Source organism: Azospirillum sp. 11R-A (assembly GCF_049472615.1).
GTDB classification, from domain to species: Bacteria; Pseudomonadota; Alphaproteobacteria; order Azospirillales; family Azospirillaceae; genus Azospirillum; species Azospirillum palustre.
The window spans coordinates 1-57,671 of record NZ_JBCEBL010000019.1; the positions used below are offsets into that span (position 1 = coordinate 1).

The following is a 57,671-nucleotide window of genomic DNA, read 5'->3' on the forward strand; positions in this document are numbered from 1 at the left end:
AGTTTCTCTGCTCAAAAGATGCACAGACGATCCTCGATTGCGCCGATCCCCATCAGGAAACCAACACCCCAAGGCCGCAACGGCTACCAACTGCCGCCGCCTGCGCATCCCTTCTCACAACACGGTATAAACTTGTCAAAGAACCCGCCCGATGCAAAAACCGCTGCCCCGCCGAACCTCTGGGGTTCGACTGTCAAGCGCCGGTTTGTCGGGCTTCCCGTTCGCGTGTCGGTCGCTGCCGTTTCGGCGGCGCCGGCGTCGTTCGCGTCGGGAGGCGTCTTATATGCGGGCCCGACCCAACCGCGCAAGAACTTTCTGCATCGGATGGCAAAAAACTTTGGCCTGCTCCTGTGGCCGGACTGCGGCGCCGGGCGGGCGCCGCACAAGGCCGGTCAGAAGGCGGCCGGTCAGACCCCAGCCATTCAGACCATCGAGTCCAGTTCGCGTCGGCGGGCGTCGGTCAGGCCGAGGCGGGAGGCGAGGTAGGCCAGATACTGGCGGTCGACCTCGCTGCCGCCGCGCACCGCCAGTTCGGACGCGAGATAGACCTGCTCGGCCGTCTCGGGATCGCGGACATCGCGGACGATCTGGTCCAGCGGCCGCGGGGACCGCAGTTCGGCTTCGACGATGCGCCGGTCCTCCGGCTCGGCCTGGGCGGCGTCGAGGCTGTCGAGGATGCGCCGCTGCTCGTCGGGCGAGATGTGACCGTCGGCGTTGGCCGCCGCGATCATGGCGCGGATCAGCAGCAGCGCCTTGGCGTCGCCGAGATCGGGTTCCGGCTGGCCGCCACGCAGCACTCCGGCCAGACGGTCGCCCAAACCGCCGGCCGCGCCGGCCCCTCCCAGCACACCGCCCAGCATGCTGCCGAGCGCACCGCCTCCGGAACCGGCAATCGCTCCCCCACCGGCCACACCGCCAAGGCCGAGCCGGTCGAGAATCCCTCCCAACGGTCCACCCGCAGCGGGAGCCGAGGTTGGAGCCGGTCCCGACGGCGGATGGCCGGGAGCGGCGGGTGCCTTGCCGTCTTGGTAAGCCCGATAGGCAAGATAGGCGAGCGAGGCGAGACCCGCCTTCTGAAGCAATCCCGAACCGGCGGCCGGGACATGGGGCACGCCATGGCCGTGGCCGTAATAGCCCTTCATCTTCTTTTTGCCCTTCTTGCCGAGGAGCAGGGGCATGGCGGCGGCGAAGGCCGGCCCGCGACCGGTGCGGCCGGCCAGCCCGTTGGCCAGGATGACGCCGAGGACTTTGCTCAGGTTGCTCATCGTTCCCTTCCCTACCGGCTGCGGATGACAGGCCCCGGCTGCGGACGGGAGCCGCGGCCGGGAGCCGTAGACATGGGGACGGTCCCGGTCATTGAAACCGGCGTCACCCGCAAGAGCGGTGGGAAGGCCGGGGGCTGCCGCTCGGACGGCCCCCGGCATCATAGACTGGGTGTCACTTGACGAGCGGGCAGCCGCTGTCCTTCGGGTCGATGTAGGCCTGCGCGCCGGGAACGGTCTTCAGGATCTTGAAGTAATCCCAGGCGTATTTCGACTCTGCCGGCGTCTTCACCTGCGCCAGATACATGTCGTCGAAGACGCGGCCGTTGGCGGCGATCTTCACCTCCTTCATCATCATGTCGGTGACCGGCATGGCGCGCATCTTGGCCGCCACCTTGTCGGGATCGTCGGTGCCCAGTTCCTGCACCGCCTTCAGGTAATGGCGGACCGACGAATAGACGCCAGCCTGGTTCATCGACGGCTTGCGGCCGGTCCGCTCCTCGAACTTCTTCGACCAGCCGCGGGTTTCCTCGGTCATGTCCCAGTAGAAGGAGTTCGCCAGCATCAGCCCCTGCGAGGTCTCCAGCCCGAGCGCCTGGATGTCGTTGATGTTCAGCAGCAGCCCCGCCAGCGTCTGGCCGCCCTGGGGAATGCCGAACTCCGCCGCCTGCTTGACGCCGTTGATGGTGTCGCCCCCGGCATTGGCGAAGGCGACCACCTCGGCCCCCGACGCCTGCGCCTGCAACAGGTAGGAGGAGAAGTCGGACGCCCCCAGCGGATGGCGCACGCTGCCCTTGATGGTGCCGCCCAGCTGCTTGACCGTGCTGGCCGCCTCGGCTTCCAGCGAATGGCCGAAGGCGTAGTCGGCGGTGATGAAGAACCAGCTCTTGCGGCCCTGCTCGACCAGCGCGCGGGCGGTGGCGGAAGCCACGGCGTGGTTGTCCCAGGTCCATTGGAAGCCGTAGGGGCTGCATTCCTTGCCGGTCAGGTCGGTCGAGCCAGGGCCGGACATCAGGAACAGCCGCTTCTTGTCGCGCGTGATCGCCTGCACCGCCAGCGCGGCGGCGGAGTTCGGCACGTCGGCGACGACATCGACCTTCTCGGTGTCGATCCACTGGCGGGCCAGGTTGGCCGCGATGTCCGCCTTGTTCTGGTGGTCGCCGACGATGATCTCGATCTTCGTGCCGTTCACGGCATTGCCGAATTCCTCGGCGGCCATCCGGGCCGCCACCGCCGATCCCTCGCCGTTGATATCGGCGTAGATGCCGGAGCGGTCGGACAGCATGCCGATCTTGATGACGTTGTCGGACATCTGGGCCTGGGCGGCGCCGGATGCCAGGACGGCCAGGGCGGTGCCGGCGAGAAGCCCGGCAACAAGCGGTTTACGCATGGTTCGCTCCCCAATTGGACGGTTTTTGGTGTTTTGGTTTTGCTGTTCTGGACGCCCGCCGGTGGGCCGGGAGGCGGAGATCAATGGGTGGTATAGCCGCCATCGACGGGAAGGGCCGCTCCGGTGATCGACCCCGCGGCGTCGGAACACAGGAAGGCGATGGCGGACGCGACCTCCTCCGGCGCGATCAGCCGGCCGGTCGGCATCCTTTCCAGGAACACCGCCCGCAGCACCTGATCCTCCGGCAGGCCGGTGACCTGCGCCTGCTGGGCGATCTGCCGTTCGATGATCGGGGTCAGCACCGTTCCGGGGCAGACCGCGTTGCAGGTGATGCCGTGGGGCGCCACCTCGATCGACACCGACTTGGTCAGGCCGATGATGCCGTGCTTGGCGGCGACATAGGCCGGCTTGTGCGGCGCGCCGACCATGCCCAGCACCGACGCGGTGTTGACGATGCGCCCCCAGCCCCGCTCCCGCATCGACGGCACCGCCGCCTTGATGGCGTGGAAGGCGGCGCTGAGATTGACCGCCAGCAGCAGGTCCCACTTGTCGTCGGGGAACTCGTCCAGTGCCGCGACATGCTGGACGCCGGCATTGTTCACCAGTATGTCGACCGGTCCCAGCCGGTCGGCGGCGTCGGCCATCATGGCGCGCACCTCCTCCGGCCGGCTGAGGTCGGCGGCGGAATAGACGATCCGGCGGCCGGTCCGCCCGGCGATTTCGGCGCAGTTGCGGTCGATCTCCGCGCGGTCGCCGAAGCCGTTGACCATCACGTCGCAGCCGCGGCCGGCAAGCTCCCGCACCGTCGCCAGCCCGATGCCGCTGGTGGACCCGGTGACGACAGCGATTCTGGCAGCGGCGTTTCTGTTCTGCATGTTTCTTCGTTCCTCGGTCGGATGATTGTGCGTCAGAACGCCACCTGATCGGCGCCCTTGAGGTCGAGCATGGCGCGCGCCTCCTCCGGGGTGGCGACCTCCAGCGACAGCTCCTCCAGGATGCGGCGGATCTTCGCCACCTGCTCGGCGCTGTTGCGGGCCAGCCGGCCCTTGGCGAGATAGAGGCTGTCCTCCAGCCCGACGCGGACATTGCCGCCCATCACCGCGGCCATGGTGGTGAAGGGGATCTGGTGGCGGCCGGCGGCCAGCACCGACCATTCGTAATCCTTGCCGAACAGGCGGTCGGCGGTCTCGCGCATGAAGACGAGGTTGCGTTCCTCCGCCCCGATGCCGCCGAGGATCCCGAAGATGGTCTGGATGAACAGCGGCGTCTTCACCAGTCCGCGGTCGAGGAAATGCGCGAGATTGTAGAGATGCCCGACATCGTAGCACTCGAACTCGAAGCGGGTGCCGCAGCCCCCGCCAAGATGTTCGAGGATATAGGCGATGTCGCGGAAGGTGTTGCGGAAGATGAAGTCATCGGTGCTGCGCAGATAGGGCTCCTCCCAATCGTGCTTCCAGTTCTTGTAGCGGTCGGCCAGCGGGAAGATGCCGAAATTCATCGACCCCATGTTGAGCGAGCACATCTCCGGCTTGGCCAGCAGCGGGGCGGCGAGGCGTTCCTGCACCGTCATGTTGAGCGAGCCGCCGGTGGTGATGTTCAGCACCGCATCGGTGGACTGCTTCAGCCGCGGCAGGAACTCCATGAACACCGCCGGGTCGGGCGTCGGCTGGCCGGTGCGGGGATCGCGGGCGTGCAGATGCAGGATCGCCGCCCCGGCCTCCGCCGCGCCGACGCCCTGCTCGACGATCTCGTCGGGCGTGACCGGCAGGGCGTCCGACATGGTGGGGGTGTGGATCGATCCGGTCAGCGCGCAGCTGATGATGACTTTTTTCTTCGATGCGGCCATGCAAGGCCCTCCTGTGCTGGTCCGGGCGGAAAGGCCCGGACGGTTCGAAATATTCGGCAGCGATTTCCGGCGGGGAGCGGCTATCCGCGCTCAAGCTCGTCCAGGCGCTGGAGATGGGCGGCGAGACGGGCGGCGACCTCCTCCCGCTGCCCTTCGCTCCAGACCCGGAAACCGGCGCCGGACTTCATGCCGAGCCGCCCGGAGGCGACCAGTTCGCTGAGAAGGGGCTGCGGGCCCGGCGTGCGGTCGAGATCGGGCAGGACATGGCCGTGGACCGCCAGCGTCAGGTCGGTGCCGACCAGATCGGCGTTTTCCAGCGGTCCCAGCACGGCGAGCCGCCGGCCGAAGCTGGCCTTGACCACGGTGTCGACCGTCTCGGCGTCGCACACGCCGTCCTGAACCAGCGCGATGGCCTCGCGCCACAGCGCATGCTGCAGGCGGTTGCCGATGAAGCCGGGCACATCCTTGCGGACCTCCACCGGCAGCTTGCCGATGGACCTCAGCAGGCCGGTCATCGCGGCGACCGCCGCATCGGCGGTGTCGCGCGTCCGCACCACCTCGACCAGCGGGATCAGATGGGCCGGGTTCCACCAATGGGTGCCGAGCGCGCGGGTGCGGTCGCGCAGCGGTTCCATGATCCGGGTGATCGGGATGACCGACGTGTTGCTGGCGAGGAGCGCATGGGGCGGCGCCGCCGCTTCCGCCGCCGCCAGGATGCGCTGCTTGAGGGCGAGATCCTCCGGCACCGCCTCGATGACGATGTCGGCGGCGGCGACCGCCGCCTCCAGCGTCTCGTGCGGCCGGATACGGTCGGCGATGGCGGTGTCCTGGCCCAGACCGCCAAGGGATTGGTCCCCGAGGGTCCGGCGGATGCGGTCGAGGATGCCGGCCCGCCGAACGGCATCGGGTTCCTGGATCTCGACGCGATGGCCGGCGACGGCGAACGCCTGCGCGATCCCCTGCCCCATCATCCCGGCGCCGATGATGGCGATGCGCTGGTGTGTCATGGTCTGTGCATTCCCCCGTCCCGCTTGACCGGCGCCCATGAAGCGTTGCCCTGATTGTTCGCCATGGACGCTGTTTGGAATGCCTGGTAAGCAATGGCTGTGCCAGGGCGCCAAGTGGCTGTTAAGTCAGGATTTTGTTGAAAGCCTGCTCAAGCACGCCGGCCCGGTGTTTGCGAGTGCGCACAGTCCGGCCCGCCAGGAGCCCCGGTTTCCCAGAAAATCAGCCCTTCCATCGTGTTCATTTTTCTGACAGATACTGTACGTAATATTGACAGTCCGCGCCAGGGAGGGCTGGGAATGCCAACGGATCGAAGCCAACAATTCGCAGCGGCGTGCGCCTTGATGGCGATGGTCGACGAGATGATCGACGGCGCCCTGCTGGTCGACCGCGACGCCCGCATCGTCTGGTCGAACGACAGGCATGTCTGGTTCACTGAAAAGCTGATGGCGCAGCTGGGGCTCCAGTCACGGGCGGACGCCATCGGCCTGCCGGTGGAGCGCGTCATCCCGCACAGCCGGATGCGCGAAGTGGTGGAAACCGGCCGGTCGATGCCGCTCGACATCATGCGCTATGGCGAACACACGCTGCTGGTCAGCCGCCTGCCGCTGCGTGACGAGACCGGCGAGGTCATCGGCGCCCTCGCCTTCGCCCTGAAGAACAGCCTGACCTATCTGCGCCCCATCGCCGACCGCTTCAACAAGCTGCAATCCCGGCTGACCAGGGTCGAGCAGGAGCTGGCGGCCAGCCGGGCGTCGAAATACACGGTCGAGAACCTGATCGGCTTCAGCCCGGCGATGCTCCAGGTCAAGCGGCTGGTGCGCCGGGCCGGCCAGATCAATTCGGCGGTGCTGCTGCTGGGCGAGACCGGGACCGGCAAGGAGCTGGTGGCGCAGTCGATCCATGCCTGCTCCGACCGCGCCCATCGCCCCTTCGTCGGCGTCAACACCGCCGCCATCCCCGAAAACCTGCTGGAGGCGGAGTTCTTCGGCGTCGCCCCCGGTGCCTATACCGGCGCCGGCCGCCAGCCGCGCCCCGGCAAGTTCCAGCTGGCCGACGGCGGCACCCTGTTCCTCGACGAGATCGGCGACATGCCGCTGCCGTTGCAGGCCAAGCTGCTGCGCGCCCTGCAGGAGCGCGAGGTCGAGCCGCTGGGCTCCAACCAGGTGGTCAAGGTCGATGTCCGCATCATCGCGGCGACCAGCCGGCCGCTGGCCGAGATGGTGCGCAGCGGCGCCTTCCGGCCGGACCTCTATTACCGGCTGAACGTCTTCCCCATCCAGTTGCCGGCGCTGCGCGACCGCAGGGACGATCTGGAAATCCTCGCCTCGCTGTTCTCGGAGAAGGTCGCGCTCAGCCTCGACCAGCCGATGCGCGACCTCACGCCTTCGGCGCTCGACGCGCTGCGGCGCCATGACTGGCCCGGCAACATCCGCGAACTGGCCAATGTCATCGAACAGGTCTATGTGCGCACCGAAGGCGACCGCATCCTCGCCGACGACTTCGCCGACATCCTGCCGGACGCTCCGCTCGACCGCCCCGCCGTGGCGGAAGAAAGACGCCCGCTGGCCGCCGCGATGGACGATCTGGAACGGTCGCTGATCCTGGAGGCGCTTGCCGGCTGCCGGGGCAACAAGCTGGAGGCCGCCCGCAGCCTCGGCCTGTCGCGTACCAACCTCTACGCAAAGCTGCGCAAGCACGGCATTCCGGTGCAGCCGGACGACTGAGGCCGCCACCGCCCTCGTGTCCCTGAACGGCGAACGTCCCGCTCCTGATGAAGCGGGACGTCCGGTGGCGGTGGAACGACGGCCGTTTGCGGCGGTCACATCAGCTTCGCCATCGCGATCAGCGACAGGGTGACGGTGATGGCGCCGCCGATCCGGGTGGCAACCTGGGCGAAGGGCATCAGCTGCATCCGGTTGGCCGCCGTCAGGATGGCGACGTCGCCGGTGCCGCCCTGGCCGCAGTTGCAGGAATTGATGATCGCGGTTTCGATCGGGTACATCTTGACCATGCGGCCGACGATGAAGCCGACGCTCATGTGCGTCGCCACCGTGCAGAAGATGATGATCAGGTTCTGGATGGTGAAGGCGGACATCAGCTTGTCCCACGGCGTCACCGCGACACCCATGGCGAACAGCAGCGGATAGGTGACCGCGACCTGGAAGAACTTGTAGACGACGCCGGCACCGGCCTCCAGCGAGGGGGAGGCGAGCTGGAACACCTTGATCAGCACGGCGATGAACAGCATCGCCACCGGGGCCGGCAGGCCGACGATCTTCTGGGCCATGACGCCCATCAGATAGAGGGTGACGGCGAACAGCCCGGCGGCGGCGACGGTGTTGGCATCGACGGGGCCGCTGCTCCTGGCCGTCGTCTTGGTGAAATCGGCACCGCCGGGCTGGAGCTGGCCGTTGCCGGTCAGCTGCGGCATGCGCTTGCCGATGAAGTTCAGCAGGCCCGACATCAGGATCGCCATCAGGCTGCCCAGCATGACCATCGGCAGCACCTGCGCGAAGATCTCGCCCTGGTTGCCGTTCATGATCTCGGCATAGCCCATCGACAGCGGGATGGCGCCCTCGCCGACGCCGCCCGACATGATCGGAACGACGATGAAGAAGAAGGTGTGCTTGGGGTCGAGGCCGAGCAGGCTGCCGACCAGCGTGCCGACGCAGGCGGCGGCGATGGCACCGCTGGCGAGCGGCGCGAAGATCTTGAAGAAGCCCTTGACCAGCGCGTCGCGGTTCATGCTGAGCACGCTGCCGACGATGATGCAGGCGATGAACAGATAGAGGAAGTTGGTGAATTTGGTGAAATCGACCACCGCCTTCAGCATCGGCGCCGGCAGCACCTGATAATAGGCCAGTGCGGAGGGGATGAAGGTGGCGAAGATCGCCGCGGCGCCGATGTGGCGGAAGACCGGAAGACGCTTGCCCAGCTCGCCGCAGCTGAAGCCGCAGACCGCCAGCACGGCGATCATCATGTTGATCTCATGGGTCAGCGATCCGGTCGCGACCGCCCCGGCGAACACCGCGAGCAGAACCACGAACACCGGGACCGGGACGATGCCGACGCGCTGGTCGAGCAGCCCCCACCAGACCTCGCGCCAGGACCGGCGGGCGGCGGACACGGACGAGACGGGCTCGTCGAGGGCAAGGGAGGAAAGAGAGACTTCACTGGGCATGGTGTCCTCCGGACATTCGGTTTTGTTTGTGCTCCGGCAGCGGTCGGCAAAGACGGGACGGGACGCTGCCGGGTCCGGTCCTGGGCTGGAGGGTTGGAAACAATCGGTGCAGAGCGTTTCGCAGCGCTGCGATTCAATCGCGCGAAAATGAAACGGGGCGATTGGGCGGGAAAAATGCCGCCCTTCTTACCGATGAACGGCAAATATCAATATTGAATCGAGAAAAAACGCATCCATATCATCAGAACCTATCCATCAACTGACGCTTTCTCCTCATAACACCCAATGATGTCTTCTATCATTTGGAACTGTCAGAAGCCTGTCAGCGCAGGAAAGACCAAAGAAAATTTTGAAAACTCACTGGCCCTGGATGCGGGCGGCCTCGATATGGCCGACCAGGGCATGCAGAATCCGGAGGCCGTAGGGCCAGGGACCGAAGCCGGCTTCGGCGTTGATGTGCCCGGCCTCGCCGAGATCGACCAGATCGGCCTGCCAGACGCCCGCCCAATGGACGGCGCGCGGAAAGCGCATCACCGGGTCGTTGTGGCTCGCCACCACCACGGCGGGCACGCCGAGCGCCAGCGAAGGCACCCGCTCCTCCGCCTCGAAGCGCGAGGGCTCGGCAGGGGCGACCAGCATCAGCCCGGCGATGTCGTGGCTGCGGTCGCCGGCCACGCAGCAGGAGGCCAGCGCGCCGAAACTGTGCCCGACCAGGATGGCCGGACGCGCCCGCTGGCCGAGCAGACGGCGGACGGCGCCGACCCAGCGGTCGATATCGGGGACGTTCCAGTTGCTCTGGGCGATGCGCAGCCAGAAGGGGTGGCGGGCCTGCCAGAAGCTCTGCCAATGTTCCGGGCCGCTGTCATAGAGGCCCGGCACCAGCACGAAGCTGTAGCGCGCCGACGCCTCCATCAGGGCCGCATCCACCTCGCGCATGTGATCGAATTCCATCGGCCCCGGCGGTCGTCGGCCCGCCCCCTTCTTGTCCGCAACGGTCAATGGCACGGCACCCGGTGGCACGGCGCCCAATGACACGGCGCCCGGTCAGGCGTCACCGCCGGCAGGTGGGCCAGGAACCACGTCACCGCCAGCAGGTCGGCGCTTCCGCCGGGGCTGAGGTTGCGGCGGATCGCCTCGTCGTCCAGCGCCGCCAGCCGGCGCAGATAGTCGGCTGCCGCAACCCCGCCGTCGCGGCGCAGACGCATCGCCTCGCCCTGGAGAAACTCCAGCCCCGCCAGCCCGCCGCGCGACACCACATTGGTGTCGGGGTTGAAGGCCAGCAGCTCCAGCAGCGCCCCGTGCAGCGCCGTCCGCGAACCATGGGGCCGCAGCCGTTCGAAGGCCGGCAGGGCATGGTTCCGCACGGTGGCGAAGCCGGAGGCCGCCTCGCCGCGCGCTCCGGTCAGGCCGTGACGGCGGTAGAGATGCTCGCCCGCCGTACCGGCCTCCCCCGGCCGCCGCAGTTCCTCAACCACGCGCGAGCAGACCGCCGCCACCTCCGCGCACAGCGGATCGCGGTGCAGCGCCCGCCCCTGCCCCACCAGCCGGCCGGCGGCGGCACAGAGCAGGCCGAAGGCGAAGATGCTGCCCTTGTGGGTGTTGACCCCGCCGGTGGCATGCAGCATGGCCCTCTCGCAGGCCATGCCGTCGGCACGGATCCCCACCAGGAACAGCTCGGCCGGCACGGCACAACCGTCCAGTCCGCGCTGGAAGAAGCGGCGGAACCACGGGGCGATGGCGCGGGCCGACGCCAGGAAGCTCGACAGATCCATGTCACGGTGGGAGCCGCAATTGCGGCGGTCCACCAGCCCCGGCTTCGGCGTCAGCAACACCTCATGCAGCAACGAGCGGTGGGCCAGACGGGCCAGCCGGTTGCCGAGCGAGCGCTCGCCCTCCATCCCGCCGGGACCAGGGGCCGCAAGCGGCTCCCCGACAGCCCCGACCCGCTCTTCAACGGGTGCGATAGGCATTCACCCTCTCCTCGATGGCCGCCAGAAGCTCGTCCAGCGGATGGCGGCGCGAGCGGGCGCAGCCATGGGCCGGCTCCCCGCACACCAGACAGCGCCGCGGCCCCAGCCCCAGCGCGCTGCGCGACAGGCCGCCCTGCATCGGACACAGCACGTCCAGATCCCACAGCCGGCCCAGCGGATGGTCGTCCTCCAGGGTCGCAGCCGCCCATTTCAGCACGCGGGCCTCGGTATCGACGGCATAGAGCGCCTCCAGCCCGGTCGGCGCCCGCACCGGCAGACAGGCCGGCACTGGCCAGCCGGTACGGCGGAACAACCGCGCAAGCTCGTCCGCCGCCGTCTCCATCACGAAGCGGCTGGTCGCCGTCACCTTGACCGGCCCCGGCGTCACCAGCGTCACCGACAACAGCGGCAGGCCATGGCGGGCGAACAGCGCCTGCTGGCGGGCGGCGCGGCGGTCGCGCGCCTCCAGCATGTCGGCCAGCGAGACGGCTATCCCGTCCATGCCCACCTCGTCCATGACGCTCAGCCCTTCACCTGCCGGACGATGTCGATCACGCTGCCGTCGCGGTAGCGGACGATCCCGACCACCTTGTCGAGGAACTCGATGGGCCGCGGCTCCCCGGTCAGGGAGTCGGCGCGCTGCTGCAACGCCTCGATGGTCATCACCGGCAGGCCGGCGGCCTTCAGCCGTTGGGCGATCTCCGGCCGGCGCGGGTTGACGGCGATGCCGTGGTCGGTCACCAGCACGCCGATGCACTCGCCCGGCGTGACGACGGTGGTGCAGCGGCGCACCACGGTGGGGATGCGGCTGCGGATCAGCGGCGCGACGACAATGGACAGGTTGGCCGCCGCCGCCACGTCGGAATGCCCGCCCGACGCCCCGCGCATCACCCCGTCCGACCCGGTGATGACGTTGACGTTGAAATCGACGTCGATCTCCAGCGCGCTCAGGATCACCAGATCCATCTGGTCGACATAGGCGCCCTTGGAGCCGGCATTGGCATATTCGTTGGTCGAGATCTCGATGTGGTTGGGCGAGGTCCGCAGCGATTCCGCCGCGTCGCCGTCGAAGCTCTGGGTGTCGATCACCCGCTCGATCAGGCCCTTCCTGTGCAGATCGACGATGCCGCCGGTGATGCCGCCCAGCGCGAAGCTGGCGGTGATCCCCCTCTTGCGCATGTAGCCTTCGAGGAAGCGCGTCGTCGCCGTGGCCGACGCGCCGGAGCCGGTCTGCATCGAGAAGCCCTGCTCGAAATAGCCGGAATGTACCATCACCTCGGCCGACAGCCGGGCGATCAGCAGCTCGCGCGGGTTGGTGGTGATGCGGGCGGCACCGACGCTGATCTTCGACGGGTCGCCGATCTGATCGACCTTCACCACATAATCGACCTCGTCCTGCGAGATGCTGGCCGGCGCGTTGGGAAAGGGCACGATCTCCTCGGCCAGCAGGATCACCGTGCCGGCATGGCGGGCATCCACCTTGGCATAGCCGAGCGAGCCGCAGCGCGACCGCCCGCTGATGCCGTTGGCGTTGCCGAAGCAGTCGGCGGTCGACACGCCGAGGAAGGCGACGTCGATCTTAAGCTCGCCGTCCTGGATCAGCTTCACCCGCCCGCCGTGCGAGTGGATGTTGACCGGATGCGCCATCAGCCCGTGGCTGATGGCCTCGGCCAGCTTGCCGCGCATGCCGGAGGTGTAGATGCGGCTGATGACGCCGTTGCGGATATGCTCGATCAGCGGCGCGTTGCAGCTGAGCAGCGACGACGGCGCCAGCGTCAGATCCCTGAAGCCCAGGCGGGCCAGCAGATCGACCACATTGTTGATCGTCTTGTCGCCTTCGCGGAAGGCGTGATGGAAGGAGATGGTCATCCCGTCCTTCAGGCCGGACCGCCGGATGGCGTCCTCCAGCGACGGGCAGACCTTGCGGGAGCGCTTCAGCTCCGGGTCCTTCAGGTAGGGGGTCCGGCTGGCGAACCCGTCGAAGCGGGGCAGCCGGTCCAGCAGGTCGAAAGCGAGGTCGGTCACGGCAGAGCACTCCAGTTCACTTGCGGGTTCCCGACGCCTCGGCCCGCTGCAGCACACGGCGCGCGTGGTCGATGACGGGACCGTCGATCATCTTTCCGTTGAGCGAGACGACGCCGAGCCCCTTGCGCTCGCCCTCCGCCGCCGCCGCGACGACGCGGCCGGCATACTCGACCTCTTCCTCGGTCGGGGCGTAGGCGTTGTGCAGAAGCTCGATCTGGCGCGGGTTGATCAGCGACTTGCCGTTGAAGCCCAGCCGCTTGATCAGGTCGACCTCCTTGAGGAAGCCGGCCTCGTCGTTCAGGTCGGACCACACCACGTCGAAGGCGTCGATTTTCGCGGCGCGGGCGGCATGCAGCACGGCGCAGCGGGCATAGAACAGCTCGGTGCCGTCGCCGCGCTCGGTCTGCATGTCCATCACATAGTCGAAGCCGGCCAGCGCGATGCCGATCAGCCGCGGCGACGCCTTGGCGATGGACAGCGCGTTGATGACGCCGCTGGCGCTCTCGATGGCGGCCATCAGCCTGGTCGAGCCGACCTCGCGGCCGCAGGCGCGCTCGATGCGCTCGACCTCGCGCTCCAGCAGCTCGACATCCTCGGCGCAGTCGGTCTTGGGCAGGCGGACGACATCGACGCCGGCCCGCACCGCCGCCTCCAGGTCGAGCTGACCGAAGGGCGTGTTGAGCGGGTTGATGCGCACCACCGTCTCGGTCTCGCGGTAGACCGGCAGTTGCAGGGCATGGAAGACCAGCAGGCGGGCGGAATCCTTCTCGCGCAGCGAGACCGCGTCCTCCAGGTCGAACATGATCGAATCCGGCTTGTAGACGAACGCGGTGCTGAGCATCGCGGCGTTGGCGCCCGGCAGGAAAAGCATGCTGCGGCGGAGTTTCATGACAGCGCACTCCAGTCGATGGTTTGGGCCTCGGCCCCGCGCATCACCGCCGTCTGGACGCGGGCCTGGATGGCGCAGTCGAGCGCGCCCTTGTCCTCGACCACCACCAGCCCGGCGGTGACGCCGAGCCGGGCCAGCGTGCCGCGCACGACGCGCTCGATCTGGAGACCGAACTGCTGCATGACCTCGCTGCTGATGACGACTTCCAGCCCGGTGCCCGGGCCGGGCGATACCTTGACCAGCAGGTCGCTCGATTCGAGCGTGCCCGCCAGGGCCTCCTTGACGATCTTCATCGGTCCCACTCCAGAGGACCCGGCGGCGGACGCACCAGGCGTCGCGCCGCCGGGCCGGTTCAGATGCCGGCCGCCACGGCCCGGCGCGCCGGCGCGTCGGGCTCGCCGCCATGACCCAGCGGGTCGGGGGCGAACGGCAGGATTTTCGACAGGTATTTCTCGCGCAGCAGCTCGAAGGTCGGCGCCGGCACCAGGGCGCGGATGCGGTCGAGGTCACGGCTGCGCAGAAGGCGCCGCACCTCCGACGCCGAGATCGGCGTGCCGCCCGACCGGGTGCGCGCCTCCTCGATCACCGTCACCGCCGGGGCCGTGCTGCCGGCCCCCTGCAGCCAGAACTTCATGTCGGCGTTGTATTTGCGCGTGGTCTCGCAGAAGGGCTCGGTGCCGACGAAGCGGTGGGTGATGCCGAGCGCCGGCGCGATGTGGTTGCGGAACAGCAGCAGGTCGATTGCCGTGCAGCAATCGCCGACCACCCCCTTCTCCTTGAAGAAATAGTCGGGGAAGGTGGCGCGCGAGACCATGTATTGCGAGCCGTGGTGCAGGGTCAGCCGCTCGATCCCGCGCACCCCCTGCTCGACCAGCGCATAGCGGTCGCGGTAGGAGACGAAGGAAACGTCCTCGCTGACCACGAACAGGTGCAGCCAGTCGCACTGCGCCGCCGCCAGCCTCACCAGATACTGGTGGCCCAGCGTGAAGGGGTTGGCGTTGATGACGACGCCGCCGATCCGGGCATCCGGCCGCAGGCCCGGCGGACGCTGGGCGCGCAGCCGGTCGCAATAGGCGCGGATGCCGACCGGCGTGTTCTCCATCAGCGTGACGTAGCCCGGCACCTCGGCCAGCGCATAGAAGCCGCAGCCCTGGAAGAAGGAGACGTTTTCCGGCCGGGTGTAGAGGAACAGGTGCGAGTGGCCGCGCTCGTAGGCGAGATGGACCACCTCGCTCAGCAGGGTCAGGCTCAGCGATCCGCCACGCAGGTCCGGGTCGATGGCGCAGCATTTGACGATGTTGCTTTCCAGCCCGGCGCAGGCCACCAGCCGGCCGGCGTCGCGGCAGACCACGAAGACCTGGATGTGCTCCTCGTAATCCAGGCCGCAGCGGCCCAGCAGCGCTCTGATGTCCCGGCGCTCCCTGGCGCTGGTCGCCGGATCGACGGCGTAGAAGTCGAGTTCGTCAGTCACGGATTCATGCTCCTTCTGGAGCTTCCGACAGGGTGGTCGCGGTGTTTCATGGGTTGGGCACTCCCTTCCCCCGCGCCGGTAACGACGCCTCCGCGGCGTCCGATGGAACCCAGTGTGGACCGGACTTCTGTCAAATCGCTGTCAGGCCCGGTTCCCCTGCTGGTCCATTTTGTCGCGGGTTCGCGGACCGGCGCCGCCACCGGTCCGCAAAACTGCCGCCCTTATTCAGCCGCCTGGCGCAGCGGAACCGGGGTGGTGTCGATCTGGGCGTCGACGACGGCCAGTGCCGTGACGTTGACGATGCCGCGGGTGGTGATCTCCGGCGTCACGATGTGCGCCGGGGCGCTGACGCCGAGCAGGATCGGGCCGACAGACAGGCCGTCGCTCAGCACCTTCAGCATCTCCAAGGCGATGTTGGCGGCATCCAGCGTCGGCATCACCAGCAGGTTGGCCTGTCCGCGCAGCCGGCCGTTGGGCAGGGCCGCGTCGCGCACCGCCTCGCACAGCGCCGCCCCCGCCTGCATCTCGCCATCCGCCTCCAGCTCCGGCGCCCGCCGGCGCAGCAGGTCGCAGGCCGCCCGCATCTTCAGCGCCGACGGCGAATCCGAACTGCCGAAGTTGGAGTGGGACAGCAGCGCCACCTTCGGCTCGATGCCGAAATGGCGGACCTTCTCCGCCGCCAGCACGGCGATCTCGGCGATCTCCCCGGCGCTCGGGTCGGGGTTGACGTGGGTATCGGTCAGGAAATAGGTGCCCTTGCCCAGGATCAGCAGCGTCATCGCCGCGGAGACCGGCGCATCGCCGCGGCGGCCCAGCAGGTCGCGGACATGGCGGTGATGCTCGGCATAGCGCCCGGCGGTGCCGCAGACCATGGCGTCGGCCGCCCCGCGCCGCACCATCAGGCTGGCGAAGACGGTGGCGTCGGCCCGCACCATGGTCGCGGCGAAGGTCGGCGACACGCCGCGCCGGCCCATCGCCTGCCGGTAGACATCGGCATACTCGTGACAGCGCGGATCGCGCACCGGATCGACCACCGTCACGTCGCGGCCGGGGACCAGCCGCAGGCCGAGCTGTTCGATCCGCCGCGCCACCACCTCGTCACGGCCGAGCAGGATCGGCCGGGCGATGCCCTCGTCCACCGCCACCTGGGCGGCGCGCAGGACGCGCTCGTCCTCGCCCTCGGCATAGACGACGCGCTTGGGCGCCTGGGCCGCCTTGTGGAACACCGGCTTCATCACGAGGCCGGAGCGGAAGACATACTGGCCCAGACGCTCGCGGTAGGCGCGCAGATCGGCGATGGGCCGGGTGGCGACGCCGCTCTCCATCGCCGCCTCGGCGACGGCGGACGCCACATCGACGATCAGGCGCGGGTCGAAAGGTTTGGGCAGGATATAGTCGGGACCGAAGCGCAGCTGTTCGCCGGTGTAGGCGGCGGCCACCACGTCGGACGCCTCGATCCGCGCCATGTCGGCGATGGCCTTGACGCAGGCGATCTTCATCGCCTCGTTGATGGTGGTCGCCCCGACATCCAGCGCGCCGCGGAAGATGAAGGGGAAGCACAGGACGTTGTTGACCTGATTGGGATAGTCGGAACGGCCGGTGGCGATGATGGCGTCGGGACGGGCGGCGCGCGCCTCCTCCGGCGTGATCTCCGGATCGGGGTTGGCCAGCGCCAGGATCAGCGGCTTGGCCGCCATCCTCTTCACCATCGCGCCGGTCAGCACGCCAGGACCGGACAGGCCGAGGAAGATGTCGGCGCCGACCATCGCCTCGTCCAGGCTGCGCACGGCGCCTGCGGTGGCGTAGCGGTCCTTGTACGGGTTCATGCCGACGTTGCGGCCCTGATAAACGACGCCCTCGCGGTCGGCCAGGACGATGTTGGCGCGCTTCACCCCCATGCCGACCAGCAAATCGAGGCAGGCGATGCCCGCCGCCCCGCCGCCGGTGGAGACGACGCGCACATCGCCGATGCGCTTGCCGACCACCTGCAAGGCGTTGTAGACGGCCGCGGCGACGACGATGGCGGTGCCATGCTGGTCGTCGTGGAAGACCGGGATCTTCATCCTCTCCTTCAGCCGGCGTTCGACCTCGAAACAGGCGGGGGCGCCGATGTCCTCAAGGTTGATGGCGCCGAAGGTCGGCTCCAGCCGGGCGATGGTGTCGACCAGCGCATCGACGTCCTTCTCATCGACCTCAATGTCGAAGACGTCGATGTCGGCGAACTTCTTGAACAGGACCGCCTTGCCCTCCATCACCGGCTTGGCGGCCAGCGGACCGATGTCGCCCAGCCCCAGCACCGCGGTGCCGTTGGAGATCACCGCCACCAGATTGCCCCGCGCCGTCACCTCCGCCGCGTTGGCGGGATCGGCGACGATGTCGGTGCAGGCGAAGGCCACACCGGGTGAATAGGCCAGCGCCAGATCGCGCTGCGTCATCATCGGCTTGGTGGGCACGATCGCCAGCTTGCCCGGTTTCCCCAGACGATGGTAATCGAGTGCGCGCTCCTTCAGATCGCCCGACATGGCATTCCCCAATATTGATTGTCTCGCGGACGCATGTCGATGCCGAAGGCGGCATTTCTGCGGCTTGCCTGTCCGCTTTTTGACGAAGTCTTGGGGTTATAGGCGCGATATCTGTCAGAAGCCTGTCAGTACCTGTTGGTCATCATGCGCCATTGCCGCAGAAAGCGGGCGCGCTTGCTGTCGTCCAGAAAGACGAGAAGGCCGGGGTTCAGCGTGGTGTGCTGGAGCGGACCGTTCAGCTCGGCCAGCAGATGCGCCGCCGAGAAGGGCCCGTCCACACTGGGCGAGATGGCGTAGAAAGGCGTCCTGTTGGCGATCTGCGTCTGCCCCTCCTGCGACAGCAGGTAATCGATGAACAGCCCGCCCAGCCCGGCGAGCGCCGCCCCCTTGGGGATGGAGGCGACGCGCGAGGTGACCAGCGTGTAGTCGCTGGGCAGCACGATGCCGATGGGCGCCCCCGCCAGCTGCCGCGCCCGCGCGTAGGACCCCAGCAGATTATAGCCGATCAGCCACTCGCCGCGCTCGATCTGGTCCAGCATCTCGCCGGTGCAGCAGCGCTGGTCCATGTGGCGGTCGGCCATCGCGTCCACCAGCTGCCAGAACTGGCTGTTCAGCACCGAATCCTGGGTGGCGAGCAGGAAGCCGATGCCGCTCTGGGCGATGTCGTAGGTGACGATGCGGCCATCGTAAGCGTCTTTCTCGCGGATCAGCCGGATCAGGTCGTCGCGGGTACGCGGCACGTCGGCCTCCGGCACCCGGTCGCGGTTGTAGACGATGACCGCCGGTTCCTGGGCGAAGCTGAACGCCTCGTCCCGCCAGTTGGCCCAGCGCGGCAGGACCGCGGTCGCCGGCGACAGATGGCGCTGCATGTAGCCGTCATTGACCAGCTTCACCTGCAGATCGGCCGAGGAGCTGATGACCAGATCGGGCAGCCGTTCGCCGGGATTGACGATGCCGTCGTAAAGCTCGACCGCCGTCATCTCGTCATACTGGATGGCGATGCCGGGATGGCGGTGCTGGAAATCCTGGATCAGCCCCTCCATCACCGGCCGGTCGGTGGTGGAGGCGATGACGAGCGTCGCGGTGCCGGCTCCCTCCGCCGCATAGAGGGTGCGCCTGGCGAAACTCTCCCCCGGCCAGAGCAGCAGGATCGACAGCAGCAGGATCAGCGACGGCAGCCAGCAGCGCTGCGCCTTTCCCGCCGTTTCCCCCGTGCCGCCCTGCTCTGCCGGGCGGTCCGCCCCGCCGTCGCTCCGGCAGGACTGGCAGCGATGGTCGAGCGGGAACGCCATGCGGGCGATCAGCCCGCCGCCGGGGCGGTCGATCAGCGAGAAGGACGCGCCATGCCCGTCGGCGACCGCCGCGACGATGGCGAGCCCCAGCCCGCTGCCCACCGTCCCCGCCGCCGAACTGCCGCGGCCGAACCGGCTCAACACCTTGGGCTTCTCGTCATCGGGCACACCCGGGCCGCGGTCGGCGACCTCGACCACGGGCCCGCGCTCGCCGTTGGCGGGGCACAGCCGGACCACCACCGCGCCGGCGTCGCCGCCATATTTGATGGCGTTGTCCACCAGGTTGACCAGCGCCTCGCGCAGGATCACCCCGTCGCCGCAGACCGCGATGTTGTCCGCGCCCTCCTGCTCGACGCGGAGCGTGGTGTCCTCGGCGATGGCGGAGGCCCGCTGCACCACCTGCCGGGCCAGCACCGTCAGGTCGACGAAATCGGGATGCAGCGCCTCGCTGCGGTGAACGACCATGGCATGGCTGAGCAGCTGGGTCGTCAGCTCGCTCGCCTCGACGGCGTTGCGGTGGATGCGGCCGACGATGCGCTGGAGCCGGGCCGGATCGGTCTCCTCCGACGCCAGTTCCGACTGCGAGCGGAGTGCGGCCAACGGCGTCCGGATCTGGTGCGCCATGTCGGCCAGGAAGGTCTTGGTCGATTCCAGATTGCCGTGCAGCCGCGCCATCAGAATGTTGATGGCGCCCAGAAGCTGGCGCACCTCCGCCGGGGCCGACACCTCGATGGCGCTGAAATCGTTGGGCCGGCGGGCATGGATCAGCCGCTCCAGGAACCCCAGCGGCGCCAGCGCCTGCCGCACGCCGAACCACACCAGCCCGATGCTGACCAGCATCATCAGCATCACCGGCAGGAAGGAGTTCATGAAGAACCCGCGGGCCAGCGTGTCGCGCTCCTCCCGCGTCTGGGCGACGACGATGGTCACCCAGTTGGTCCGCCGCGCCTGGACGATCAGATGGCCCAGGGCGACGACGCGCACCGGCTCCCCGCGATAGACGGTGTCGGTGAAGCTGGCAACGTCGTCCTGCCGCACGGCGCCGGGCAGGTCGCGATAGCCGATGACCGGGCTGCCGTCGGTGTCCAGCACCTTGTAGAAGGCGCGGTCGCGCTGCGCCATGGCGAGGATGCCGAGCGACGAATAGGGCAGATCGACCACCACGGCCCCCTCCTCCACCCGCACGGCATCGGCGATGGCGAGCGCGGAGGCGAGGAGAAGCTGATCGTAGGCACCGTCGGCGGCGCGGCGCGCATCGCTGCGGATCAGCAGGAACAGGCATCCGGCCACCAGCGCCAGCACAAGCACCAGCCGCACCATAAGCCGCCGTTGCAGCGACCCCGCGGTCCGGCCGTCAGGGGGCATCGTGGCGTCCATCTGGTCGGGCATCCAGCCGCCCATCCTGCTTTTCCGCGACATAGCCCTGGCCATGCACGGTGCGGATCACGACCGACGCGCGCTCCAGCTTGCGGCGGAGACGGGAGACGTACAGCTCGATGGCGTTGGGCGCCACCGGCTGGTCGAGGCTGCACAGCCGGTCGATCAGCGTGTCCTTGGCCATCACCCGGTTCAGGTTCGACAGGAACAGCTCCAGCAGGCGGAACTCCCGCGCGCTGAGATCCACCGCCTGGGCCTCGACCGTCACCTTCTTGGTGGCGGTGTCGAAAACCATGTTGCCGAAGACCTGTTCGGAGGCGGCGATGCCGTGATGGCGGCGCAGCAGGGCGCGGCAGCGCGCCTCAAGCTCGCGGAAATCGAAGGGCTTGACGACATAATCGTCGGCGCCGAGGTCGAGCGCATCGACCTTGGTGTCGACTCGCGACCGGGCGGTGACCACCAGCACTGGCGTCTGGTCGCCCTTGCGGCGCAGCTGGCGCAGCAGCGTCTGCCCGTCCGGGCCGGGCAGCATCAGGTCGAGGATGACGAGCTGATAGGTCTCGCCCGCCAGCAGCTCCTCCGCCTGATAGCCGTCGGCGGCCCAATCGATGGCGTAGCCATGCTTGCGCAGGCGCTGGATGATCGCGTCGGCGAGATCCTCGGTGTCCTCGACCACCAATATGCGCATGTTACCAGCCTCCGTCGACAGAACCGGCCGTGCCGCTGCGGGCGCGGGGGAACCGCGTCGCGACACCATCAAAAGGCGCGGATCGCCGGTGCCCGGCGCCGCTTCAGACAGGCTGTCCCAGCTCGATCCTGCGCAGGCAGTGCAGCACCCGCGCCGTCCCGTCGCCGGTCTCCACCAGTTCGCCGGGCTTGGCCCCGAGCAGGCTTTCCTTGCAGCCCATCCACTCCGCCGCGCGCTCGGCCGTGCCGAGAACCTCGACGGCCCGATCGAATACCAGACCGCCATCCACCATGGCATTGACCCCAATCATAAGATCACCTCGACTTCGGAAAAGGCCGACTGCCGGATCGTTCGCCGGTGCATCCGGCCCACGGACATCGTGCCGGACACCATGGTAAAGACCGCAGCTGTCAAAGACCTGTCGCCGATCATGTCCATGTCCCCAGTGTCGGCGGTCTGGCACCCCGGCCGCGAAGCCCTTACACTCGCCCCCGCGACCGAGCGGCCGGAGGAACAGTGACGGGGGAGCGGAGGCGGGCGACCGCAGTGGATGTGGCGCGGCTGGCGGGGGTATCGCAGTCCGCCGTGTCACGGTGCTTTACCGAGGGGGCCAGCGTTTCGGCGGAAACGCGCAGCCGCGTGCTGGAGGCGGCACGGCGGCTGTCCTACCGCCCGAACGCCATCGCGCGCAGCCTGACGACCCGGCGCACCAACCTGATCGGCGTCGTCATGGGCGATCTGGACGGGCCGTTCCAGCCCTATCTGTTCGAAACGCTCACCCGCGGTCTGGCCTCGCGCGGCAAACAGCCGCTGCTGGTGCGCGGCGACCCCGCGGATGCGCTGGACGGCACGGCGATGGCCGCCCTCGACTATCAGGTGGATGCGGTGGTGGTGACGGCCGGCAGCGTCTCTCCGGCGGCGATCCGCGGCCTGATGGCGCTCGGCGTCCCCTTGCTTCTCTACGGCCGGGCGGTCGAGGCGGACGGGGTGGACAGCATCTGCTGCGACAACCCGCTCGGCGCAAGGCTGGTGGCGCAGGCTCTGGTCGCCGCCGGCCACCGCCGCATCGCCTATCTCGGCGGACGCCCGACCGCCTTTTCCGAACAGGAGCGCGGCAGCGCCTTCCGCGCGGCCTTGGCGGAGCTTGGCATGCCGCTGGCCGCCGCGGGAGAGGGCGACTACAGCTACGACAGCGGCCATCGCGAGGCCCTGCGGCTGCTGGCCGGTCCGGACCGACCGGACGCCCTGTTCTGCGGCAACGACGCCATGGCCTTCGGCGCGCTCGACGCCGCCCGCACCGCCCTCGGCCTCCGGGTGCCGGACGACCTGTCCATCGTTGGGTTCGACGATGTGCCGATGGCCGGCTGGCCGAGCTTCTCCCTGACCACCATCCGCAATCCGGTCGAGGAGATCGTGGCCACCCTGCTCGACATGCTGGAGCGGCGGCTGGCGGAGCCCGACGCCCCGCCGGTCCTGCACCGCCCGCCCCCGCTGCTGGTCAGGCGAGGATCGGCGCGCCTTTGACACGCGGTAGGACCGCATTCACCAAAGCATCACAATTCCATCATTCGGGCTTCACGCTTCATCCCTAAACCCTGCGTCAGCGGCTTTGCATACGCATGCAAGGGCGCTGACCACTTCGGGAAATGCGGGAAGTCTGCGGCGATGGCGGAATTGCATGTCGAGAATCTAACCGTCGCCTATGGTGGGTCGCGCGTGCTGAACGGCGTCAGCCTGCATGTCCGCCCCGGCGAGTTCGTGGCGCTGCTGGGATCGTCGGGCTGCGGCAAGACCACGCTGCTGCGGGCGGTGTCGGGCTTCGTGCCGGTGGACGGCGGGCGCATCGCCATCGCCGGGCGCGACGTGACCAATGCCCCGCCGGAGCGCCGCGACACCGCGATGGTCTTCCAGTCCTATGCGCTGTGGCCGCACATGACCACCGCCCAGAACATCGGCTATGGCCTGAAGCTGCGCCGCTGGCCGCGCCCGCGCATCGCCGAGCGGGTGGCCGAGATGCTGCGGCTGCTGAAGCTCGACGGGCTGGCCGACCGCAACGTCACCCAGCTGTCGGGCGGCCAGCGCCAGCGTGTGGCGCTGGGCCGGGCGCTGGCGATCAATCCCGACATCCTGCTGCTGGACGAACCGCTGTCCAACCTGGACGCCCGCATCCGGCTCGAACTGCGCCACGAAATCCGCGCGCTGCAACAGCGGCTCGGCATCACCGCCGTCCATGTGACGCATGACCGCGAGGAGGCCATGGTGATGGCCGACCGCATCGTCATCCTGAACGCCGGCAGCATCGCCCAGATCGGCACGCCGGAGGAGATCTACCGCCGCCCGGCCAGCGCCTTCGTCGCCAGCTTCCTGGGCGCCGACAATGTGGTGCCCTTGCAGGCGACCCGGACGGAGCGGACGCTGGAGATCGCCGCCGGCCCGGACCATGACGCCGTCAGCCTGCCGCTCGGCGAAGACGGCGCGCAGGGTGGCGCACAGGTCGAGATGCCGGGCAGCGGCCCGGTCGCCGCGCATTTCCGCACCGAGTCCGTGCGGCTGGCAGCGGCCGGACAGGTTCCGCCCGACGCGCTGGTCCTGCGCGGTCGCATCACGCAGGCAGCCTATCCCGGCGGCCGCTGGCGCTACGGCGTCGCGGTCGGCGGCACGGTCTTCCTGGTCGACGACGACGACCGCCGCACGGTCGGCGACGCCGTCGCCATCGTCATCCCGCCTTCGGCCCTGCATTGCTTCCCGCTCCGCCGGGAGGCGGCGGGAACGGCCTGAGGCGATCTCAACCATCCGGTCCACCATCGGGAAAGAAGGGGGATTTTTCCATGACGCTCACGACGCTGAGGACACTGCTCGCCGGGGCCGCCGGTCTGGCGCTCGCCGCCGGTCTTTCCGCCGCGCCGCTGAAGGCCGAGACGGTGCTGACCGTGCTCACCGCCGGCGACCAGAACATGGTCGATTACGTCAACGAGTATCTGGCGCCGAAGTTCGAGGCGCAGAATCCGGGCGTCAAGGTGCGCGCCGCCGGCACCGGGCCGGGCGACGGCGGATCGCAGAAGATCTACGAGAAGCTGAGCGCCGAGGCCGCCGCCGGGGCCGCCAGATGGGATGTCGACGTCGCCGTCATCCACCAGAAGATGGCCGGCCAGATGGTGCAGGAGAAGATGCTGTCGGCTTACGTCGGCGATGTGAAGACCGGCACGCTCGCCAGCCGCGACAGCGCGCGCAACGCGCTCGGCACCGACGTCACCGGCTATGTCCTGCCGATGTTCCACAGCCAGATCGCGCTGGCCTACAACCCCGAACTGGTGAAGGCGCCGCCGAAGACCTACGCCGAGCTGGCGGAATGGGTGAAGGCCAACCCGAAATCCTTCGGCTACAACGGCATCAAGGGCGGCATGTCGGGCGTCGGCTTCGTCACCGGCTGGGCCGCCGCCAACATCGGCGATGCCGCCCGGCTGGAGAAGGGCCCCTACGACGCCGCGATGAAGCCGGCGATCGAGAAGGCGCTGTCCAGCCTGAAGGACTTCAACAGGAGCGTCACGCTGACCCCCGGCAATGCCGGCACGCTCGACATGCTGAACCGCGGCGAGATCGCCATGGGGCCGGTGTGGGTCGACATGTTCTACAGCTGGCAGGCCGACGGCCGCCTCAACCCGGCGATGAAGCTCCAGCTGATCGGTCCGGGCATGCCGGGCCAGCCGATGTACTACACGGTCCCGGCCAAGGCCGCCAACCAGGACGCCGCCCGCAAGTTCATCGAACTGGCGACCAGCCCCGAGGTGCAGGCCGACGGCATCGTCAAGCGCTTCAACTGGTATCCGGGCATCGACGCCACTTACGTGCAGCCGAAGCTGGACGCGCAGACCTGGGCCAAGCTGTTCACCGACGTGAAGCCGGACGAACTGGCGAGCAAGGGCAAGCCCTTCCCGCTGTCGGGCTATTTCACCGACATCATGGAAGCCTATGAGCGCACCGTTGCCAACTGAGGCGGCCGGCCGTCCCGCTGCCCTCCCCCGCTCGCGCGGGGGAGACGGCGCCCCCGCCCTGCCCGCCGCCAGGACCGTTCCCGACTGGCTGTGGGGCGTGCTTCTGGTCCTGCCGGCGCTGGCGATGGTGGCGCTGTTCTTCCTCTATCCGCTCGGCCTGTCGGCGGTCAGCGCCTTCCAGGGCCGCGACGGCGGCTGGACGCTGGCGAACATCGCCAAGGCGTTCGAGCTGTACAGCCTCGACATGGCCTTCACGCTGGCCATCGTGCTGCTGTCCTCGGCGCTGGTGGCCGTGCTGTCGGTGGCCATCGGCGGCTATCTGACGCTCGGCGAGAACCGGCTGGCGGTCACCCTGCTGCGCTGGCTCTACCGCTGGCCGCTGTTCATTCCCTTCATCGTCGCCGCCCAGATGATGCGCTCCTTCCTCGCCAAGAACGGGTTGATGAACAATTTGCTGATCGGGGGCGGCGTCATCGAGCCGTTGCAGGCGGCGAGCCTGCTCGACTGGCGCGGCGTGGTGGTGACCTTCGTCTGGAAACAGACGCCCTTCGTGGCGCTGATGGTGGCGGGCGCCATGGCCTCGCTCGACCGCTCGACCATCGAGGCGGCGCGCGATCTCGGCGCCGGGCGGCTGCGCATCCTGGCCGAAATCGTCGTTCCCCAGGTCCGGCCGACGCTGGTCGTCGGGCTGATCCTCAGCTTCGTGACCATGCTGTCGGTGATGTCGGTGCCGATGATGATCAACCCCAACAGCCCGACGATGATCACGGTGGACATGGCCTATCGCATCAACGCCCACGGCGACTACGGCGTCGCCAACGCTCTCGGTTTCGTCTCCTACGCCATGGCCGGTCTGGTCGGCTGGTTCTACCTGCGGCACGGCGTGCGCCAGGGCGGTGCGCGATGACCTCCTTCATCCCAATGCGAGCCCTCGCCCAAATATTCGCCTGGATTCCGCGCGGGCTGGCGCTGGGGGTGCTGGCCTTCGTCATCTTCGGGCCGCTGACCAATCTCGGCCTGTGGGCGGTGGCGGAGAAATGGTATTTCCCCCACACCCTGCCCCTGCAATACGGCTTCTCCTTCTGGGAGCGGGTGTTCGCCCCGCGCTCCAACGCCATGGCGTCGCTGGCGACCAGCGTCACCATCGCGCTGCTGACGGTGGCGGCCTGCCTCGCCGTGTCGGTTCCCGCCGGCTATGCGCTGGCCCGGCTGCGGCTGCCCTGGCGGGGCGCGATCCTGCTGGCCTTCCTGCTGCCGCAGGCCTTTCCCAGCGTCGCCGTCTACATCAACGTGGCGCGCATCTTCTACACGCTGGGGCTGAACGGCACGGTGGCAGGCGTGGTTCTCGTCCACACCGTCCATGGGCTGGTCTTCTCCGTCTGGATCACCGCCGCCGCCTTCGCCGCCGTCGACCGCTCGCTGGAGGAGGCGGCGCGCGACATGGGCGCCGGCCCCCTGCGGACCTTCTTCGGCATCACCCTGCCGCTGGCGGCGCCGGGGGTGATGGCAAGTTCCATCTTCGTCTTCCTGGAATCGCTGGACGAGTTCACCGGCACCTACTTCGTGGGGGTGCCCGACATCTCCACCCTGCCGCTGCTCATGTTCAACGCCGGCATGGGCGGCAATTTCCAGATCGCCGCCATCACCGCCTTGATCCTGCTGGCTCCCTCGGTGGGCTTCATGCTGGTGATCGAACGTTTCCTCAAGGCCGACGTGCTGGCCAAAGTCGGACATTGACCCCCATGGACATCCAGGTTCTGGGCGTCGGCGAAGCGGCCGACCCCTCCTTCGCCAATTCCTCGCTGATCGTCGCCGCCAACGGCTTCCGCCTGATGATCGACTGCGGCCATTCGGTGCCGCCCGTGCTGTGGCGCGAGGTGCCGGACCCCGACGCCATCGACGCGCTCTATTTCACCCACCATCACCCCGACCATTGCTTCGGTCTGGTGCCGACGCTGATCCGCTGGACCGACGACCGCCGCAGCAAGCCGCTGGACATCGTCACCACCATCGGCGGGTGGAAGCAGCTGGCCCTGCTGTTCCAGGCCGGCGCCACCGATCCCGAGCGGTCGCTCTCCTTTCCGCTGCGCTGGATCGAAACCCCGGAAGACGGCACGCTCGGCCCCTTCCGCCTGCGCACCGCGCTCACCCGCCATTCCATGCCCAACCGTGCCATCCGGCTGGAAGCGGGCGGCGTCGCCTTCGCCCATTCCGGCGACGGCCGGGCCACGCCCGACTCCGAAGATCTCTTCCGCGGCGCCGACCTGCTGTTCCACGAATGCCTGACGCTGGAACCGGACCCGCTCCAGCCCTTCCACGCCGCCTTCAGCCAGCTGTCCGATTTCCCCGAGCGGCTCGGCGTCCACGCGATGCGCCTCTATCATGTCCGCATGGGCGAACGGAACCGGCTGGCCGCCGCCTGCGCCGCCGACAAACGCATAAGTCTCGCCCAGCCGGAGGAGCGGATCACTCTCCAGGCCTAAACACCCGCAGCCTGACCCGGCGGTCCGCCGCGATCCCGGTCAGGCCAGTTGCGGGATGGCTCCGGCCTGCCAGCGGCGGCGGATGACCGCGGTGCGCTTCTTGCCGCTGGAGGTCTTCTCGATGGTTCCCTTCGGCACGACGGCGATGTCGGTCGGCACGAAACCGAAGCCGTCGAGGATGCAGCGCCGGATCGCTGTCAGCCGTCCGCTCACCACCGGCGGCGGCGACGTGGCGTTTCCTTCGACCAGCAGCACCTGACGCGGCCCGCCGGGCTCGTCGGCGGCGAACAGCACCGCGCGGCCGGGGCCGACGAAGGGCAACGATTCGACCTCCAGCTCGACATCGGCGGGGATGACATTGCGGCCGCCCACCACCAGCATCTCGTCCTTGCGGGCGACGAAGAACAGCTCGCCGTCGTGCAGGAAGCCCAGATCGCCGGAGCGCATCCATCCCCGGCCAAGCGCCCGCTGCGTCATCGCCTCGTCGCGCCAGTAGCCGGGGGTGAGGCAGGGGCCGGCGACCGTGATCTCGCCCAGCCTCATCTCGCCGAGCGGACATCCCGCCTCGTCGCGCACGACGAGGTCGCAGGCATCGTTGGGCCTGCCGACCGAAACGAGGTCCAGCGTTTCACCGCCGCCACCGCAGCCGTTGCCACCGTCGGCCAGCACCCGGCCCCCCGGAGCGATGCGCACGCGCAGCCGGCGCAGCCCCGGTTCGCGGCTGTGGGTGCAGCCCAGCGTGTATTCCGCCATGCCATAGCCGGCGCGCAGCTGCGACGGCGGCATCCCCAGCGGCGCCAGCACCGCCGCCGCCTCGTCCAGCACCGCCGGGCTGATCTTCTCGGCGGCGACATAGAGGATCAGCGCCGACAGATCGCAGCCGCGGCCATGCAGGCGGCGCACCCCGCGCAGCGTCGCCGCCAGCACCGAACTGGTGGAGAAATTCAGATCGCTGCCCCGCGCGGCCATCGCGGCGAACCAGCGCGCCGGATTGCGCATGTACCAGGCGGGGGGTGCGACCATGGCATCGGCGCCGGTGAACAGCGGCAGCAGGATGCCGATGAACAGCCCCATGTCGTGATAGAAGGGCAGCCAGGACGCAATCGAGCGCGGCGGCCGGCCGCTGCCGGCCGCCGCATAATTGTCGGCGAGCTGGCGGAGCTGCGCCATCGCCATGGCGTGGGTGACCATCACGCCCTTGGGCTGCCCGGTGCTGCCCGAACTGAACTGGATCAGCGCCAGCCCGTCGGCCCTGCACTCGCCATCGCCGCCGGTCGGAGGCGACCGCTCGAGCGGCGCCTCCAGCGCCTCTACCGTGGTCAGCAAAGGGTCGAGCTGCGGAACGACGGCGGGACGGTCGGTCACCACCAGCCGCGCATCGCTTCGCCGCGTCACCTCCAGCAGGAAGCGCAGGAAGCCGCCGGCCCTCTCCGAAGCCGTCTCCAAAACCGCCCCCGACCAGGGCCGCAGCGGCACCGGCACGGCTTGCAGCTGCCACAGCGCCAGCAGCAGGCAGATCGCGGCCGAGCCGGTGTCGAGCAGCATGACCACGCGGTCGCCCGGCCGGATGCCGCGGGCCGCCAGCCCGGCCGCCAGGACGCCGGAGCGGGTCCGCAGCTCCGAAAGCCGCCGGTCCATTCCTTCGGCGGGAAAATGCCACAGCGGGTCGCCTGCGGTCCCGCCATGGTCGAGCCAGTTCAGAAGCCCCGTCATCGCCGCCTCACACCGCCCGCACGGCGATGGCCGCATTGACGCCGCCGAAGGCGAAGGACTGCGAGACGGCGGCGCCGAAGCGATGGGCGCGCGCCTCGTTCGGAACGCAGTCGATGTCGCAGTCGGGGTCGGCGCCCTGGTAATTGACGGTCGGCGGCGCCACGCCGCGGGCGAGGCCGAGGATGGTGGCGATCAGCTCCAGCGCACCGGCGGCGCCGAAGGTGTGGCCGATCTGCGATTTGGTGGAGGACATCATCAGCCGCGCCGCATGGGGACCGAACACCGCATGGGCCACCGCCGTTTCCACCCGGTCGTTCAGCGGTGTCCCGGTGCCGTGGGCATTGAGATAGCCGATTTCATCGGTGTTGAGTCCGGCATCGGCCAGGGCCTGCATCACGGCCCGGACCGGGCCGCGGATCGTCGGCTGCACGGTGTCGGTGGCGTCGCTCGACATGCCGAAGCCGGCGATCTCGGCCAGCACCGGGGCGCCGCGCCTGTCGGCGGACTCCATCGTCTCGATGACCAGGATGCCGGAGCCTTCGCCCAGCGCCAGCCCGGAGCGGCCGGTGGAGAAGGGGCGGCAGGTGTCGGAAGCGATGGTCCGGGCCGCGTCGAAGCAGCGCATCACCGCATAGATGACGTTGGCCTCGGTCCCGCCGGTCAGCGCGCGGTCGGCATAGCCGTGGCGCACCATCATCGCCGCCTGCGAGATGGCGTGCGACCCGGAGGCACAGCCGGTGGCGACGACGAAGGACGGCCCGAGGATGCCGTGCTCGATGGCGATCATGCCGCAGCAGGCCTGGTGGTTGGTGCGCGGCACCGTGGTCGGATGGGCGCGCGGCCGGCGGTTGGCGAACAGGTGGATGGCCGTCTCCTGGCGCGACAGTTCGCCGCCGCCGCCGCAGCCGAGCACGATGGCCGCGTCGGTCAGGTCGGCGGAGGTCAGGCCGGCGGCGGCGATGGCCTCCCGTGCGGCCAGCAGCGCATACTGCACGAAGGGTTCGCAGGTCAGCAGCTGCGCCTCGCTGAAATGATCCAGCGGCAGGTAACCGACGACGGTCGCGGCGGGACGGACGACCTCCATCGCCTCGAAGGTCCGGCAGGTGGGCTGGATGGCCGTGCGCGCCTCGGTCACGCCCTGCCAGAAGGCGGGAAGGCCGACGCCGAAGCCGGTGACGGCGCCCACGCCGGTCACCACCACCCGGTGCGAGCCGTCGGGGCGGCGGTACCGACCGCCTGTCATGCCGTCACCTCTCTGGTGGCGGCCAGACGCCGGACCAGCACCTCCAGCTCGCCGCAGGTCTCGAAGACGTCCAGCCCCTCGTCGACGATGCCGACGCCGAACATCTCCTCGATCTCGAAGGTGATGGTGATGACCTGGATCGACGCCAGCCCCAGCCGGTCGAAACGGGTGTCGGGAGTGAACTCGGTCTCGCGCAGGCTGGGCACGACCTTGACGATACAGTCCTTGATACCGCCCCAGACCGGGCTGTCGGCGAAGGGGGTGGAGTCGGGCATCGGGGTTCCTTCGGTTGAGGTCGATCGGGGTTCGGGACGGCGGCGGCGCGGGGCCCGGTCAGCCGGTGGTGACCGGCAGGTCCAGCTCGCTGGAGACCGGCGCCTGCCCGTTACCGGAGATGGTCAATGTTAGCACAGTCGAGGCCGATGGCGCTGTAATGGTTGTCTGCCCCGTCTGTTTTGTCGTGTCGAGTGGAACGGATATCGCGGTTTGGTTGCCGATTGCCAGGGTTGCCGACGTCGCGTTCAATGTCTGGTAGCTGACCGTCACGGTCGCGCCGGGGGTGGCCGGGCTCGGCGTCGCGCTGAGGAGCTGGACCTGGAGATATGGCCCCGGACCGAGATGGCCGACCAGTGGCCCGCTTCCCGCACCCGGACCATAGGCGGTCAGCGTGTAGTCCTGACCGCTGGTGCTCAGGGTCGGCGATCCGGGAGACGGATTGACCACGTTGTAGGTGACCTGGGTCAGGGTGGCGTCGGTGTAGCGGAACCAGCGGATGCGCACCGGGTTGAAGGTGACCGTCGCCGTCCGGTTGACCGGCCCCTGGTAGCCCAGCGCCTGCAACGAGAAGGTCACGCTGGACTGGTTGCCGGTCAGGTAGTTGCCGGGAACCACGGGCTGCTGCCCCTGGGCGCCGACGCGCTGCGCACCGCTGGGGGTGGACAGATAGAGCGGGGTGACGGCGTAGGTGCTGCTCCAGCTCAGCACCGCGCTGGCATCGGTGTCGATCGGGCCGCTGGGGTCGCAGGACAGCGTGGCGCTGACCGGCCCGAGATAGGCGGTGGTGACGTCCTGCTTGAACTGACGGTCGTCGGTGTAGAGCTGGAGCGTGTAGATCGTCTGTGCCTGCGACACCGGCATCTGCAGGCTGTCGGTGAAGCTGCTGCCCTGCACCGGGCGCTTGATGTTGCCGGGCTGGATCAGCACGTAGCTGCCGCCCGAAACCGTCCAGTTCAGCGTCGTCGACTGCCCCTGCGCGACGGTGATCGGGTTGGCGTAGAATTGCTGGATCGCCAGCGGCTGGTTGGTCTTGGCGATGGTGACGGCCGTGGTGCCGCCGCCGGTGAAGCTCTCCTGGACCGGGAAGGCGGCAGTGCCGACCGCATCGTTGACCACCAGATTGTTGAAGTAGACCGACAGGCTGGCTCCCGCCGCCAGGGCCGGGCCGGTCAGCTTGATGTAGGGCGGGTTGGTGCTGAAGAAGGGCAGGGCCAGCCACGTCGGGGTGCTGGTGGTCACCGAAACCCCGCCCAGGCTGGTGGCGATGGCGTCGGCGCCGCTGCCCACCGGAATCTTGACGTAGATGGTCTGGGTGCCCGTCAGCGCGGTCGTCGCGTTGGGGTTGGTGACGGTCAGCGTCGGCGCGGTCGTCGCGCCGATGATCAGGCTGTTGGGGTCGAACCGGTATTGGTAATAGGGCGGCGTGGTCGCCGTGGGGGCCGCTGCCATGGCTTTGTACCTCTCGTGGAACTGCATGTGGGCGAGTTTCTGGTCGGCGACGGGCCGGGTCGTCTTGAGCGAGCCGCCGGACTGGCCGCTGGAGGGGCCGCTGGCGGGGGTGGGCACCAGCCCCAACCAGCCTTCGCGCGCCGCCGGTATGGCCGTCGGCAGAAGCGCCTGGGGCTGGCTGCTCTTCAGGTTCGCGACCGTCTCCCACACGGTGACGCCGGTCCTGGCGATCCACGACCAGGTGCCGGAGACGTTGCCGGGCAGCGGCATCTGCACCTCGCGCGGGTCGATCAGCAGCGGCCCGACGCGGAAGGTGGCCAGCAGGGTGTTCATCGCCGAAACGACCCCCGGCGGCAGCGAAACCGTCTCCACCGGCAGGATGCCCGAGACGGCGGGGATGGAGCCGCGCGGGTCCATCAGCACCGTCAGCCGGTGGACCGGCCCGTCGGGCAGCAGGGGGAAGGACGGGTCGGGGTTCAGATAGCCCGAGCTGGTGGCCGGGCTGCCCGCCGCCAGCAAAGTCGGCAGCCGCGCCATCGCCCGGCCGAGGTTGCTGCGCGGGTTGCCGGTCCGCGAGGACAGGGCGCGGCGCACGGTGCCGAAGGCGGTGTCGAAGCCGCGCAGCGGATTCAGCAGCGAGTAATCGTCGTCGAGGAAGAAGCCGAGCGCGCCGTTGCCGTCATAGGCGATGTCGCCGACATAGACGGGGAAGGGCATGGCGGTGACGCCGCCGTCGTCGTTCTTGCCGGTGGCCGCCCAGGACTGGTCGCAGGCCGGGTCGCCGTCGAGATGAAGGGCGATGTCCGCCCGCACCACCGCAACCGGCTGCCCGATCAGCACTGCGAGATTGTCGCCGTCCGGCTGCGGCGTCGCCGTGGTGCGCCACAGCGTGACGTCGATCACGTCCAGCAGATCCTGCAACGCCTGATCGCCGGAGACCGGCCCCTGGGCCAGCAGCCCCTGCACGAATCCGAGAAGATGGGCATTGCCGATGGCCGGCGGCGACCCCAGCGGCAGGTTCAGCCCCGGCGCCGGATCCCAGCGGATGCCGCGGCCGGTGTCGGTCTCCACCGGCAGGATCTCGCCCAACGGCGTCCCGTCGGCGGCGAACACCTGCACGCTGTTGTCCAGATGGTTGGGCAGCAGCCAGCCGGCGACCGGGCTGGTCAGATTGGACGAGTTGGTGGGGATCGCATCGTCCTCGGCGTCCAGCAGAGTGAGCGCCACGCGGGCCGGCTGCTGGATGCGCGGCGCCACCTGGACGAAGCGCTTGTTGTCCTGGCCGCCGGCATCGGGGGTGGCGACGCTCTTGGAGCGGATCGGCAGCACGTCCTGGCCGGGGTTGGTGGTGCGCAGGATCTGTCCGAAGGCGTCCACCACCCAGAGCTGGTTGATGACGTAATGGCCGGACCGCACCGGGTAGAAGCCCGGCGCGCTGCCGTCGGTCCCGCTGCCCGGCAGCGGCACGACGGACGGCGCCAGCTCCAGCCAGGATTCGACCGCCGGGTCGTCGCTGGTCAGCTCGGTCATCTGGCCCTGCTGCATCAGCATGAACCCGCCGAAGCCGCTCAGCGCCTCGGTGACGATGTCATACTCGGCGATGTCGGCGGCGGCCTGGGTCAGGGCGTCCTGCTGGTACTGCGGCAGCTCGTCGAAATTGGGATTGAGCGTGACCAAATCGTTCAGCTTCTCCGCCAGCCCGGCGGCGATCTGGGTGCCCACCAGCGACCGGCCGCTGATGGTCTCGCTCGCGGTGCCGATGGCGGTGCCGGTCCAGCTGTAGTCGAACCCCTCCAGCGTCCAGCCGTCGAGCATGCCGGCTGCGGCTGCGGCGGTCGGATACCAGGTGACCTGCCAGTCGATGTAGAGCGGCGTCCAGGGCGGCGACCAGGGCAGCACCGACCGCTTCAGCGGCACGACGCCGGTGAAGCCAACGGCGGCCCCCACCGTCTCCTCGGTGTAGGGGGTGGCGGGGGTGGCGTTCCACGGTGCGGTCTGCTGAGCGGCGATGGTGGCGGCCAGCGTGTCCAGCTGCGCGGATGTCGGCGTGACCCCGGCCTTCTGATAGGCAATGGCGGCCAGGAAGCGCGCGTTGGAGGTGTCGAACAGCATCACCTCGACCAGATAGTCGGTCATCTCCTTCGGCACGCCGGAACTGGCCGGCGGCAGGGTGGGGACGCGGCTGGTCAGGTCGTTGGCATCGATGGTCTGGGTGGTGCCGCCGACCGGTTCGATCACCGTCAGCGCAGACACCGTCTGGCCGGTGAAGCGGCTGAACAGGCTGTCCTCGGGGCCGCCGTCGGTTCCGGGCGGCAGCAGGCGGGTGTCCTGCTGGGCGCCGGCCACCATGACCGTCGTCGCCGCCGGGGCGTGGAACCGCGTGTTCCCGTTGCTGGACAGCACGAATTCGCTGCCGAGCAGGCCCAGCAGGGCCGTTTTGTCGACCTCGACGGCGGCGGCCTGGGCGGTGCGCTGGGCGTCGAGCGTCGTCAGCGTGGCCATGACCGCGTCGATGGCGTCCTGGACCGTCTGGGTATCCGGCGAGAAGGGGCCGAGCTGCTGGAGCTTGTAGACCAGCGCGAAGAGCTGCCAGACATTCGAGGCGATCAGCTGGCTGGTGCCGTCGAGCGCCGCCTGATCGTCGTTCAGCGCGGTCAGCGCCTGGGTCTGGGCCGGCGACAGGTCCACCGTCTGCAGGGTCCGGCCGCGGTCGGAGGGATCGTAGTCGGGCCGCGCCACCAGCCAGACGGTGCCGCCGTCGGCCTTGGCGAAGCGCGCCTCCAGCGTCCGGGTGGCGAACACCGAGGGCTGCTGGAGATAGTCGAACACCAGATCCTGCTGCACCGCGAGGATCAGATCCTCCAGATCGGGCTGGTTCAGGATGGTGGCCATCCAGGCGGCGATCGCTTCGACGCCGGTGCTGCCGACGGCGACCGACACCGGATTCTGGCCGTTCAGCACCGGGTCGCGCGGGTAGCTCTGCTGCGGTCCGTTCCACGCCATGTCGAACACCATGCCGTGGCACAGCGTCTGGCCGGCGAGCTGCATCTGGATCGCCGGGATGGTGGCACCCCCGCTGATCGGATTGGCCGCCTGCCAGTCCTGCCAGGCCGCCTCCGCCGCCGCCAGCCCGGACTCGCCATGGACGTTGAGCAGCAGCGTGTTCAGGATCGACTGCCACTCGTCCTGGGTGGTGAAGCCCTGCGGGTCGGCGTCGGTAACGCCCAGCAGCGGATCGAAGCCCGAGGGGCTGTACCAGCCGAGCATGGCATAGGTGACATTGCCCGCGGACACGTCCGACAGGCTGTCGTAGAAGCTCAGCACATTCAGCGTGTTGTCGTAGGTGACCACCCAGCTGACGGAGCCCGGCCCGACCGACCGCAGCAGCGGCTGCGCCGGACCGGCGGGATTGGTCCAATTGTCGAAGGTGAAGGCGCGGCCGACCCACTGGGTGTTGCCGGTCTGGACGGGATCGGGATAGGTGTTGCTGCCCTCCCCCATGTCGCCCAGGAAATCGCCCTGCAACACCCACACGGTGAACACCGGAGCGGCGCCGGGCGTCGTCACCACCGAGCGGGCCACCAGCCAGCGGTTCGGGATCGGCGGGAACAGGACCGATCCGTCGGGCTGCTGCTGGCCCTGGCGGTAGCCCATCGGCAGGGTCGCCTGCAAATGGGCGCCGGTGCCGGGCGGGGCGTTGGCGGGACGGAGCTGGAAGGGCTGCGGCTCGGGATCGACGTTCGCCGGGACCTTGCGGTAGTCGATGCCGAGGGCGGCCCAGCTGCCCTGCTGGTTGGGAACGCCGACCAGCAGGCATTCGATGCCGATCGGCACGAACAGGCTGGGACCGGGCCACAGCGGATCGACGATGGTGTCGGACGCGGCGGCGGCAGAGGCGGCGGCGGTGTTGGACTGGGTATCCGTCATGGTCTGCGCTCCGATCAACCCGCGATCCGGCCCACGGCGGGGGCGGTGGACTCAGCCGGGGCGGTAACGCCCCATTGGCCCGTTGGGGCGCTGACGCCCCACTGGAAGGACTGCATGCCGGCCGCCCGCACCATCTGCACGGCGAACTCGGCGGCGGTGAAGGTGCCGGCGCTGTCCAGCGCGCCCAGCGTCTTCATGGCCGTCTGAAGCGACGCGGCCGAGGCGGCGACGTCGAGCACGCCGGCCGCCGCACCGCTGCGCATGGAGACCGCCGCCTGCTGGCCCTGGATCTGCTGGCCGGCGGGATAGCCGCCATAGCCGAGTCCGCGCATGAAGCTCATGTAGCCGCTGGGGAAAGCGGTGGTCGGGCGGACGCCGAAATGCAGGCTTTCCGGCGGCTGGAGGAAGTTCACCACCCGGGGCAGCCCGTCGAACAGGGCGATCAGCACATCGTCCGACAGGCGGTCGAGCCGCAGGAGCGGCAGCTTCTGGGTGGCGGCATCGTCGGCATAGGCGCTGACCTCCACCCCCGGCCAGCCGGAAACCGCGGCCGAGCGGATCAGCAGCCCGGTGATCGGGCCGGTCGCCGTTCCGCCCGCGGCGCTGGATTGGGCCGCGGCGGCCTTCAGCGCGGCACCGGCCCGGCTGTGGCCGCTGGTCGCCTTGGCGCGCAAGGACGGACGCACCGTCGAGCTGTGCGACAGCGCCTGATCGACCAGCTGTTCGATGGTCGCCATCATCTGCACGGAATCGGCGCTGGTCGACAGCCCGATGCTCACCGCCCCCTCCAGCAGCCGGTGGATCCAGTTGAGGTCGATATAGAAGAAGCGGATCGATTCCTTGGGCAGCATCCGCCCGTCGGGCGTGATGTACTCGAACGGCACGCCGTAGAGCAGCGCCGCGCGGGCCAGCCAGTCGATGACGGCGGCAGGCGGGTCCGGCAGCTCGACGGTGGGCTGCGTGGCCGCCGAACCGGAGGCGGCGGGAGCGACGGCGGCCGGCAGGGCAACGCGGGCGTGCGCCGGGCCGGAGCGCAGCGCGGCCAGCGCCGGGGCGGTCGCCGTGTCGATGAGCGCCTGCAAGGTGGCGGCGCGGTTGCTGATGGCACGGTCCATGACGATCACTCCGCGGAAGGGCCGAATACGTGGTCGAGCAGCGCCTCCAGCGGATCGGCGGTGCCCGCCGCGGACTCCGCGGCGGCGGCAGCCTTCACGCCGGCTGCCCTCAGGCCGTTACTTTGCAGGCCGGGAGCCGCCGCGACCGGCGGCCGGTCCTCGCGGCGGGTCCGGCGGGGAATGCCGGACAGGCTTCCGCCATCGGCGGCGGGAACCGCCACCTCCCGCCCCGCCAGCCCGGCGAACGCCTCGGCCAGCGCCACGGCAGCGGTCTGGTGCGAGAGGGCCAGCGTGCGCCCGCCGCTCCCCGGCCCGGCGGCCGGCAGCGCGCGCATCGTCTCCGCCGTGACCGGCAGCGCATCGGCGACCTGCCCGAGCACCACATTGGCGGCGACCGCCTGATGGAATTCCTTGCGCCACAGGAACATCAGGCGGGCGAAGGTGGAGTCCGACAGGGCGAGCAGCCGGCCGATCTGCCAGGCGGCGGCCTGCGACACGTCGAACAGCGCCGTGGTCGGGTCGTAACGGATCGCCTGATCGCTGAAGACGAACGGTCCCAGCCCGTCGGCCTTGGTCGGCACCGCGCTGGCCGGGCCGCGGTACCAGGCCGTCGCCTGCTCGCCCACCCGCATGCGGTAGGTCAGCGGCACATAGCCCATCCCGAGCCCCATGACGGCGATGGCGGACGGGTCGTCGGCGTTCCCGTTGCCGGAGGCCGGGATCGGCAAATGGGGCATCTGCACCAGATCGACGCCGCCATTGTCGGGCAGGGCCTGCATGATCTCGATGAAGTCGCCCTTGGAGACATCGGCCTGCACCTTCCACCACGCCAGCGACGCGAAGCGGATGGTGGTGTAGGTCGAGGGAATGGTGCTGCCGGCCAGATGGTCCTGATGCCCTTCCAGCGAGACCAGGAACAGGTAGTTCACCGCCCCCGGCTGAAGCGTCCGGTTGCCGACGACGATGGAGAACGTGCCATCCTCGTCGAGCCCCAGGATCTCCTTGTGATCGGTGTTGACCTCGCGCACATGGGCCAGCCAGGACAGGTCGGCCAGCGTCGGGGCCACCGACTGGAACAGCGTCACCGGCAAATCCAGCAGCAGCAGGCCCGTCTGCATCTCGGCCTGCGAGACGCCGGACAGCTGCGGTCCCAGCACCGCCGGGTTGGTCGGCTGGACCAGATCGGACACCGTTCCGCTGTGCACGGGCGAGGGGGCGGCGACCGCGCCGGCATCGCCGCCCAGCTCGGCGGCGGTCACCGTGAGCAGGCCGATCCACGGTGCCGGAACGCTGTCCGCGGGCGGGACGCTGCCGTCCAGCGTGCGTTCCCACGGCAGCGTGCGCCGGCGCAGCACCACGTTGGGCAGCGTGTTCTCCCAGGAGCCCGTCTGGTTGGCCGGCGGCATCACCGATTGCAGGTCGCCGGGCGCCAGGGCGAAGCGCGGCCCCTGGATCTGCAAGGTCTGCACCGCCGTGTAGGTGGGGGGCGTGTCCTGATCCTTGATGCCATCCACGGTCTGGGTGGCGCTCAGCCGATAGGTCCCGGCAGGCAGCGGCGGCAGGGCCGCTTCGCTGAACCGGATCTGGCCGGGTTGCAGCGCGTCGCCGTCACCGGCCAGCGCGATCGCGTTCGACATGTGGGATCCCCTTCCTCACGAACCTGTCCTGCCAATCGCCCCCACCCCGCCGGGGCGGGGGCACCCGCACCGCTATGCCGCCTCGCTGCGGACGAACCGCAGCAGGGTCGGGCCGCCGGCCTTCGCCGCTCCGGCCCGTCCCAGGCCTTGGCCCAGGGCCGGACGCGGCGCCACGCTGCGCCCCAGCGCCGGGAGCGACAGCCCGTCCCAGCCGGCCTCCACCTCGGCCGGCATGCCGGCCAGCCCGTAGACACCGGCCAGCCCCTCGACGCCGCGCACCAGGACGGCATGCCGCTCGCCGTCACCGGCGACTTCGGCGGACAGCGTCGCGAACGACGCCGCGTCGTAGAGCAGGATGGTGCCGTCGCCGGCCGCGATCCGCGCCGCCGGGGTCGCCGCGACGCCGTACTCGACCGTCCAGGGGGAACCGGTCGCGGCGATCTTCACCGTCACCGCATCGGCGTCCGCCCTGCGGTCCAGCACCACCGCGACGGTTCCGACGGTGTGGCCGAACACCGTCTCCACCCAGCCCGGCGCGGTGCTGCCGACACCGGTCTGGACGCGGTTGCGGGTCAGCATCGCCGCCCCTTCCACCGGCCCCCGTGCTGCAACCGGCGCCGCATCGCGCTGGCCGCGCTGCGGGCGCGGCCCAGCCTGGGGCCGCACGGTGCAGCCGCTGCCGAGCAGGGTGTAGCGGCCGGCCTGGACCAGCGTGCTGTGCCGGTTCCAGCCCGCGACCGCCGCCGTTCCGGCACTGTCCACCCCGACCAGCGTCACCTGGGCGGTGTCGGCTGGCAGGGGCTCGGCACTGCCACCAGACGGCGAGACCAGACGGCTGGACAGGATGCGGCCGGCCTTGTCGAAGGCGTGGACCATCACCGGGGTTCCGCCCGTCAGTTCCAGCATCGGCGCTCCCGCCCCCCGTCCGGCGTCGAACACCGCGACGGATCCGGGCTGGAGGCTCAGGCCGGCCTCGATGGCGGACGGCGCGGTTCCGGAACCGGCGAGCGTCCGGGCACCGCCGCGCGTCGGGCGGACATCGGCATCGGCCCAGCGCATCGTCACCCGCGGCGCCGGCAGCAGCACCGATCCCTTGCGGGCGGCGCCACCAGCCGCACCGGTGGCCGTCTGGATGCGCCGCGGCGCCGTTGCGGGCAGCGCGTAGGCCTGCGAGGTGCCGAGCAGCCGCGGGGCGAGCGGTGCCTCCACCGCCGCAACCCGGGCGGCGCGCTTGGGCTGCGGCGCCGCCAGCGCCTGCGGACCGGAGGTCGCAAGGTCGAAGCCGAGCTTGGCGAGGCTGGGCGCCGCCTGGAAGATCTGGTCGGCGAAGCTGGCCATCACCGACAGGTTCTGGTCGACGATGACCGCGACCTGGGCGTCCTCCAGCGCCTGCATCACCTGGCTGCGCAGGGTCGAGGGCGCCGGCGCCATGATGCTTCCCATCAGGACGGCGAAGCGGCCGTCCTGCGACAGCGCCGCCGGTGCGGTGTAGACGGGGGTGACGGCGAAGGGCAGCGGCAGCGGGTCGGCCTGCTCGTAGCCGAAGGAGGTGAGCAGGTCCATCGGCGCCAGCGTGTCGACCACATGGTCGCCGGTGGCGGCCAGGGTCATGCCGAAGGCGGCACCGGCGATGAAGTCGGAGGACGGCTTGCCCACCGGGTCGAAGGCCTGCGTCGACCACATCGCCGCCGCCGCACCGCCGGACAGGGTTGCCGGCGTCAGGCCGGGCCGGTCGATGGACAGGGTGGTCCAGACCCCCTGATCGTCCTGCGATTCCAGCGTGACGGCCATCCCGGTCGCGATGTCCGGCAAATCCATCGGCGGAATGCCGAGCGACGGGCTGGAGGCCTGATAGCTGGACTCCGCCACGGTGACGGTGGAGGCCGGCATCACCGACCGCAGGTCGATGGCGAAGGGGGCGGACTGGACCGTCGGCCCGAACTCCCCGGTATCGCTCAGCAGGCCGCTGCTGACCTGGATGTTGACGACCACCTGGGTGGCGTCCGCACCGTCCGTGTTGCCGGAGGAGGTGCCGTCCTCCTCCGCCGCCGCCAGCATCATCGACGCCGTGCGCGCAGAGGCCTGGGGAGCCGTCTGCGAGTCCGGCTGCGGCAGCATCCGCGCCTCGAACTCCTCCCAGCTCAGCGGCTGGGTGCTGGACAGGTCCTGGTCCTGGTCGCCGAAGGGGATGGTGAAGGAGATGACGTACCAGCTGACCTTGACCTTGCCGGCGGTGGGCGGCCCCCACAGCTCCAGCCCGGCCCCCAGCTCGGCGGTCAGCGTCACCTTGACGCCCGCGACCTCGAAGCCGAAGGACACGCCGACCGACACCTGCACCCCGGCATAATAATAGAAGGGCTGCCAGGCGATCAGGAAGTCGGCCCCGGCGTTGAACCACGCCTTGAGCGGCCCGGCCTTGAACAGCGCCTTCAGATAGCCGCCGGCCATGATCATCGACGGCGTCAGGGCGAAATAGGTGCCGCCCGACACGCCGACCGTCATGACCGACGTGCTCAGCACCGGCCAGTCGAAGCCCAGCCGCGGCACATTGGGATAATGGTCCGGCGGCTGGAAGGACGGGTTGTAGCCGCCCAGCGTGATGACGAAGTCGCCGGCATAGGGGTTGGAGCCGAACCAGAATTTCGCGGCGAAGCCGCCGGTCAGCTTGCAGTCCTTCGCCAGCAGGAACGAGCTGGGGGTCAGCTGGGCGGTGACCGAGATCTCGCCCTCGTCCGGCTTGAACGAGGCGACCAGCGCCAGCTCGATGTAGGCCAGCGCCGAGGAGGGCTGGACCTGCGGCGGCAGGGTGGCGGTGGCGACGCCGATGACGTCGATCTCGAACTCCCGCCCGAACTTCACCAGCAGCATGGCGAAGACGTCGAGGATCTGGAAGCTGGAGAATTTCAGACCGGCGGCGACCCAATAGCTGCCGATCTGCGGGTAGACGTCCTGCGACAGCACGGCGAGCGCGCTGGCCGGCGTCGGATCGCTGCCGAAGGTCGCCTGGGAAATCGCGCCCTGGATCAGCGGGAAGGACATGATGTTCCCGGCATCGGGAACGATGATGTTGCGGTTGACGGAGAAGCCGCCGGCCACGCCGTTGACGAAGAAGGCCGGCACGCCGCCCAGCGGCGCGTTCAGGTTCAGGAAGACGAAGAAGGACACCGCCTTGTCGCCGTCTGGCCTGTCCGGATCGACCGGGATCAGCGCGAAGGAGCCGACGGCGTAGAGCGAGAAGCTGCCCGCCTTGACCAGAAGCTGACCGTCGTAGCGCAGCGGGTTGTTCTGCTTCAGCAGCCCGCCCGACACGCTGACCGAGCCGCCGCTGAACGACACCGACAATCCCGCCAGATCCAGGCTGTACTGGCTGTAGTCGGTGATCTGGGTAACGTTCACGCTGACCGACAGGTCGATCAGCTCGACGTCCAGCCCGGCCAGCGTCAGGCCGCCGTCGAACAGCACGCTGCCGATCTTCGTCGGGTTGTCCCAGCCGATGCCGACCTTGTTGGCATGGACCGGGCCGAAGCTGCGCTGCACCGGCAGCCAGATGCGCGTCTGGCTGCCGCCGTTGCTGTCGTACAGCTCGACGCCCAGATCCTCGCCGGACATCCAGCCAGCGCGCATCGAGAAGCCGGGATTCGCCGCCGGATTGCCGGCCGATGTGGCGTCGCCCGATCCCAGCAGGTTCTGGGCGACCGGGTTGGTGTTGGCGCCCGGCGTCAGCGTGTCGGGGGCCAGCGAGATGGCGATGTCCTCGACATCGACGCCGCCGCCATAGGCGGTGATCGGATCGGACTGCGCGAAGTCGAAGGTCAGCAGGCCGCGCGGCTTGATCTTCGCCAGCTGGAAGCGGCTGAAATCGACCAGCGGCGTGCCCGCCTTGCCCTGGAAATCGACGCCGATGTTGATCAGGCGCAGCTTGACCGCGGTGAAGTCGGGGATCAGCCCGTCGACCGGCAGGTAGGCCGCGACGCCGGGTTGGTACTGCGACGGGTCCGCCCCGGTCAGCGCGATCCATTCGGTGTCGGTGGCGCCCAGTTGGAAGACCAGATAGGGCACCTGCTTCAAGGACAGGCCGGTGGCGGCGAAGCGCACGCCATAGCTGGCGTCCGGTCCGGGTTCCAGCCAGATGCCGCCGCCGTCGGGGAAGGACAGCACCTGGATCTGCGTCTGGGTCAGCGCCTTGAGGAAGCCGGCCAGGAAGCCTTCGACGCCGAGCGACTGCAACGACGCCAGGTCGTTCAGCGCATAGGCCCCGTCCTCGGTCACCAGAAGCTGCGAGGCGGTCAGCACCTGCCCCGCCGTCAGGGTCGAGCCAGTGAACAGCGGTGCGTTCAGCCAGCTGACCACCGTCTGGGTGTTCAGCACCACGACCGAGACATAGCGCGGCAGCGCCTGCACCATCACCCCTTCCAGCCAGACGGCGAGCGCCGCTTCCAGCCGGCCGGCATAGCCGTCGCCCGTCGCCACGCCGAACGGCAGCGGCAGCAGCTCGGCGTTCAGGCTGCTGGAGACGCCGGCCTTCATCAGGGGATCGACCGCCGCCGCGACGCCGCCGCCGGCACTGTCGTAGGTCACCGTCAGGCCCGGCCCCTGGCCGAGCGCGATGATCGCCTGGGCCGACAGCCCGAACTGCACGCGCGCCTCGGGCGTGCCGGTCAGCGGCACGCCGACGCCGGTCGGGGTCAGCGCCACCACCACGCTGTCGGCGGCGGTGACCGACAGGGTCGCCCAGATGCCGGCGAGCGTCTCGGCGCCGACGGTGCGCACGCCGGCCATGACGGTGACCGGCACCGACTTGGACGGGGCATAGACCAGCAGGCCGCCGTCGCTCGACACGCCGCTCAGCGCCAGCTGCAACAGGCCGGCGACGGCGGACGCGGTGGCGGCCGCCTGCTCCGGCTGCAATCTTTCGCGCAGCCATGCCAGCGCCGCCGCCTCCAGCGCCGCCGCATCGGGCTGTGCCGCGATGAGGGACTGCACCAGAGCGTTGATATCCAGCGAGGCCGCGGTGCTGCGCAGCGCCGTGACGAACTGCGTCAGCGTCGTGTCGCCCTCGGCGGCGAGCTGGTCGAGCAGCTTCTGGGTCAGCGTCTGCAACAGCGTCTGCGCCACTTCGGCGGCGACCTGGAGGACGAAGGTCTGCCAGCCGCCGAACGGCACGAGGTCGAGCACCGGCTTGCCGTCGCCCTCCTCGCCAACCGTCAGCGTGAAGCCCTTGTCGTAGCCGCCCTGCAGGAACAGCGGCTGGTCCAGGCCGGGGATGGCGGCGGTCAGCCGGCCGCTGCCGCTCAGGCCCGGCTGGTAGTTGGCGGTCAGCGACAGGCCGAAGCCCATCGACTGCAATTCCGCCCCGGCCAGCAGCGGCATCGCCTCGCTGAGAGCCGGCGCCACCGTGAACAGGCCGGTCGCAGGGTCAGCGGTCACCGTCACCTGCAAGCCATAGGGCAGGCCGGACAGCAGCACGCCATTGGTCGCCTGCGCCAGGGTCAGCCCGCCCGCGGTTCCGGACGGCAGGCTGCCCAGCACCTTCTGGATCTGCGCGATGTTCAGCAGCCCGTCCTGGCCGACCACCGCGTCGGACAGCAGCCAGTCCACCGGCTTCTCGAACAGGCCGAGCGCCGACTTCATCTGCCAGACGCCGGTGTCGGGATCGGGGTCGGCCAGCCCGAATGCCTGGAACAGGCTGCACGCCAGCGGATATTTGGCGAGCAGCATGTCGTCGACCGCCTCGGCGACGAAGGTGGCCAGCACATAGGCCGGGCCGACGGCGGCGAGCTGGTCGATGAAAGCGCTCTGGTCGAAGGGCCAGATCACCAGCGGCGTGGGCTGCGGGACCGACCCGTCGCCCCAGACCAGCGAGACCGTCACCGTGGGCGCGCTGCCGCCGACCGTGTAGGTCAGGGTGGACAGGACGCTGAACCCGGCATCGGGCAGGAAGCAGTCCAGCGTGGCCGTGATGGTGCCGGTTTGCAGATCGACGCGCACGGTCATCGAGGGGTCGAGGAAGGATCCCACCGTGAAGCCGCCGCGCGGCAGCGTCAGCGTCATGATCCGGCCGTTGGCCGTGGTCAGGGTGCAGGGGCCGACGGGGAAGCTCTGCGAGCCGTGCGTCATCGCCGCGATGACCGACGAGCGGGCATCCGGATCGGACAGCAGGGCGGTCAGGCGCTGCGACAGCTGGGAAGCGGGGGCGCGGGCGACCGCGAGGATCGCCTCGGCATTGGCGGCATAGCCGTGATCCGCGTCGACCACCAGCCCGAGCCCGGCCAGCATCGCCAGCAGCGGCTCCGGCATCGCCGGCAGCGAGAAGCCCAGCGTCGCGTCGATGGCCTGGAACAGCAGCGGCTGCACCGTCGCGTCGGCCAGCGCCGCCATCAGCCGGTCGGTCAGGAAGCCCAGGGGGCTGGACACCAGCGCCGTGAAGCCGCCGGGGTCGATGCCGTAGGGACCGTCGACACTGGCCGCCGGCACCGCCAGCCCGAGGTCGGCGAGGACACCGTAGACCAGCTGGAAGGTATCGTCGCCCTTGAAGGCTGCGGCGGCCACGCCGATGGCGGCGTTGACGATGGACAGCAGGGCGCTGTTGGCCGACGGATCGAGCGTGCCGTCCAGCACGATCACCGTGCCGTCGGTCTGCTTCGCCGCCAGGACCGGGGTCGCGGCGAAGCTCGCCGTTCCACCCGACAGATCCATGGTCAGCACGACGCCCAGCGTCACGCTCTCGACGGCGACGTCGTCGACCGTGACCAGGGTGCCGCCCGTGCCGCTCAGCACGGTCTGCACCGACAGGCCGGGAACGCCGGAGGCGGCGACCGGCTCGCCGGTGCTCCAGGAAATGCCCATCGGGTCCAGCCGCACGCTGGTCACCGCGGTGATGTCGCCCGCCGTGTAGGACAGCAGCGTCGACAGTCCGGGAACCGCCATGGTCTGGCCGGAATCCTGCCACAGCGTGCCTTGCAGGTTCCACGGCACGTCGAGCGGCACCCGGTAGGGATCCAGCTGCGTTCCGGTGCCGGCGACGGGTGCCGCGGTTTCCGCCGTGCCGTCGATTGCCCAGCCCAGCAGGCCCAGCACCGCGGCGGCCCGGTCCGGCGTGGACAGCACCGCCTTGAGCTGGGCCCGGACCTGGCCGATGGGATCGGTGAAGCTGGTGGGGGCCAGCACCGGCATGCCGTCGGGCCAGTCGATGCCCTGCGGCATGAACGGCCCCAGGTTGGGCAGCAGCCCGAGCCAGCCGTCGAGCGCCAGCCCGCCGCGGCGCTGCGCGCGGTAGAGCGCCACACCCAGCACCCCGGTCAGGATGGCGCCGAAGGTGGCGGCCTGATCGGTGACCAGCTCCGACAGCCCGGTGGCGTCGGAATAGTTCATGTCGGTGCCGACCGGCTCGGCCACGCCGTCGACCACCAGGGTCGGGGCCGCCACCGACATCGACCAGTGCCAGCCGTCGTAGGGGCTCCAGTAGAGCGACAGTCCGCCCTTGTCGATCTGCAACGAGGCTCCGGCCACCGCGGGCGTCGAGACGCCGGACGGCAGCGCGCCGTAGACGCCGATGCCCGGCAGGATCTGCGCCGACCGGATGCCCTGGCCGGCAGCGGCGCCGGCATCGAGCCCCAGCGCCTCGATGCGGAAGGCGAGATCCAGCGTGTTGCCGGCGATCGGCAGCGTCGCCCCGACGCCGAGGCCCAGCACCAGCCGCTTGGCGGCGCCATTCGAGGTCTGGGCGTCGGCGATGTAGGCGACAAGCGCCGCCGGGCTGCCCGCCGGGCCCAGCGTCATGCTCCAGGGGTCGCTGCCGGTGCCGGACCCGGTCACGCCGCCGCTGCCGCCGCCGACCTGCCGCAGCACGGTGCCCAGCGCGTCCACCATGAAGGAGAAGGGCGGCTGGCCGTCGACCTCAACGTCGCCGCGGATCAGTGCCGCCCAGTAGCGGCTCAGTGCTTCGACGGGAAACTGGATGGAGTTGGGCAGCCCCGACAGGCTGAAGGGCGGCGTCAGCGACGACGGCCAGGCGGTGGCGCCCGGCGGCGGGGCGACGCCGAGCAGCGCCGCCAGCGACGGCCCGACCTCGCTGTCGGTGCCCAGACCGAACAGCGCGTTGAAGGCGTCGCCGATGGCGGCGTTCAGCTCGGCCTCGGCCGCCGCGACGAGGTCGCCGGGCTGGGTCAGGTCGATGGTGGGATAGCTGCCGGTGGGCGTCGTCACCGACAGCAGCGAGAAGGCGGGCTGAACCGTGGCGCCGCCGTCGGCGACGATGACGGACATGCCGCCGGCCAGCGCGCCGAAGCTGTAGGTGCCGCCGAGGATGGTCCCGCTGTAGAGCGGCTGGGCGATGTCCTTGTTGGCCAGCAGGATGCCGGCCTTGAAGCGGCCGGGGGCGACGCCCTGCACCCCGCCGCCGGTGGCCAGCGTGAAGTCGAGGATTTCCAGCCCGGCGCTGCCGGTCACCGCGGCGCTGGAGCTGCCCAGCACCAGCGCCGTGGAGGCGAAGGCCAGACCGGGATAGAAATGGCGCAAGCCCGCCGTGTCGGTCCCGGTGCCGGCGGTCAGCCGCAGGGTGCCGACGCTGCTCACGCTGAGGACGGGCACCGCGAACGGATCGTCGCGCGTGCCGCTTCCCGACACCGTGGCGTCGGTGCCGGTCAGCCCGCCGACGGCGCCGCCCACCGCCTTCATCCAGGCGGACAGGGTCGGCCCGTCGGTGGCGAGTGCCGTGAACCAGTCGACGAAGGGCCGCGCCACGTCGCCGCCGCTCACCGCCAGGGCGATGAAGCTGTCCCAGCGCAGGATCGGCAGCAGCACGCCGTCGACGCCGGGCACGCTGGCGCCCAGCCCCAGCGCCGGCAGCAGGTAGGACAGCGACGGCTGGTCGCCGACCAGCTTGCCCAGAGCCGTCACCGCCAGCGCCGCGGCCGTCGCCAGGATCTCGGCGCCGCTGATCGCCTGGAGGTCGGCCAGCGTGAAGTCGCGGGCGCCCGGCGCGGTGGGCAGGGTCAGCTGCGTGATGACCAGCGAGACGTTCACCGCCGGATCGGTCGCGGGCGACAGGTCGACCGTCAGCCGCACGCCGGTGAAGGAGAAGCCGGCCGCGTCGATCAGCGGCCCGTCGCCGCCGGTCACCTCGAAGCCCATGGTGAAGGGATGGCCGGCCTGCCCGACCACCACTTCGACGCCGCCGTTGCCGAGCAGGGCGACCGGCACCATGCCCCAGACCTTCAGATCGATGCTGGAGGGGCCGTCGGCCACCAGATCCAGCTCCGCCTTCTCATCCGTCCCCAGCGTCACCGTGGTGGTGTACATCACGCCGAGGCCGAACACCGTCGGCGGCTCGCCGCTGCCGTTGCTGTCGGACGACACCGGCTGGGTCGCCAGATAGAGGCCGCTCGGCGTGTCGGTGCCGGGCTTGTTGATCGGATACCAGGTTCCCAGCGCCCCCGGCTCCCGCACCGGAATGCCGAGCGAACTGCCCGAGGCCTGGCCGATCAGCTGGGCGATCACCAGGGCCAGCGTGACGGCGTTCTCGCTCATGCCCTGGCCGGTCTTGCCCACCGGGTCGGTGAACCAGTCGGGGTTGAGCTGATAGACCCCCTCCTGCCCGTCGACCGGCAGCAGCAGCCCGCAGGCGACCGCAAGCTGGATGGCCGGAGCCTCGACGCCCGCCGCCTCGATCAGGATGGGGCTGGTCGCGCTGGTCAGGTCGACGGCCAGAAGATTCTCGGCCAGAAGATCCGCGGCTGCGGCCCCCCGCAGCGCATTGGAGCGCGCCGGGACGATGCCGGTGCGCGCGGTCTCTGTGGTCTCGGGCTCTGTGGTCACGGGTGTCACTCCCCTGTGCGAAGCCATTGCACCAGCGCCGGCCGGCCCGGCCGGCCCGGCGCTCCGTCGCGTCCGGCATGTCCTGTCAGTCCGTCGGGAAGGCCGATCCCCCCGGCCCCGCCGCCGCCGCCATCGCCACCGGCGCCGGGCGCGCCGTCCGCGACGTCGAGGTCGAAGACGGACCCCGGCTGACGGACATGCACGTCGAGCCGCAGCAGCCCGGCATCGCCGCCGGCCCCGCCGCCGCCGCCCTCGCCGCCATGGCCGCCGTCGCCGCCCCGGCCCATCCGGTGGAATGCGACGGCATGGCCGTAGGCCCCCGGCCCGCCGCTGCCGCCGCTGCCGCCATGGCCGCCGCGGCCCGGCCGCACCAGCAGCCGGGACCGCCCGGTCACCGTGTGGACGGTGACCGCCATGTCCCGCAGCGGCATGCCGTTCAGACCCGGCTCGCCGGCTTTGCCGCCGCCTCCCCCGCCGCCGTCCGGCAGGTCGGTGCTGCCCATCGGGCCGGCACCGCCGCTGGCGCCGGGGTCGCCGTCGCGGCCGTCGGCGCTGGCCAGCAGCAGAGTCGCCGGTTCGATGCTGTCCGCCGTCTCCGGCCGCGCGCCGACCAGTTGCCCGACCACCAGCCGGGCCGCCCCGCCCTGCACCGTCAGCCGCGCCCCCTCCATCAGGGTCAGCCGATGCACATACAGCTCCAACGGGTCGCCGAACGGCGTTTCCAGCGTCAGCTCGGCGCCGGGACGCAGGACGATGCCGTCCAGCGCATAGCGCACCCAGGTGTGGCGGAAGGTCTGCGCCGGTTCGACGAAGGAGCGTTCGGGCACCCAGGAGATCCGCATGGCCCGCCCGTGCCGGGCGCTATCGAGCCAGCGCCGCCGGAAGCTCTCCGGGTCGATGCCGTGGAAGGACAGCTGGCGGTCCATGAAGGCGCGGGCATCCGCCGGCATCTCCTCGTGGGCGATGGTCTGCGGCCCGGAATAGCGCGGCAAGGGCGGGTCGAAGGGGTCGATCACCCGGTTCCCCGCCGGCCTGGGCCAGCTGGAGATCACGCCGGCCTTCACGCCGGTCTTCACGGTGGGCCTGTCAGGCGCGGCGGCGGGCGCCTCGGCCTTGTCGGGCAGGGTCTTGGTGGGCATGGCAGCGCTCCGAACCGGCCGTCAGGAGGAGGAGGAGATGAATTGCAGGGTCGACGGGGTGCCGGGTTGCCCCGGCTGGCCCGGATAGCCGGGATTGCCCGATGTGCCCGGAGGCTGCCCGGCGCCGCCCGGCCCGCCTGGGCCGCTCGCCCCGCCGGCTCCCCGCAGCCCGCCGAAATCCTGGAAGACCACGCTGGTTCCCGGCTCCATGGTGTCGTATCTGATGACGATCGCCGTGCCGTTGGCGCCGTTGCCGCCCCAGCCGCCATTGCCGCCCTGGCCGCCCCTGCCGCCGGCGGCACCCGAGCCGCCATTGCCGCCGGCACCTCCAGCCCCGCCCTGACCGCCGTCGCCGCCCTGGCCGCCGACTACGCGGACGACGAAAGTGCCGCTGATGGTGCCGACGAAGAAGGTAAAGGGCGATGGCAGGATCCCGTTGGCCCCCCACCCCCCGCTTTGTCCCGCTCCGCCGTTCCCACCCGGATAACCGGGAGCGCCTTGAGCCCCTGTCCCGCCTTGATATCCCGGGCTGCCATTGGTCCCGTTGGCTCCCTGCACGATGATATTGGGGTTGGCGGCGGCGCTCGCCGCCACGGAGGTCATGGAGCCGACGGCAAGATGCGCCGGGCTTTCGACCGACAGGGTCGCACCCGGCTCCAGCAGGATGGACTGGGCGATCAGGCGAAACGGCTGGCTGCCGGGCGAACCGATGTGCAGGGCCTGTCCGGCCCGGACCAGGATCGCGTTGGTGGCGAAAACCCGGTTCCCTCCGGCGAAGACCTGCGCCGGGGCGAGCGTGCTGACCCTCGGGTCGGCGGACAGGACGATGCGGCCCTGGTGTGCCGCGGTGTCGAGGACCGGACCGGTCAGATGCCCGGGATGGAGTCCGTGGAATTCCACCATCCGGGCCAGGAAGGGCGTCAGTTCCGGCTCGGTCGACGCGACGATGCGCGGCGCGGCGGTGGCGGCGAGCAGGCCGAGCCGGCGCGCGTTTCCAGGCAATGCGGCCGCCGGTCCGGCGGCAGCCTGCATGGCGAAGGATTGCGCGCCCGCCGAGGCCTGGGGGTTCAGCAGCGAGGTGTAGAGGGCGAGCGCATGGCCGGTGGTGCTGTTGACCGGGCTCAGCATTCCGCCCGAAAGCCGCATGGCCGTCGGCAGCGGAGCCATCAGCGACAGTCCCGGATTGGCCGCGATCACGTCGTTCGGCCGCAGAATCTGGTAGCTGACGCTGCCGAGCGCCGACTGGTAGGCGCTCTGGAAGGCATAGTCGCCGAACCGGACGGTGCCGAAGCCGTAGACCGCGGCGGCGGCGGGAATGCCGCTTTGGGGAACCAGCGCCAGATTGTAGGCGGCGAGCGCGGCCAGGGCACCGCCGAAGTCATGGCCGGCGAACACCAGCGGCTTGCCCGCCACGCCGGGAACTCCCGACAGGGCGGTGAACAGCGCCGCCGCATAGCCTGGATAGAAGCTGTAGAGCCCCTGGAGGATACGGCCGCCGGAGGTGAACCAGGGCAGCGGCAGCAGGGAGCCGTTGCCCATGAAGGCCAGCAGCTCGATCCACGAGCAGGCGCCGCGCGATGCCACCACCGTCCGGTCACCGGACGTGTAGATCGACGCCCAGGTGACGCCGCCGACCACGACGTCGGCCGCCCGCGTGTAGCCGGACGGCAGCGGTTGCGGCAGATCCGGATGCTGGAAGCGCCCATAGGCCGCCGTCGTCAGCAGAGCCAGCGTGTAGGCGAGGTCGCCGCTGTAGCCCGTGGGAACAGGCGTCACCGTTCCGCCGCCGGCCAGCTGCGGCTGCGGCGCGCCGTAGGCGGTCTGGTAGAAGGCCGGCGTGCGTTCCAGCCAGGGCACGTCGGAGGGGGGAACCGACGCGGTCAGCGTCTGGGCCGCACCGCTGAAGGCGAAGCCGTCGGGGGCTCCGGCGATCGACGGATAGAAGTCGATCCCATTGAGGTTGCACAGGAAGACCGATCCCAGCGCCGCCGTCACCGCCGTCGCATAGGAGGCGTTGCCGTAGGCCGGGGTCGAGAAGGAATAGCAGCCGGCCGCGCCGACCGGGCTGGTCATGGAGCCGCCGCTGCCGTCCGGGCCGGTCTGTCCCGGCCGCAGGTCGAAGGCGGCCAGCTGCGCCAGCGGCCCGGCCGGCCCCATGCCGACCACCAGCAGCGGCACGTTCGAAGCGTATCCGGGCACGAGCTTCAGCTTGGCGACAGCGGCCCAGATCTGCGCGTGGATCGCGTTGTAGGCCAGCGAATAGCCCAGGGCGATCAGGGAGTCGTTGCTGCCGACCTTCAGATAGGGCGGCGGCGTGGTGGTGGCGCTGAGGAAGGACTGCTCGAAGAACGAGATGAAGGTGGGCCAATCGACCCCGACCGCCAGCACCGCGACGGGCCCGTCGATGCCGGCCACCGTGCCGGTGGCAAGCAATCCCTGGCCGCCGCCCGATGTGGCGGAGCCATTCGCGAAGGTGGTCACGAGATTCAGGGTCGCCGGGAGGTAGGCTTGGCTGAGGTCTCCGCCCGCAATGTCGACCAGATCGAGCAGGGCGTTGGCGGTGGTCGCAGAATACTGGCTGACGCTTCCCATGGCACCAGGGCTCCCGGCGTGTGGATGTTGGCGGAGGAATGGGGGAAAGGGGGGCGGCGAGACTCCGCCGGGAGGCGCCGGAACTCAGCGATTGGCTGAGCCCGGCGCCTCCCGGTCGTCGATCAGGCCGCCGATGCCGCGGTGGGATACCTGACGATGGTCTGGGTGCCGGACTGACCCGGATTGCCGGGGGTTGCCGCACGGCCGGCGCCGGCGTTCGCACCGGACACGGCGTTGCCGCCGGCCTCGTTCGCGCCGCCGGCACCGCCGGTGCCGCCCACGCCGGCAGAGCCACCGGCCCCGCCGGTGCCGCCCGGCGTCAGCACCAGGATGTCGCCCGGATCGGTGTCCCAATAGACGGTCACCGATCCGCCATTGCCGCCATTGCCGCCGTTCGCACCGTCACCCCCGGTGCCGCCATTGCCGCCGGCACCACCCTGGGTGGTTGGGCATTGCGGGTTCTTGCCGCTGCTGTCGGTGCAGACAGCCTGGTTCTTCCCGCCGTCGCCGCCGGTCCCGCCGGTGCCGCCGACACCGCCGCCGCCGCCATTGCCGCCGTTGCCGCCCTGGGCCAGGACGGTCAGCGAGCCGGACAGGCTGCCGTAATGGAGGATGAAGGGGGGCGGCGCCCCGCCCGAGGTGCCGGCGGTGCCGTTGCCGCCGGCCGCACCGCCGCCGCCGGCCGTGCCGTTGGTGGCGCAGGTGCAGGTGTAGGTGGTGCCGCAGCAGCCTTTTTTGGGAGTGGCGCTTCCGGGGCTCCCGGCCACTCCCGGAGTTCCCGTGCCGCCGGGCGTGCCGGCCGCGCCGTCGGTTCCGCTGGATCCGCTGATCAGGATCTGCGCGTTGATCGAGTTCGTCATGTCAGGTGTCCGTTCTCGACGATGTTCGTGGGGTGGCGTCAGCCGTTGTTGGGCCGCATGGTCATCGTCGGTCCCTGGCCGGCCGGTGTGTTCTTGCCGGTGGCACCGGGCGACCCCGGATTGCCCCCTGCACCACCGGCGTTGCCGCCTGCACCGCCGGCGCCAGCCTGGCCGAACGTCGTCGCGTCGAGGCTGTAGGTCGGCGAGCCGACGATCTCGTCGTACAGAACCAGGATGGCGGTGCCGATGGACGCGCCGTTGCCGCCCCCACCGCCATTGGCGCCGTTGCCGGCGGTGCCGGTCTTGCCAGCCGGCATGCTGGCCCCGTACTGGCTCTGGCAGCAGCCGACCACGGTGATGCCGGCACCGCCGTTGCCGCCCGCGCCGCCATTGCCGCCATTGCCGCCGGCTCCGCCGTTGCCGCCGGTGACCAGGGCATTGAAGGCGCCGGAGACGGTCCCGACGAGGAAGGTCAGGCTCGCCGGGCAGCTGCCGTCACTGCCGGGCGAACCGGACGTCCCGTTGCCGCCGGTGCCGCCGTTGGTCGCGCTGGTCGGCGCCGTGGTGCAGGACGCGTTGTTCTTGCCGCCGCAGACGCCCGCGGTGGCATTGTTGCCCCAGGCCCCCTGTCCGCCGGGGCTGCCGCCGGTGCCGGTCGTCCCATTGGTACCGGTGACGGTGATGTTGTAGATGACACCCATTGGGCAGCCCTCACAGCATATTGATCTGGGCGGCCTTGAAGGTCACCGGGATGAGGATCTGGATCTGTCCGCCCTGCTGCACGGTGACGGTGCCGAAGATGGCGACCGCGCCGAGGACCGGGTCCTGGGTGACGTACGGGCTGTTGGGACCGATGACCAGGGGGTTGCCCGGCGTGACGGTGATGTCCTGGCCGGTGGTCAGCAGAACCTGGTTGGGGAAGCGCAGGGCGTTGATCACCGGCTCGAAGGCCTTGACCTTCTGGCTGTCGCCATGGATGAAGGCCATCATCGCCTGGCCGATGGTCTTCTGGTCGGCGGGATGGATCAGGCTCTCCAGCGCGCAGTTGTCGTTGCGCGCCCGTTCGATCGCCTTGTCGAAATCGGTCTGCACCGGCTGGGTCGGGTAGCGGACGCTGCGGTCGGCATGCGGGTTCGCCGCGAAGTGATCGTCGGAAATCCCGGCGATGTCCTTCAGCTGCTGGACCGACTGCAGGGTGACCAGCTTGGAGCCCAGATTGTCCTCCGACGGGTCGGAGGAGATCACCATCGGGCCCTTGTGGGTCCCCGGGCCGAACGACCGGCCTTCGAGCTGATCGAGGGTCAGGTCGACGGGCTTCACCGCCTTGTTCAGAAACGCGACATGCTGCTCGCGGTACGAGGCAAAGCTCACGATTATTCTCCCATTCGTATATGGATGTTTGTCCGACACACGCCGATGCTTCACGGTTCGGCAAGCCACTGCTTGACGATCGGGTTTCGGCTTTCGTGGGAAAGTATTTGTTTTTATGTGCCGGCGAATTGTGCAATTGATGCTCTTATTGTGTCAATAACAAACAAACATAATTTTTTCGATTATCAGAACTATGTCAACAATTTGAAATCCAAAATCCATTTGCATGCGAATGTACTGTTTAAGATCACACCAACGTGGGCAAATTTTTGAAATCAATGCCTGTGTATGATTATGAAATATCTCCACACCCCGTGGACATCGAAGCAAAACATATGTCTATATAGTGGAGATTAGCGCACAACCCGGCCGATAAGGAGGCCGCGAGGGCCGGTGCTTCGGCGGCCCGCCTCCCACACATCCTTGTTTCCAAGGGGACTCCAGTATGCTGACCCTGCAGAAGACCGATCCCAACGGGCTGATCCCGACCCTGCGGCGCTGGCGCCGCAACATGTCGCTCTACAAATCGGGAGCGCTGCTCAACCCGCTGTTCGACCTGCACACCGGCGGCGCGTCCCGTCCGGTGTTTCACGACATCGACCGGGAAATGCCCGTTCTGCGCCGGATCGATGCGGCCTACGACACCATCCGCGGCGAGTTCGACCAGGTGCTGGCCGCCTACGAGCGGCTGCCCTCCTACCACAGCATCGACACCGACGTGATCCACTCGTCGGGCCGGCTGCAACGCGACCGGCGGTGGAGCGTGTTCATGCTGACCTGTTTCGGCCGTGTGCCGCAGGCTGCCCGGACGCTGGCGCCGCGCACGCTGGAGCTGGTCCGGGATATTCCCGGCGTCTATCAGGCGATGTTCTCGATTCTGGAACCGGGCAAGAGCGTGCGCGCCCATGAAGGGCCGTCGCGCATGTATCTGCGCTATCATCTGGCATTGCGCGTGCCGACGGTCCGGCCGCCGCACATCCGGGTGAAGGACCGCATCCATGAATGGAAGGAGCGCGAAAGCGTGCTGTTCGACGATTCCTGGGATCACGAGGTGGTCAACGACAGCCCGGAACTGCGCGCGATCCTGATGATCGATGTCGCGCGCCCGATGCCGGCCCCCTTGCGGATGGTGGCCAAGGGCATGGCGACGATGGCCTCGCTGCATTATGCGCCCCGCATCGTCCGCACCATGGACGCACTGGTGCCGCCGCCGCCCGGCCGCTGAACGGGGTGCTGGACGGGGCGCGGCCGCCACGGACGGGCGTGCGCCCTGATTTCGACCCTCATCCGAAAAAATGAGAATCCTTCGCATTTCATCCTGAGGCTGGAGGCCCGCCCGTTCGTCTGAAGGGGAAGGGCGAGGATGTCCCGTGCGGAGAGGATCGAGATGAGTGGTGGCAAGTCGCGCACGCGGCTGTGGTTCCTGTGGCATTCCTGGCTGGCGATGCCGATCTGGGCCTTCCTGTTTTTCATCTGCGTCACCGGCACCATCGCCGTGGTCAGCACCGAGATCACGTGGCTGGTCGATCCGTCGATGCGGGCGTCGGGCGAGGGGCAGCCGCTGCCGCCGAGCGCGCTGATCGCCGCGGCCGAAGCGGCGGCGCCCGGCGGACAGGTCGGTTCGCTGAGCTGGGGCGGCTCCCACATGGCGGTGGGCGCCGAGATGGCGCTGCCCGACGGCACCTTCACCACCGCCTGGGTCAACCCGGTGACCGGCACGGTCCAGGGCCTGTCCCCCGGCAACTCGTTCCGCCAGTTCATCCGGGCGCTGCACGGCTGGCTGATGACCTTCCCGACCGGCTGGTATCTGGTGACGGCGCTGGCCATCCCGCTGGCCGGCTCGCTCGTCACCGGGCTCGTGGTCTACAAGCGCTTCTGGAAATCCTTCTACCAGCCGCGCATCCGCTGGAAGCAGGCGCCCCGCGTGATGTGGGGCGATCTGCACCGCGTCGCCGGCACCTGGTCGATCTGGTTCATCGCCGTGATCTCCGTCACCAGCCTGTGGTTCCTGATCTACATCGCCCTGTTCCATCTCGGCATCGGTCTGGGCGGCGGCAAGGCGCCGGTGATGGTGGCCCGCGACCAGATTCCGGTGACGGCGGTCAGGCCGAAAACCGACGCCGACGCCGTGGTGGCCGCGGCCATGGCCGCCCTGCCCGACATGCGGCTGCGCTACCTGCGGCTGCCCGACACCGCCTACGACACGGCGTCGGTGATCGGCTCCAGCGGGCAGGTGCCGCTGCTGCCGGACATCGTCCGCGTCAACCCCTACACCGCCGAGGTGATCGTCGTGGAGGGCGGGCTGGAGGGCGCATCGGGCGTCGAGCTGACCCGCACCATCATGCGGGCGCTCCACACCGGCGATTTCGGCGGCCTGCCGGTCAAGCTGATCTGGTTCGCCTTCGGCTTGCTGATGAGCCTGCTGGTGTTCAGCGGCATGCTGATCTGGACCAAGCGGACGGCGCGCGCCACGGTCGAGGCGGTGCGCGGGCTGAGGACGGCGAGGGCATCCTCCAATGCGTAAACTTTCAATGCCCAAATCCTGGCATCGCGGCAAATTCCATCTCAGCGCGCTGATGATGCTGGTGCCGCTTCCCTTCCTGCCCAACTATTTCAGCCCGAAGCCGATCTTCGCCCCGGCCGAGATCCGGCGGGACGTCAGCGCCGGCCCCTTCCCGATCGCGCTCGTCACCTACGACGAATCGCCGCATCGGGCCGGCAACGGCGAATGGATGAAGGAATACCACGTCCATCTCCGCCCGGCCGACATCGACAAGGTGCGCGGCGTCTTCCTGCGCGTTGGCAAGCCGCGGAACCTGCGGGCCGCGGGCGCGCTCGGCTTCGGCAACCCGTACGAGCGCGAAGCCGAGGTGGCGGTGCCGGCCGAGCCGGCCGGGACCGAGGAGCTGTGGGTGACGGTCGAGGACTGGAGCGGACGGATCCATCAGACCTCGACCCCGCTGGCCGGTTTTCTGGGAGGAAAGCGATGACTGCCCGTATTCATGCCCTGGCGGTCGCCGCCGCCCTGTCGGCCCTGTGCGCCGCCACCGCCGCCCACGCCCATTACCCGGTCTGCGAGTGCAGGATGGCGGACGGCCAGACGGTGGTCTGCACCGGTGGCTTCTCCGACGGCTCGA

General features: G+C 69.6%; 41 protein-coding genes (1 of these 41 running past the window's edge). 11 read left to right on the forward strand and 30 right to left on the reverse strand.

What is annotated here, in order from left to right; all coding sequences use genetic code 11:
• Positions 1-422: 422 nt before the first annotated feature.
• The 5 genes from VH569_RS22850 to VH569_RS22870 form a co-directional block, all read right to left on the reverse strand.
• The gene (locus VH569_RS22850) at positions 423-1,265 is read right to left on the reverse strand and encodes a tellurite resistance TerB family protein (RefSeq protein WP_423318171.1); all 843 of its coding nucleotides are present in this window, start codon (positions 1,263-1,265) and stop codon (positions 423-425) included.
• Positions 1,266-1,437: 172 nt separating this feature from the next.
• Positions 1,438-2,652: an ABC transporter substrate-binding protein gene (locus VH569_RS22855; protein WP_109047490.1), complete on the reverse strand. Its 1,215-nt coding sequence runs from the start codon at positions 2,650-2,652 to the stop codon at positions 1,438-1,440.
• An 80-nt stretch (positions 2,653-2,732) separates the two neighbouring features.
• Positions 2,733-3,527 (reverse strand): 3-hydroxybutyrate dehydrogenase, encoded by a 795-nt coding sequence (locus VH569_RS22860; protein WP_423318173.1) that lies wholly within the window; start codon positions 3,525-3,527, stop codon positions 2,733-2,735.
• Between the two features lie 32 nt (positions 3,528-3,559).
• Entirely contained in the window at positions 3,560-4,498 is a 939-nt protein-coding gene (locus VH569_RS22865; protein WP_423318175.1) for a 3-keto-5-aminohexanoate cleavage protein, read from the reverse strand.
• Positions 4,499-4,578: 80 nt separating this feature from the next.
• The gene (locus VH569_RS22870; protein WP_423318177.1) at positions 4,579-5,505 is read right to left on the reverse strand and encodes a 3-hydroxyacyl-CoA dehydrogenase family protein; all 927 of its coding nucleotides are present in this window, start codon (positions 5,503-5,505) and stop codon (positions 4,579-4,581) included.
• A gap of 342 nt (positions 5,506-5,847) precedes the next feature.
• Between VH569_RS22870 and VH569_RS22875 the strand changes: the two genes are divergently transcribed.
• The gene (locus tag VH569_RS22875; RefSeq protein ID WP_423318179.1) at positions 5,848-7,230 is read left to right on the forward strand and encodes a sigma-54 interaction domain-containing protein; all 1,383 of its coding nucleotides are present in this window, start codon (positions 5,848-5,850) and stop codon (positions 7,228-7,230) included.
• 95 nt (positions 7,231-7,325) lie between these two features.
• Here the strand turns inward: VH569_RS22875 and VH569_RS22880 are convergent, their stop codons facing one another.
• The 13 genes from VH569_RS22880 to VH569_RS22940 form a co-directional block, all read right to left on the reverse strand.
• Complete coding sequence (locus VH569_RS22880; protein WP_423318180.1) at positions 7,326-8,687, reverse strand: 2-hydroxycarboxylate transporter family protein; 1,362 nt, start codon at positions 8,685-8,687, stop codon at positions 7,326-7,328.
• Positions 8,688-9,044: 357 nt separating this feature from the next.
• The gene (locus VH569_RS22885; protein ID WP_423318182.1) at positions 9,045-9,638 is read right to left on the reverse strand and encodes an RBBP9/YdeN family alpha/beta hydrolase; all 594 of its coding nucleotides are present in this window, start codon (positions 9,636-9,638) and stop codon (positions 9,045-9,047) included.
• A 44-nt stretch (positions 9,639-9,682) separates the two neighbouring features.
• Positions 9,683-10,657 carry a triphosphoribosyl-dephospho-CoA synthase CitG gene (citG, locus tag VH569_RS22890; protein ID WP_423318184.1) on the reverse strand — a complete coding sequence of 325 codons (975 nt, stop codon included), beginning with the start codon at positions 10,655-10,657 and terminating at the stop codon, positions 9,683-9,685.
• On the reverse strand, positions 10,638-11,159 hold the full coding sequence (citX, locus tag VH569_RS22895; RefSeq protein WP_423318186.1) for a citrate lyase holo-[acyl-carrier protein] synthase: 522 nt from the start codon (positions 11,157-11,159) through the stop codon (positions 10,638-10,640). The genes citG and citX overlap by 20 nt, the downstream gene beginning before the upstream one ends.
• A 20-nt stretch (positions 11,160-11,179) precedes the next feature.
• On the reverse strand, positions 11,180-12,682 hold the full coding sequence (citF, locus tag VH569_RS22900) for a citrate lyase subunit alpha (protein WP_423318188.1): 1,503 nt from the start codon (positions 12,680-12,682) through the stop codon (positions 11,180-11,182).
• 16 nt (positions 12,683-12,698) lie between these two features.
• Positions 12,699-13,571 (reverse strand): citrate (pro-3S)-lyase subunit beta, encoded by an 873-nt coding sequence (citE, locus tag VH569_RS22905; RefSeq protein WP_423318190.1) that lies wholly within the window; start codon positions 13,569-13,571, stop codon positions 12,699-12,701.
• Entirely contained in the window at positions 13,568-13,864 is a 297-nt protein-coding gene (gene citD / locus VH569_RS22910; protein WP_423318192.1) for a citrate lyase acyl carrier protein, read from the reverse strand. The genes citE and citD overlap by 4 nt, the downstream gene beginning before the upstream one ends.
• Before the next feature lie 59 nt (positions 13,865-13,923).
• Entirely contained in the window at positions 13,924-15,042 is a 1,119-nt protein-coding gene (gene citC / locus VH569_RS22915) for a [citrate (pro-3S)-lyase] ligase (protein WP_395456494.1), read from the reverse strand.
• Positions 15,043-15,263: 221 nt separating this feature from the next.
• Positions 15,264-17,564, reverse strand: coding sequence for an NADP-dependent malic enzyme (locus VH569_RS22920; protein ID WP_423318194.1), 2,301 nt, complete (start codon positions 17,562-17,564; stop codon positions 15,264-15,266).
• 125 nt (positions 17,565-17,689) lie between these two features.
• On the reverse strand, positions 17,690-20,245 hold the full coding sequence (locus tag VH569_RS22925; RefSeq protein ID WP_423318196.1) for a sensor histidine kinase N-terminal domain-containing protein: 2,556 nt from the start codon (positions 20,243-20,245) through the stop codon (positions 17,690-17,692).
• The gene (locus VH569_RS22930) at positions 20,211-20,921 is read right to left on the reverse strand and encodes a response regulator transcription factor (protein WP_423318198.1); all 711 of its coding nucleotides are present in this window, start codon (positions 20,919-20,921) and stop codon (positions 20,211-20,213) included. Before VH569_RS22930 ends, VH569_RS22925 begins: the two co-directional genes overlap by 35 nt.
• A 103-nt stretch (positions 20,922-21,024) precedes the next feature.
• A complete protein-coding gene (locus VH569_RS22935) occupies positions 21,025-21,231 on the reverse strand; it encodes an antitoxin Xre/MbcA/ParS toxin-binding domain-containing protein (RefSeq protein ID WP_109047475.1) in 207 nt (68 codons plus the stop codon).
• A complete protein-coding gene (locus tag VH569_RS22940) occupies positions 21,228-21,359 on the reverse strand; it encodes a hypothetical protein (RefSeq protein ID WP_423318200.1) in 132 nt (43 codons plus the stop codon). The genes VH569_RS22935 and VH569_RS22940 overlap by 4 nt, the downstream gene beginning before the upstream one ends.
• Positions 21,360-21,473: 114 nt before the next feature.
• Here VH569_RS22940 and VH569_RS22945 point away from each other — a divergent pair, with 114 nt between their 5' ends.
• The 6 genes from VH569_RS22945 to VH569_RS22970 all read left to right on the forward strand — a co-directional run bounded on the left by VH569_RS22945 (position 21,474) and on the right by VH569_RS22970 (position 27,396).
• Entirely contained in the window at positions 21,474-22,445 is a 972-nt protein-coding gene (locus VH569_RS22945; protein WP_423318376.1) for a LacI family DNA-binding transcriptional regulator, read from the forward strand.
• Positions 22,446-22,586: 141 nt separating this feature from the next.
• Entirely contained in the window at positions 22,587-23,699 is a 1,113-nt protein-coding gene (locus tag VH569_RS22950; protein ID WP_423318202.1) for an ABC transporter ATP-binding protein, read from the forward strand.
• 50 nt (positions 23,700-23,749) lie between these two features.
• Positions 23,750-24,913, forward strand: a complete 1,164-nt coding sequence (locus VH569_RS22955; RefSeq protein ID WP_423318204.1) for an extracellular solute-binding protein — start codon at positions 23,750-23,752, stop codon at positions 24,911-24,913.
• Complete coding sequence (locus VH569_RS22960) at positions 24,891-25,820, forward strand: ABC transporter permease (RefSeq protein ID WP_423318206.1); 930 nt, start codon at positions 24,891-24,893, stop codon at positions 25,818-25,820. Before VH569_RS22955 ends, VH569_RS22960 begins: the two co-directional genes overlap by 23 nt.
• Positions 25,817-26,650 carry an ABC transporter permease gene (locus VH569_RS22965; protein ID WP_423318207.1) on the forward strand — a complete coding sequence of 278 codons (834 nt, stop codon included), beginning with the start codon at positions 25,817-25,819 and terminating at the stop codon, positions 26,648-26,650. The genes VH569_RS22960 and VH569_RS22965 overlap by 4 nt, the downstream gene beginning before the upstream one ends.
• A 5-nt stretch (positions 26,651-26,655) precedes the next feature.
• Positions 26,656-27,396, forward strand: coding sequence for an MBL fold metallo-hydrolase (locus VH569_RS22970; protein WP_423318211.1), 741 nt, complete (start codon positions 26,656-26,658; stop codon positions 27,394-27,396).
• Between the two features lie 39 nt (positions 27,397-27,435).
• Here VH569_RS22970 and VH569_RS22975 read toward each other — a convergent pair whose 3' ends face one another.
• The 12 genes from VH569_RS22975 to VH569_RS23030 all read right to left on the reverse strand — a co-directional run bounded on the left by VH569_RS22975 (position 27,436) and on the right by VH569_RS23030 (position 54,534).
• Positions 27,436-29,109, reverse strand: coding sequence for an AMP-binding protein (locus VH569_RS22975; protein WP_423318213.1), 1,674 nt, complete (start codon positions 29,107-29,109; stop codon positions 27,436-27,438).
• A gap of 7 nt (positions 29,110-29,116) precedes the next feature.
• Entirely contained in the window at positions 29,117-30,352 is a 1,236-nt protein-coding gene (locus VH569_RS22980) for a beta-ketoacyl-[acyl-carrier-protein] synthase family protein (RefSeq protein ID WP_423318215.1), read from the reverse strand.
• Positions 30,349-30,627 (reverse strand): acyl carrier protein, encoded by a 279-nt coding sequence (locus VH569_RS22985; protein ID WP_098736733.1) that lies wholly within the window; start codon positions 30,625-30,627, stop codon positions 30,349-30,351. Before VH569_RS22985 ends, VH569_RS22980 begins: the two co-directional genes overlap by 4 nt.
• Positions 30,628-30,685: 58 nt before the next feature.
• Positions 30,686-36,004 (reverse strand): hypothetical protein, encoded by a 5,319-nt coding sequence (locus VH569_RS22990; RefSeq protein WP_423318217.1) that lies wholly within the window; start codon positions 36,002-36,004, stop codon positions 30,686-30,688.
• A 14-nt stretch (positions 36,005-36,018) separates the two neighbouring features.
• Positions 36,019-37,119 (reverse strand): hypothetical protein, encoded by a 1,101-nt coding sequence (locus VH569_RS22995; RefSeq protein ID WP_423318219.1) that lies wholly within the window; start codon positions 37,117-37,119, stop codon positions 36,019-36,021.
• 5 nt (positions 37,120-37,124) lie between these two features.
• Positions 37,125-38,756 (reverse strand): hypothetical protein, encoded by a 1,632-nt coding sequence (locus VH569_RS23000; RefSeq protein WP_423318221.1) that lies wholly within the window; start codon positions 38,754-38,756, stop codon positions 37,125-37,127.
• 72 nt (positions 38,757-38,828) lie between these two features.
• The gene (locus VH569_RS23005; RefSeq protein WP_423318223.1) at positions 38,829-48,572 is read right to left on the reverse strand and encodes a DUF6603 domain-containing protein; all 9,744 of its coding nucleotides are present in this window, start codon (positions 48,570-48,572) and stop codon (positions 38,829-38,831) included.
• Positions 48,573-48,577: 5 nt separating this feature from the next.
• The gene (locus VH569_RS23010; protein ID WP_423318225.1) at positions 48,578-49,711 is read right to left on the reverse strand and encodes a hypothetical protein; all 1,134 of its coding nucleotides are present in this window, start codon (positions 49,709-49,711) and stop codon (positions 48,578-48,580) included.
• Positions 49,712-49,732: 21 nt separating this feature from the next.
• Positions 49,733-52,303 (reverse strand): lipase family protein, encoded by a 2,571-nt coding sequence (locus VH569_RS23015; protein ID WP_423318227.1) that lies wholly within the window; start codon positions 52,301-52,303, stop codon positions 49,733-49,735.
• 122 nt (positions 52,304-52,425) lie between these two features.
• The gene (locus VH569_RS23020; protein WP_423318229.1) at positions 52,426-53,163 is read right to left on the reverse strand and encodes a hypothetical protein; all 738 of its coding nucleotides are present in this window, start codon (positions 53,161-53,163) and stop codon (positions 52,426-52,428) included.
• A gap of 38 nt (positions 53,164-53,201) precedes the next feature.
• A complete protein-coding gene (locus VH569_RS23025; RefSeq protein ID WP_423318231.1) occupies positions 53,202-53,864 on the reverse strand; it encodes a hypothetical protein in 663 nt (220 codons plus the stop codon).
• A gap of 10 nt (positions 53,865-53,874) precedes the next feature.
• On the reverse strand, positions 53,875-54,534 hold the full coding sequence (locus VH569_RS23030; protein ID WP_423318233.1) for a hypothetical protein: 660 nt from the start codon (positions 54,532-54,534) through the stop codon (positions 53,875-53,877).
• Positions 54,535-54,979: 445 nt separating this feature from the next.
• Here VH569_RS23030 and VH569_RS23035 point away from each other — a divergent pair, with 445 nt between their 5' ends.
• From VH569_RS23035 to VH569_RS23050, 4 genes are all read left to right on the forward strand, one after another.
• Entirely contained in the window at positions 54,980-55,759 is a 780-nt protein-coding gene (locus VH569_RS23035) for an aspartyl/asparaginyl beta-hydroxylase domain-containing protein (protein WP_423318235.1), read from the forward strand.
• A gap of 162 nt (positions 55,760-55,921) precedes the next feature.
• On the forward strand, positions 55,922-57,058 hold the full coding sequence (locus tag VH569_RS23040; RefSeq protein ID WP_423318237.1) for a PepSY-associated TM helix domain-containing protein: 1,137 nt from the start codon (positions 55,922-55,924) through the stop codon (positions 57,056-57,058).
• The gene (locus tag VH569_RS23045; protein ID WP_423318239.1) at positions 57,051-57,524 is read left to right on the forward strand and encodes a hypothetical protein; all 474 of its coding nucleotides are present in this window, start codon (positions 57,051-57,053) and stop codon (positions 57,522-57,524) included. The genes VH569_RS23040 and VH569_RS23045 overlap by 8 nt, the downstream gene beginning before the upstream one ends.
• Positions 57,521-57,671, forward strand: the 5' end (the start) of a protein-coding gene (locus VH569_RS23050) for a hypothetical protein (protein WP_098736745.1). It continues 173 nt past the right edge of the window; the window shows 151 of its 324 coding nt (coding positions 1-151); it begins with the start codon at positions 57,521-57,523; its stop codon lies off the right edge, out of view. Before VH569_RS23045 ends, VH569_RS23050 begins: the two co-directional genes overlap by 4 nt.

Bases quoted from the DNA above. Each gene is read 5' to 3' on its own strand.
- VH569_RS23010 (WP_423318225.1), bottom strand. From the start codon at position 49,711: ATGCCCACCAAGACCCTGCCCGACAAGGCCGAGGCGCCCGCCGCCGCG.
- citX (WP_423318186.1), bottom strand. From the start codon at position 11,159: ATGGACGGGATAGCCGTCTCGCTGGCCGACATGCTGGAGGCGCGCGAC.
- VH569_RS23045 (WP_423318239.1), top strand. From the start codon at position 57,051: ATGCGTAAACTTTCAATGCCCAAATCCTGGCATCGCGGCAAATTCCAT.
- VH569_RS23015 (WP_423318227.1), bottom strand. From the start codon at position 52,303: ATGGGAAGCGTCAGCCAGTATTCTGCGACCACCGCCAACGCCCTGCTC.
- VH569_RS23040 (WP_423318237.1), top strand. From the start codon at position 55,922: ATGAGTGGTGGCAAGTCGCGCACGCGGCTGTGGTTCCTGTGGCATTCC.
- VH569_RS22855 (WP_109047490.1), bottom strand. From the start codon at position 2,652: ATGCGTAAACCGCTTGTTGCCGGGCTTCTCGCCGGCACCGCCCTGGCC.
- VH569_RS23020 (WP_423318229.1), bottom strand. From the start codon at position 53,163: ATGACGAACTCGATCAACGCGCAGATCCTGATCAGCGGATCCAGCGGA.
- VH569_RS22870 (WP_423318177.1), bottom strand. From the start codon at position 5,505: ATGACACACCAGCGCATCGCCATCATCGGCGCCGGGATGATGGGGCAG.
- VH569_RS22865 (WP_423318175.1), bottom strand. From the start codon at position 4,498: ATGGCCGCATCGAAGAAAAAAGTCATCATCAGCTGCGCGCTGACCGGA.
- VH569_RS22950 (WP_423318202.1), top strand. From the start codon at position 22,587: ATGGCGGAATTGCATGTCGAGAATCTAACCGTCGCCTATGGTGGGTCG.
- VH569_RS23035 (WP_423318235.1), top strand. From the start codon at position 54,980: ATGCTGACCCTGCAGAAGACCGATCCCAACGGGCTGATCCCGACCCTG.
- VH569_RS22930 (WP_423318198.1), bottom strand. From the start codon at position 20,921: ATGCGCATATTGGTGGTCGAGGACACCGAGGATCTCGCCGACGCGATC.
- VH569_RS22850 (WP_423318171.1), bottom strand. From the start codon at position 1,265: ATGAGCAACCTGAGCAAAGTCCTCGGCGTCATCCTGGCCAACGGGCTG.
- VH569_RS22985 (WP_098736733.1), bottom strand. From the start codon at position 30,627: ATGCCCGACTCCACCCCCTTCGCCGACAGCCCGGTCTGGGGCGGTATC.
- VH569_RS22860 (WP_423318173.1), bottom strand. From the start codon at position 3,527: ATGCAGAACAGAAACGCCGCTGCCAGAATCGCTGTCGTCACCGGGTCC.
- VH569_RS22970 (WP_423318211.1), top strand. From the start codon at position 26,656: ATGGACATCCAGGTTCTGGGCGTCGGCGAAGCGGCCGACCCCTCCTTC.
- VH569_RS23000 (WP_423318221.1), bottom strand. From the start codon at position 38,756: ATGTCGAACGCGATCGCGCTGGCCGGTGACGGCGACGCGCTGCAACCC.
- VH569_RS23025 (WP_423318231.1), bottom strand. From the start codon at position 53,864: ATGGGTGTCATCTACAACATCACCGTCACCGGTACCAATGGGACGACC.
- VH569_RS22935 (WP_109047475.1), bottom strand. From the start codon at position 21,231: ATGATTGGGGTCAATGCCATGGTGGATGGCGGTCTGGTATTCGATCGG.
- citG (WP_423318184.1), bottom strand. From the start codon at position 10,657: ATGCCTATCGCACCCGTTGAAGAGCGGGTCGGGGCTGTCGGGGAGCCG.
- VH569_RS22975 (WP_423318213.1), bottom strand. From the start codon at position 29,109: ATGACGGGGCTTCTGAACTGGCTCGACCATGGCGGGACCGCAGGCGAC.
- VH569_RS22955 (WP_423318204.1), top strand. From the start codon at position 23,750: ATGACGCTCACGACGCTGAGGACACTGCTCGCCGGGGCCGCCGGTCTG.
- citD (WP_423318192.1), bottom strand. From the start codon at position 13,864: ATGAAGATCGTCAAGGAGGCCCTGGCGGGCACGCTCGAATCGAGCGAC.
- VH569_RS22965 (WP_423318207.1), top strand. From the start codon at position 25,817: ATGACCTCCTTCATCCCAATGCGAGCCCTCGCCCAAATATTCGCCTGG.
- VH569_RS22925 (WP_423318196.1), bottom strand. From the start codon at position 20,245: ATGCCCGACCAGATGGACGCCACGATGCCCCCTGACGGCCGGACCGCG.
- VH569_RS22920 (WP_423318194.1), bottom strand. From the start codon at position 17,564: ATGTCGGGCGATCTGAAGGAGCGCGCACTCGATTACCATCGTCTGGGG.
- VH569_RS22940 (WP_423318200.1), bottom strand. From the start codon at position 21,359: ATGGACATGATCGGCGACAGGTCTTTGACAGCTGCGGTCTTTACCATG.
- VH569_RS22980 (WP_423318215.1), bottom strand. From the start codon at position 30,352: ATGACAGGCGGTCGGTACCGCCGCCCCGACGGCTCGCACCGGGTGGTG.
- VH569_RS22995 (WP_423318219.1), bottom strand. From the start codon at position 37,119: ATGGACCGTGCCATCAGCAACCGCGCCGCCACCTTGCAGGCGCTCATC.
- VH569_RS22875 (WP_423318179.1), top strand. From the start codon at position 5,848: ATGGCGATGGTCGACGAGATGATCGACGGCGCCCTGCTGGTCGACCGC.
- VH569_RS22990 (WP_423318217.1), bottom strand. From the start codon at position 36,004: ATGACGGATACCCAGTCCAACACCGCCGCCGCCTCTGCCGCCGCCGCG.
- VH569_RS22885 (WP_423318182.1), bottom strand. From the start codon at position 9,638: ATGGAATTCGATCACATGCGCGAGGTGGATGCGGCCCTGATGGAGGCG.
- citE (WP_423318190.1), bottom strand. From the start codon at position 13,571: ATGAAACTCCGCCGCAGCATGCTTTTCCTGCCGGGCGCCAACGCCGCG.
- VH569_RS22880 (WP_423318180.1), bottom strand. From the start codon at position 8,687: ATGCCCAGTGAAGTCTCTCTTTCCTCCCTTGCCCTCGACGAGCCCGTC.
- VH569_RS22960 (WP_423318206.1), top strand. From the start codon at position 24,891: ATGAGCGCACCGTTGCCAACTGAGGCGGCCGGCCGTCCCGCTGCCCTC.